This window comes from Streptomyces ochraceiscleroticus, assembly GCF_000720485.1.
GTDB lineage: Bacteria > Actinomycetota > Actinomycetes > Streptomycetales > Streptomycetaceae > Streptomyces > Streptomyces ochraceiscleroticus.
Genome location: NZ_JOAX01000036.1, coordinates 1 through 57,671 on the forward strand (window position 1 = coordinate 1; position 57,671 = coordinate 57,671).

General features: G+C 72.2%; 49 protein-coding genes and 1 pseudogene (1 of these 50 running past the window's edge). 33 read left to right on the forward strand and 17 right to left on the reverse strand.

All coding sequences use genetic code 11. The features are described from left to right. From IG84_RS0132955 to hutI, 4 genes and pseudogenes are all read left to right on the forward strand, one after another. A pseudogene (locus IG84_RS0132955) lies at positions 1-462 on the forward strand (urocanate hydratase); the annotation flags it as partial. A 17-nt stretch (positions 463-479) separates the two neighbouring features. Next, positions 480-1,667 (forward strand): allantoate amidohydrolase, encoded by a 1,188-nt coding sequence (locus IG84_RS0132960; RefSeq protein WP_031065566.1) that lies wholly within the window; start codon positions 480-482, stop codon positions 1,665-1,667. Continuing rightward, positions 1,664-3,004, forward strand: coding sequence for a formimidoylglutamate deiminase (locus IG84_RS0132965; RefSeq protein WP_051862746.1), 1,341 nt, complete (start codon positions 1,664-1,666; stop codon positions 3,002-3,004). The genes IG84_RS0132960 and IG84_RS0132965 overlap by 4 nt, the downstream gene beginning before the upstream one ends. An 83-nt stretch (positions 3,005-3,087) precedes the next feature. Next, positions 3,088-4,254 carry an imidazolonepropionase gene (gene hutI / locus IG84_RS0132970; protein ID WP_031065571.1) on the forward strand — a complete coding sequence of 389 codons (1,167 nt, stop codon included), beginning with the start codon at positions 3,088-3,090 and terminating at the stop codon, positions 4,252-4,254. A 166-nt stretch (positions 4,255-4,420) separates the two neighbouring features. On the opposite strand, the gene IG84_RS0132975 is transcribed toward hutI, so the two are convergent. Beyond that, the gene (locus IG84_RS0132975; RefSeq protein ID WP_037801140.1) at positions 4,421-5,365 is read right to left on the reverse strand and encodes an RNA polymerase sigma factor SigF; all 945 of its coding nucleotides are present in this window, start codon (positions 5,363-5,365) and stop codon (positions 4,421-4,423) included. A gap of 251 nt (positions 5,366-5,616) precedes the next feature. On the opposite strand from IG84_RS0132975, the gene IG84_RS0132980 reads away from it, so the two are divergent. The 6 genes from IG84_RS0132980 to IG84_RS0133005 all read left to right on the forward strand — a co-directional run bounded on the left by IG84_RS0132980 (position 5,617) and on the right by IG84_RS0133005 (position 10,881). Further along, entirely contained in the window at positions 5,617-5,988 is a 372-nt protein-coding gene (locus IG84_RS0132980) for an STAS domain-containing protein (protein ID WP_031065577.1), read from the forward strand. A 196-nt stretch (positions 5,989-6,184) separates the two neighbouring features. Further along, positions 6,185-6,682, forward strand: a complete 498-nt coding sequence (locus IG84_RS0132985; RefSeq protein ID WP_031065581.1) for an ATP-binding protein — start codon at positions 6,185-6,187, stop codon at positions 6,680-6,682. Positions 6,683-6,863: 181 nt separating this feature from the next. Then, positions 6,864-7,547, forward strand: a complete 684-nt coding sequence (locus tag IG84_RS0132990; protein WP_031065584.1) for an LPXTG cell wall anchor domain-containing protein — start codon at positions 6,864-6,866, stop codon at positions 7,545-7,547. A gap of 6 nt (positions 7,548-7,553) precedes the next feature. Continuing rightward, a complete protein-coding gene (locus tag IG84_RS0132995; RefSeq protein ID WP_078649701.1) occupies positions 7,554-8,444 on the forward strand; it encodes a COG1470 family protein in 891 nt (296 codons plus the stop codon). Continuing rightward, positions 8,441-9,451: a hypothetical protein gene (locus IG84_RS0133000; protein WP_031065590.1), complete on the forward strand. Its 1,011-nt coding sequence runs from the start codon at positions 8,441-8,443 to the stop codon at positions 9,449-9,451. Before IG84_RS0132995 ends, IG84_RS0133000 begins: the two co-directional genes overlap by 4 nt. Next, on the forward strand, positions 9,451-10,881 hold the full coding sequence (locus tag IG84_RS0133005; RefSeq protein ID WP_078649704.1) for a hypothetical protein: 1,431 nt from the start codon (positions 9,451-9,453) through the stop codon (positions 10,879-10,881). Before IG84_RS0133000 ends, IG84_RS0133005 begins: the two co-directional genes overlap by 1 nt. Here the strand turns inward: IG84_RS0133005 and IG84_RS0133010 are convergent. Together IG84_RS0133010 and IG84_RS0133015 are read right to left on the reverse strand one after the other, a co-directional pair. Next, on the reverse strand, positions 10,853-11,962 hold the full coding sequence (locus IG84_RS0133010) for an alpha/beta hydrolase (protein ID WP_157848990.1): 1,110 nt from the start codon (positions 11,960-11,962) through the stop codon (positions 10,853-10,855). The genes IG84_RS0133005 and IG84_RS0133010 overlap by 29 nt on opposite strands. A gap of 143 nt (positions 11,963-12,105) precedes the next feature. Continuing rightward, the gene (locus tag IG84_RS0133015; protein WP_031065596.1) at positions 12,106-13,632 is read right to left on the reverse strand and encodes a peptide MFS transporter; all 1,527 of its coding nucleotides are present in this window, start codon (positions 13,630-13,632) and stop codon (positions 12,106-12,108) included. A gap of 441 nt (positions 13,633-14,073) precedes the next feature. On the opposite strand from IG84_RS0133015, the gene IG84_RS0133020 reads away from it, so the two are divergent. After that, positions 14,074-14,754, forward strand: a complete 681-nt coding sequence (locus IG84_RS0133020) for a response regulator transcription factor (RefSeq protein WP_030265943.1) — start codon at positions 14,074-14,076, stop codon at positions 14,752-14,754. A 40-nt stretch (positions 14,755-14,794) separates the two neighbouring features. Then, entirely contained in the window at positions 14,795-16,081 is a 1,287-nt protein-coding gene (locus tag IG84_RS0133025) for an ATP-binding protein (RefSeq protein WP_031065598.1), read from the forward strand. Between the two features lie 11 nt (positions 16,082-16,092). Here IG84_RS0133025 and IG84_RS0133030 read toward each other — a convergent pair whose 3' ends face one another. Then, positions 16,093-16,650, reverse strand: coding sequence for a GtrA family protein (locus tag IG84_RS0133030; protein ID WP_031065600.1), 558 nt, complete (start codon positions 16,648-16,650; stop codon positions 16,093-16,095). Between the two features lie 101 nt (positions 16,651-16,751). After that, the gene (locus IG84_RS0133035; RefSeq protein WP_051862742.1) at positions 16,752-17,189 is read right to left on the reverse strand and encodes a protease inhibitor I42 family protein; all 438 of its coding nucleotides are present in this window, start codon (positions 17,187-17,189) and stop codon (positions 16,752-16,754) included. A gap of 138 nt (positions 17,190-17,327) precedes the next feature. Between IG84_RS0133035 and IG84_RS0133040 the strand changes: the two genes are divergently transcribed. From IG84_RS0133040 to IG84_RS0133055, 4 genes are all read left to right on the forward strand, one after another. Then, complete coding sequence (locus IG84_RS0133040; RefSeq protein WP_107054013.1) at positions 17,328-18,521, forward strand: 5-(carboxyamino)imidazole ribonucleotide synthase; 1,194 nt, start codon at positions 17,328-17,330, stop codon at positions 18,519-18,521. Beyond that, positions 18,518-19,057, forward strand: a complete 540-nt coding sequence (gene purE, locus IG84_RS0133045; protein ID WP_031065609.1) for a 5-(carboxyamino)imidazole ribonucleotide mutase — start codon at positions 18,518-18,520, stop codon at positions 19,055-19,057. The genes IG84_RS0133040 and purE overlap by 4 nt, the downstream gene beginning before the upstream one ends. Then, entirely contained in the window at positions 19,054-20,232 is a 1,179-nt protein-coding gene (locus IG84_RS0133050; RefSeq protein ID WP_031065612.1) for a dipeptidase, read from the forward strand. The genes purE and IG84_RS0133050 overlap by 4 nt, the downstream gene beginning before the upstream one ends. A 124-nt stretch (positions 20,233-20,356) precedes the next feature. Continuing rightward, entirely contained in the window at positions 20,357-21,610 is a 1,254-nt protein-coding gene (locus IG84_RS0133055) for a dipeptidase (RefSeq protein WP_078649710.1), read from the forward strand. A 61-nt stretch (positions 21,611-21,671) separates the two neighbouring features. Here the strand turns inward: IG84_RS0133055 and IG84_RS0133060 are convergent, their stop codons facing one another. After that, positions 21,672-22,040 carry a VOC family protein gene (locus IG84_RS0133060; protein WP_030265967.1) on the reverse strand — a complete coding sequence of 123 codons (369 nt, stop codon included), beginning with the start codon at positions 22,038-22,040 and terminating at the stop codon, positions 21,672-21,674. 74 nt (positions 22,041-22,114) lie between these two features. Here IG84_RS0133060 and IG84_RS0133065 point away from each other — a divergent pair, with 74 nt between their 5' ends. Then, on the forward strand, positions 22,115-22,663 hold the full coding sequence (locus tag IG84_RS0133065; protein ID WP_031065619.1) for a CGNR zinc finger domain-containing protein: 549 nt from the start codon (positions 22,115-22,117) through the stop codon (positions 22,661-22,663). Between the two features lie 147 nt (positions 22,664-22,810). Here the strand turns inward: IG84_RS0133065 and IG84_RS0133070 are convergent, their stop codons facing one another. Then, a complete protein-coding gene (locus IG84_RS0133070) occupies positions 22,811-24,151 on the reverse strand; it encodes a UDP-glucose dehydrogenase family protein (protein WP_031065622.1) in 1,341 nt (446 codons plus the stop codon). A 178-nt stretch (positions 24,152-24,329) separates the two neighbouring features. Between IG84_RS0133070 and IG84_RS0133075 the strand changes: the two genes are divergently transcribed. Next, on the forward strand, positions 24,330-25,502 hold the full coding sequence (locus IG84_RS0133075; protein WP_031065626.1) for an acyl-CoA dehydrogenase family protein: 1,173 nt from the start codon (positions 24,330-24,332) through the stop codon (positions 25,500-25,502). A gap of 75 nt (positions 25,503-25,577) precedes the next feature. Here the strand turns inward: IG84_RS0133075 and IG84_RS0133080 are convergent, their stop codons facing one another. Then, entirely contained in the window at positions 25,578-26,867 is a 1,290-nt protein-coding gene (locus tag IG84_RS0133080) for an LCP family protein (RefSeq protein WP_031065628.1), read from the reverse strand. A gap of 277 nt (positions 26,868-27,144) precedes the next feature. On the opposite strand from IG84_RS0133080, the gene IG84_RS0133085 reads away from it, so the two are divergent. Beyond that, positions 27,145-27,699 (forward strand): acyl-CoA thioesterase, encoded by a 555-nt coding sequence (locus IG84_RS0133085; protein ID WP_031065630.1) that lies wholly within the window; start codon positions 27,145-27,147, stop codon positions 27,697-27,699. A gap of 16 nt (positions 27,700-27,715) precedes the next feature. Here IG84_RS0133085 and IG84_RS0133090 read toward each other — a convergent pair whose 3' ends face one another. After that, on the reverse strand, positions 27,716-29,158 hold the full coding sequence (locus IG84_RS0133090; RefSeq protein ID WP_031065633.1) for an LCP family protein: 1,443 nt from the start codon (positions 29,156-29,158) through the stop codon (positions 27,716-27,718). Between the two features lie 140 nt (positions 29,159-29,298). Between IG84_RS0133090 and IG84_RS0133095 the strand changes: the two genes are divergently transcribed. Then, positions 29,299-30,345 (forward strand): glycosyltransferase family 2 protein, encoded by a 1,047-nt coding sequence (locus IG84_RS0133095; protein ID WP_031065636.1) that lies wholly within the window; start codon positions 29,299-29,301, stop codon positions 30,343-30,345. Between the two features lie 74 nt (positions 30,346-30,419). Here the strand turns inward: IG84_RS0133095 and IG84_RS0133100 are convergent, their stop codons facing one another. The 4 genes from IG84_RS0133100 to IG84_RS0133115 all read right to left on the reverse strand — a co-directional run bounded on the left by IG84_RS0133100 (position 30,420) and on the right by IG84_RS0133115 (position 36,377). Beyond that, positions 30,420-32,066 carry an LCP family protein gene (locus IG84_RS0133100; protein ID WP_031065639.1) on the reverse strand — a complete coding sequence of 549 codons (1,647 nt, stop codon included), beginning with the start codon at positions 32,064-32,066 and terminating at the stop codon, positions 30,420-30,422. Between the two features lie 97 nt (positions 32,067-32,163). Further along, the gene (locus tag IG84_RS0133105; RefSeq protein ID WP_031065641.1) at positions 32,164-33,924 is read right to left on the reverse strand and encodes an LCP family protein; all 1,761 of its coding nucleotides are present in this window, start codon (positions 33,922-33,924) and stop codon (positions 32,164-32,166) included. A gap of 218 nt (positions 33,925-34,142) precedes the next feature. Continuing rightward, positions 34,143-35,402 carry an LCP family protein gene (locus tag IG84_RS0133110; protein WP_245659688.1) on the reverse strand — a complete coding sequence of 420 codons (1,260 nt, stop codon included), beginning with the start codon at positions 35,400-35,402 and terminating at the stop codon, positions 34,143-34,145. 222 nt (positions 35,403-35,624) lie between these two features. Further along, positions 35,625-36,377: a TIGR03089 family protein gene (locus tag IG84_RS0133115; RefSeq protein WP_031065645.1), complete on the reverse strand. Its 753-nt coding sequence runs from the start codon at positions 36,375-36,377 to the stop codon at positions 35,625-35,627. Between the two features lie 118 nt (positions 36,378-36,495). Between IG84_RS0133115 and IG84_RS0133120 the strand changes: the two genes are divergently transcribed. The 3 genes from IG84_RS0133120 (at position 36,496) to IG84_RS0133130 (ending at position 40,110) form a co-directional block, all read left to right on the forward strand. Next, positions 36,496-37,851: an N-acetylmuramoyl-L-alanine amidase gene (locus tag IG84_RS0133120; RefSeq protein ID WP_031065647.1), complete on the forward strand. Its 1,356-nt coding sequence runs from the start codon at positions 36,496-36,498 to the stop codon at positions 37,849-37,851. A 160-nt stretch (positions 37,852-38,011) separates the two neighbouring features. Continuing rightward, positions 38,012-39,094, forward strand: coding sequence for a mannose-1-phosphate guanylyltransferase (manB, locus tag IG84_RS0133125; protein WP_031065650.1), 1,083 nt, complete (start codon positions 38,012-38,014; stop codon positions 39,092-39,094). Positions 39,095-39,201: 107 nt separating this feature from the next. Further along, on the forward strand, positions 39,202-40,110 hold the full coding sequence (locus tag IG84_RS0133130; protein ID WP_031065652.1) for a DNA-3-methyladenine glycosylase family protein: 909 nt from the start codon (positions 39,202-39,204) through the stop codon (positions 40,108-40,110). A gap of 30 nt (positions 40,111-40,140) precedes the next feature. Here the strand turns inward: IG84_RS0133130 and IG84_RS0133135 are convergent, their stop codons facing one another. The 3 genes from IG84_RS0133135 to IG84_RS0133145 are packed head-to-tail and all read right to left on the reverse strand — an operon-like array spanning position 40,141 to position 43,031. Next, the gene (locus tag IG84_RS0133135) at positions 40,141-41,565 is read right to left on the reverse strand and encodes a coenzyme F420-0:L-glutamate ligase (protein ID WP_051862744.1); all 1,425 of its coding nucleotides are present in this window, start codon (positions 41,563-41,565) and stop codon (positions 40,141-40,143) included. Further along, positions 41,562-42,518, reverse strand: a complete 957-nt coding sequence (gene cofD / locus IG84_RS0133140) for a 2-phospho-L-lactate transferase (protein WP_031065659.1) — start codon at positions 42,516-42,518, stop codon at positions 41,562-41,564. Before cofD ends, IG84_RS0133135 begins: the two co-directional genes overlap by 4 nt. 12 nt (positions 42,519-42,530) lie before the next feature. Then, complete coding sequence (locus IG84_RS0133145) at positions 42,531-43,031, reverse strand: cysteine dioxygenase (RefSeq protein ID WP_031065662.1); 501 nt, start codon at positions 43,029-43,031, stop codon at positions 42,531-42,533. A 684-nt stretch (positions 43,032-43,715) separates the two neighbouring features. On the opposite strand from IG84_RS0133145, the gene IG84_RS0133150 reads away from it, so the two are divergent. From IG84_RS0133150 to IG84_RS0133160, 3 genes are all read left to right on the forward strand, one after another. Next, positions 43,716-43,979 (forward strand): WhiB family transcriptional regulator, encoded by a 264-nt coding sequence (locus IG84_RS0133150; RefSeq protein WP_030266018.1) that lies wholly within the window; start codon positions 43,716-43,718, stop codon positions 43,977-43,979. Positions 43,980-44,343: 364 nt separating this feature from the next. Continuing rightward, positions 44,344-48,183, forward strand: a complete 3,840-nt coding sequence (locus tag IG84_RS0133155) for a glycosyltransferase family 2 protein (protein WP_031065664.1) — start codon at positions 44,344-44,346, stop codon at positions 48,181-48,183. Further along, positions 48,180-49,715 (forward strand): DUF5719 family protein, encoded by a 1,536-nt coding sequence (locus tag IG84_RS0133160; protein WP_031065665.1) that lies wholly within the window; start codon positions 48,180-48,182, stop codon positions 49,713-49,715. The genes IG84_RS0133155 and IG84_RS0133160 overlap by 4 nt, the downstream gene beginning before the upstream one ends. Positions 49,716-49,806: 91 nt before the next feature. Here IG84_RS0133160 and IG84_RS0133165 read toward each other — a convergent pair whose 3' ends face one another. After that, positions 49,807-50,289, reverse strand: a complete 483-nt coding sequence (locus tag IG84_RS0133165; protein WP_031065668.1) for a metallopeptidase family protein — start codon at positions 50,287-50,289, stop codon at positions 49,807-49,809. 282 nt (positions 50,290-50,571) lie between these two features. Here IG84_RS0133165 and IG84_RS0133170 point away from each other — a divergent pair, with 282 nt between their 5' ends. The 7 genes from IG84_RS0133170 to IG84_RS0133200 form a co-directional block, all read left to right on the forward strand. Beyond that, positions 50,572-51,000, forward strand: coding sequence for a DUF3499 domain-containing protein (locus IG84_RS0133170; RefSeq protein WP_078649718.1), 429 nt, complete (start codon positions 50,572-50,574; stop codon positions 50,998-51,000). A gap of 294 nt (positions 51,001-51,294) precedes the next feature. Further along, positions 51,295-52,911: an L-lactate permease gene (locus IG84_RS0133175; RefSeq protein WP_031065672.1), complete on the forward strand. Its 1,617-nt coding sequence runs from the start codon at positions 51,295-51,297 to the stop codon at positions 52,909-52,911. Between the two features lie 167 nt (positions 52,912-53,078). Further along, positions 53,079-54,437: a phosphomannomutase/phosphoglucomutase gene (locus IG84_RS0133180; protein WP_031065674.1), complete on the forward strand. Its 1,359-nt coding sequence runs from the start codon at positions 53,079-53,081 to the stop codon at positions 54,435-54,437. A 138-nt stretch (positions 54,438-54,575) separates the two neighbouring features. After that, positions 54,576-54,758 (forward strand): Trm112 family protein, encoded by a 183-nt coding sequence (locus IG84_RS0133185; protein WP_030266038.1) that lies wholly within the window; start codon positions 54,576-54,578, stop codon positions 54,756-54,758. Between the two features lie 67 nt (positions 54,759-54,825). Continuing rightward, positions 54,826-55,971: an SIS domain-containing protein gene (locus tag IG84_RS0133190; RefSeq protein ID WP_031065676.1), complete on the forward strand. Its 1,146-nt coding sequence runs from the start codon at positions 54,826-54,828 to the stop codon at positions 55,969-55,971. A 96-nt stretch (positions 55,972-56,067) separates the two neighbouring features. Next, positions 56,068-57,282 carry a mannose-6-phosphate isomerase, class I gene (gene manA, locus IG84_RS0133195; RefSeq protein WP_031065678.1) on the forward strand — a complete coding sequence of 405 codons (1,215 nt, stop codon included), beginning with the start codon at positions 56,068-56,070 and terminating at the stop codon, positions 57,280-57,282. 91 nt (positions 57,283-57,373) lie between these two features. After that, positions 57,374-57,671, forward strand: partial view of a cation diffusion facilitator family transporter gene (locus IG84_RS0133200; protein ID WP_031065680.1) — the 5' portion only. 650 nt of this gene lie beyond the right edge of the window; the window shows 298 of its 948 coding nt (coding positions 1-298); it begins with the start codon at positions 57,374-57,376; its stop codon lies beyond the right edge, outside the window.

A 57,671-nucleotide genomic window follows, 5' to 3' on the forward strand; every position in this document is an offset into this window, starting at 1 on the left:
GCGCGGATCTGCTGGCTGGGTTACGGCGAGCGGGACAAGGCCGGTGAGCGTTTCAACGACATGGTGGCGTCCGGCGAGCTGCAGGCGCCCCTCGCGATCGGCCGGGACCACCTGGACTGCGGCTCGGTGGCCTCCCCGTACCGGGAGACCGAGGCCATGCTCGACGGCTCGGACGCGATCGCCGACTGGCCGCTGCTGAACGCCATGGTCAATGTCGCCTCCGGCGCGTCCTGGGTCTCCCTGCACCACGGCGGCGGCGTGGGCATGGGCCGCTCCATCCACGCCGGGCAGGTCTCCGTCGCCGACGGCACCAAGCTGGCCGGGGAGAAGATCCGTCGCGTGCTGACGAACGACCCCGGCATGGGCGTCATCCGGCACGTGGATGCCGGATATGACATCGCCGAGTCCGTCGCGGCCGAGCGCGGCGTCCGCGTTCCCATGCGCGAGGGCGGCGACCAGTGAGTACTTCGTTCCACGAGATGTGGCGGGACCTGCTCCCCATCGGCCAGGACGCCGATAGCCGGGGCTACCGCCGCTATGCCTGGACCGGCGCGGACGCCGACTGCCGGGCCTGGTTCCGGGGGCAGGCGGAGGCCCGCGGGCTGACGTACGAGGTCGACCGGAACGGCAACCAGTGGGCCTGGCTCGGCGACCCGGCCGCCGGGGACGCCGTCGTCACCGGGTCGCACCTGGACTCCGTACCGGACGGCGGTGCCTTCGACGGGCCGCTCGGCGTGGTGTCCTCCTTCGCGGCGCTGGACGAACTCCGCGGGAGGGGAGTGGAGTTCACCCGCCCGCTGGCCATCACCAACTTCGGTGACGAGGAGGGCGCCCGCTTCGGGCTGGCCTGCGTCGGGTCGCGGCTCGCGGCCGGGCAGCTCACGGTGGAGAAGGCGCATGAGCTGAAGGACGCCGACGGGATCAGCCTCCCGCAGGCCATGGAGCGGGCCGGGTACGACCCGGAGGCGATCGGCGCCGACGACGAGCGCCTTGCCCGTATCGGCGCGTTCGTCGAGCTGCACGTGGAGCAGGGCCGGGCGCTGGACCTGTCCGGCGATCCGGTGGGCGTCGCGTCCGCGATCTGGCCGCACGGCCGCTGGCGGTTCGACTTCCGGGGCGAGGCCAACCACGCCGGTACGACGCGCCTCGAAGACCGCCGGGACCCGATGCTGACGTACGCGCAGACGGTGCTCGCCGCGCGCGAGTACGCCGCGCGGCACGGCGCGCTGGCCACCTTCGGGAAGGTCGGCGTCGAGCCCAACGGCGTGAACGCCATCCCGTCCCTGGTCCGCGGCTGGCTGGACTCGCGCGCCGCCGACCAGGAGACGCTGGACGCGGTGGTCGGCGGGATCGAGCGGGCCGCGGCCGAGCGGGGCCGGACCGACGGGGTGGACGTCCACGTCACCCGGGAGTCCTTCACGCCGGTCGTGGAGTTCGCGCACGACCTGCGGGACCGGCTCGCGAAGACACTCGGCGGCGTACCCGTGCTGCCGACAGGGGCGGGACACGACGCGGGTATTTTGTCCGCCGCTGTCCCGACCGCCATGCTGTTCGTACGCAACCCCACCGGCGTCTCGCACTCGCCCGCCGAGCACGCGGCGGAGGACGACTGCGTCGCGGGGGTCCGCGCACTCGCCGACGTACTGGAGGGTTTGGCGTGCAACTGACGCCGACGACGTACTGGCTGGAGCACGCCTGGCTCGACACGCATGTCGAGCCGGGGGTGGTCGTGGAGACCGGCGACGGGCGGATCACCGCCGTCCGCACCGGCGTCGAGGCCCCGCCGCCCGGGGCCGAAATACTGCGCGGGCTGACGCTTCCGGGCCTGGCCAACGCGCACTCGCACGCCTTCCACCGTGCGCTCCGCGGCACCGTGCAGGTGGGCTCCGGGACCTTCTGGACCTGGCGCGAGGTCATGTACGCGACCGCCGCGCAGCTCACGCCGGACAGCTATCACGAGCTGGCCCGCGCCGTGTACGCGGAGATGGCGCTGGCCGGGATCACCTGTGTCGGGGAGTTCCACTACCTGCACCACGCGCCCGGCGGCGGCCGCTACGCCGACCCGAACGCGATGGGCGAGGCGCTGATCGCCGCCGCCGGCGAGGCGGGCATCCGCATCACGCTGCTGGACACCGCGTACCTGTCCTCGGGCTTCGGCGAGCCGCCCAACCGGCAGCAACTGCGCTTCAGTGACGGCGACGCGCAGGGCTGGGCCGAGCGCGCCGCGCAGCTCAAGGAGGGCCGCGCGCACGCCCGTATCGGCGCCGCCGTGCACTCCGTACGGGCCGTGCCCGCGGATCAGCTCCGTACGGTCGCGCAGTGGGCACAGGACCGCGAGGCCCCGCTACACGTCCATCTCTCCGAGCAGACCGCCGAGAACGACGCCTGTCTGGCCGCGCACGGCTGCACGCCGACCCGGCTGCTCGCCGACCACGGCGTGCTCGGGCCCCGTACGACGGCCGTGCACGCCACCCACCTCACCGGCGAGGACATCCGCCTGCTCGGCGGCTCGGGCACCGGCGTGTGCATGTGCCCCACCACCGAGCGGGACCTCGCCGACGGCATCGGCCCGGCCACCACCGTCCAGGAGGCGGGCTCCCCGCTCTCGCTGGGCAGCGACAGCCACGCCGTCATCGACCTGTTCGAAGAGGCGCGGGCGATGGAGCTGGACGAGCGGCTGCGCACCCGTACGCGGGGCCACTGGACCGCGGCGGCGCTGCTGCGCGCCGCGTCCGCCGACGGCCACCGGGCGCTCGGCTGGGACGACGCGGGCGCGCTGCGCACCGGCGCGCTCGCCGACTTCACCACGATCGCCCTGGACAGCGTCCGCACGGCGGGGCCGCTGCCCCGGCTGGGCGCCGAGACGGCCGTCTTCGCGGCCACCAACGCCGACGTGCGCCACACCGTCGTCGGCGGCCGCCAGGTCGTCCGGGACGGTGCGCACACCCTCGTCCCCGACGTCCCCGCCGCGCTGGCCGCCGCGATCGACGACCTGCGCGCCTGAACACGCGGGCCCCGTGTCCCCCTGGGGATACGGGGCCCGCGTGCGTACAGGAGACCCACCTCCGAGAGGAACCGGAACCCAGCATGTCCACCGCCATCACGCACATCGGCAGCCTGGTCACCAACGACCCGGCGCTCGGCGCCGGCCCGATCGGCCTGATCGAGGACGCCGCCGTCGTCATCGAGGGCGACCGCGTCGCCTGGGTGGGGCCCAGCGGCCGCGCGCCGGCCGCCGACACCGTCCACGACGCGGGCGGCCGGGCCGCCATCCCCGGCTTCGTCGACTCCCACTCCCACCTGGTCTTCGGCGGCGACCGCACGCAGGAGTTCAACGCCCGGATGTCCGGGCGGGCCTACTCGGCCGGCGGCATCCGTACGACCGTCGCCGCGACCCGGGCCGCCACCGACGAGGAGCTCTCCGCCAACGTCGCGCAGTACATGGCGGAGGCGCTGCGCCAGGGCACCACCACCTTCGAGACCAAGTCTGGCTACGGCCTCACGGTCGAGGACGAGGCCCGCGCGCTGCGCATCGCCGCCTCGCACACCGACGAGGTCACCTACCTCGGCGCGCACATCGTCTCCCCGGACTACGCCGAGGACCCGGCCGGATACGTCGACCTCGTCACCGGCCCGATGCTGGACGCCTGCGCCCCGCACGCCCGCTGGATCGACGTCTTCTGCGAGAAGGGCGCCTTCGACGGCGACCAGGCCCGCGCGATCCTCACCGCCGGCAAGGAGCGCGGCCTGCTGCCCCGCATCCACGCCAACCAGCTCTCCTACGGGCCCGGCGTGCAGCTCGGCGTCGAGCTGGACGCGGCCTCCGCCGACCACTGCACGCACCTCACGGACGCGGACGTGGACGCGCTGGCCCAGGGCAACACGGTGGCGACGCTGCTGCCGGGCGCGGAGTTCTCCACACGGGCGGAGTGGCCCGATGCCCGCCGTCTGCTGGACGCGGGTGCCACGGTCGCCCTCTCCACGGACTGCAACCCCGGCTCGTCCTTCACGTCCTCGATGCCCTTCTGCATCGCGCTCGCCGTCCGTGACATGAAGATGACCCCCGACGAGGCGATCTGGTCCGCGACGGCGGGCGGCGCGCAGGCCCTGCGCCGTACCGACGTGGGCCGCCTCACCCCCGGCTCCCGCGCCGACCTGGCCCTCCTGGACGCCCCCTCCCACGTCCACCTCGCGTACCGCCCGGGCGTGCCCCTCGTCACAGAGGTGTGGCGGGCGGGCGTACGCGCCGTCTGAGCAGCCCAGGAGCGGCGGCAGGCGGAAATCCCCCCACGGGACCGCCGAACGCTCCGTAAAAGCGGGCTGAACGGCTCGGAAAAGCGAAAGGGGGCCCGCCCCGAGGTACTCGGGGCCGGCCCTCCTCCGCGCGGTCAGCCGTGCGGGACGCCGTGACCGCGGCAGCTCACTCCTCGATCATCAGGCCCTTGCGGAGCCGGACCAAGGTGCGGGACAGCAGGCGGGAGACGTGCATCTGGGAGATGCCCAGCTCCTCGCCGATCTCCGACTGCGTCATGTTCGCGACGAAGCGGAGCGAGAGGATCTTGCGGTCGCGCGGCGGGAGCTCTGCGATCAGCGGCTTCAGGGACTCGACGTACTCGATGCCCTCGAGTCCGTGGTCCTCGTAGCCGATGCGGTCCGCCAGCGCACCTTCGGTGTCGTCCTCCTCCGGCTGGGCGTCCAGCGAGCTCGCGGTGTACGCGTTGCTCGCGGCCATCCCCTCGACGACCTCGTCCTTGGTGATGGACAGGCGCGCGGCCAGCTCGCTCACGGTGGGTGCGCGGTCGAGCTTCTGCGCCAGCTCGTCTCCGGCCTTGGCCAGGTCCAGGCGCAGCTCCTGAAGGCGCCGCGGGACCCGTACCGACCAGCTCGTGTCGCGGAAGAAACGCTTGATCTCGCCGACGATGGTCGGCATGGCGAAGGTGGGGAACTCTACGCCGCGGTCGAGTTCGAAGCGGTCGATCGCCTTGATCAGCCCTATGGTGCCGACCTGGACGATGTCCTCCATCGGCTCGCTGCGGGAGCGGAACCGTGAGGCCGCGAACTTCACCAGGGCGAGGTTGAGCTCTACCAGGGTGTTGCGGACGTATGCGTACTCGTGCGTGCCCTCTTCCAGGGTCTCCAGGCGCCCGAAGAGCGTCTTGGAGAGCGCCCGCGCGTCCACCGGGCCGACCTCGTCGTACGGCGGAATCTCGGGCAGTCCGTCGATCTCCGGCATCCCGGGGAATCCGGTTGCATCGATCGGCAGGTGCTGGGCAGGGATGTGTTCGGACAGGGATGTCGACGACGCGTTGTCCGTGATCTCGTCGGTGCGCACTTCGTCGAGCCGGGGTGACATGGTGTCCTCCATGGTTCTCGGCATATGGCTGCCGATGCCTGTACGTGAAGCTGCGGTCTGCGGCGCCTCCCAAGCGCGGCTGTTTCGAATGTGTCCCTACTACGCCTACCCGGGTTCACCTGAAGATGGCAAGTGCGTGTTGTCCGTATTTGTGTTAGTACGCGTACTGTTCGGGTACCAGCCCGCGTATCTAAGGCGTAGGCTTCGACGTGCGCAGTCGTAAGCAAATCCAGACGCCGAGACAGCAAGAGGGGTGCGCGCGCATGGACCGTGGGACGGTCGGCAGTGCAAGCCGGGGACGGCTCCACGTCGGGGTCCGCCATCACGGCGCCAGTGCGGTCGTCACCGCGGCGGGTGAGTTGGATCACCACACCGCGGAATTGTTGCGCGAGTCACTCGACAGTTGTGCGGATGATGGCTATGTGCGACTGATCGTGGACTGTTCGCAACTGGAGTTCATGGATTCCACGGGGCTGAACGTCCTGCTGGGGGCCCGGCTGAAGGTGGAGGCCGAAGGCGGCGGGGTGCACTTGGCGGCGATGCAGCCGATGGTGGCCCGGGTCTTCGAGATCACCGGCGCCGACGCGGTCTTCACCGTGCACGACACGGTCGATGCGGCACTGGCCGCCGGCTGAGTCGGATGCACCGGGGGCGGCCAGTGACGGACGGTCTGCGGAAGGCCCGTTTTCGATCACGTTGGCTCCATCACAACTTCCGTCCCCAAGAAGTGGGTGTTCTCACGGTCCGGCCGGGCAGGAGACATCTGAATCTTCTTGAACCCGTCAGGTATCCGTCATCCGTGAAAAGGCGAATCGGTGAGGTGAAGCGCTGATGAGCACCACCCGGCCGTACCCGCCGGGCGATCTGGGCCCGGACGCGGGGAGTGCCGGCGCCGCTGCCGCCCCGGCCACCGTTCCGGCCGGTCAGGTCCGCAGGCTGCGTCTCGCAGGCGCCCGTGGCGCTGTCGCCCGTGGTCGTGACTTCGCCCGGCAGGCGCTGCACGACTGGGGCTGGCTGCCGGCCGCAGGCGCCGATCAGCGGGCCGCCGCCGAGGACGTCCTGCTCGTCGTCTCCGAGCTGGTCACCAACGCCTGCCTCCATGCCGAGGGCCCGGAGGAGCTGCGGCTGCGCTGCAATGCCAAGGTGCTGCGCCTGGAGGTCACCGACCTGGGCACCGGCTCGCCGGCCCCCCGCACCCCGCACCGTGCCGGCCGCCCCGGCGGCCACGGCATGTTTATCGTGCAGCGACTCTGCCTGGACTGGGGAGTCGTCCGTAACCCCGATGGCACGGGCAAGACCGTGTGGGCGGAGCTGGCAGCTCCGTCGTAGGGAGTGGGCTGCCCCAGAACCCGGCAGCCGCCTCCCCGTATCGCTCGTGCCGCCCCGCGGGGCGGCTTTCCTTGTGCGCTCTCTCTTCCTTCTCCACGGCCCCCGGCGTACCTTGACGCCCGATCTGATGTGCCGTCAGTAACTTCCGGCGGTGCGCTCACCGGGAGAAGGGGAGATCGAGGTGGCCCGCTTCAACGCCCAGCGCAGCCGGTGCCGCACGGGCCCGGCAGGACCGGCGGCCGTGCTGCTCACGGCGGTGGCGTCGGTGCTCTTCGCGGCCCCCGCCGCGCACGCCGAAGTAGTCGACGTCGACTACCGGTGCAAGACGCCGATCGGGAACAAGGGCGCCGTCTCGCCCATCGACATCAAGTCCACCAAGGCAGGCGACGGCTACAAGCTCCTGATGTCCTTCCAGAAGGGCGTCTCCTCCAGCCCCGTCGAGCTGGGCAAGGGCGCGATGAAGCCGAGCGCGCTGATCAAGCTCGGCGGCGCGGAGAGCGGTGACGTACCGGTGAGCGGCCCGCTCAACGACAAGGCGATCCCCGCCAACACCCCGATCAAGATCAGTGATCTGAGCGGGACATACACCCCGAAGAAGAGCGGCAAGGTCACCTTCACCGCCTCCACGCTCACCATCAAGGCGCTGGGCACGACCACGACGTGCACGCCGAGCAACGACCCGAAGCCGTCACTCTCCCTGGACGTGAAGGGCGCCGGTGGCGGGTCGGCCGCACCGGGCGGCGAACTGCCGCAGACCGGGCCGGCCGACGACGCGATCGCGCTGGGCACGCTCGGCGGCACGGTGCTGCTCGCCGGGGCCGCCGGGACGCTCTGGCTGACGCGCCGTCGGCAGCAGCGGACCTGAGCGCCGGTGGCCTGCCGTATCCGCGCCGTGGCCGCGGGCGCTGCCGCACTGACCGCCGCCACGCTGCCGTGCGCTCCGCTGTCCGCCGCGGCGGCGGACGGCTGGCGCGCGGCGCCCGCGGGAGCGCACGCGCGCCCGTACTTCTACCTGGAGGGCGGCCCCGGCAGCGTCCTCGCCGACCGGCTCGCGGTCACCAACCCCGCTGACCGCGCGCGGACGTTCACGGTCTCCGGGAGCCCCGGGTCCGGCGCCGGGGCCTGGATCGCCACGGCGGCCAGGACGGTGAAGGTGCCGGCCCGGACCCGCGCGGAGGTGCCGTTCACCGTCACCGTGCCGGCGAGTACGGCGCCGGGCGAGCACCCGGCCGCGCTCCGGGTGCGCGACCGGCGCGGGGCCGAGCGCGCCGTACGCATCCATCTGCGGGTGAGCGGTCCCGCGCTGTCCGCGCTCACCGTGGAGAACGTGTCGGTGGGGGAGCGCGGCGGCGCGGCGGTCGTCCGGTACGACCTGGTCAACCGCGGCACTACGACGCTGGATCCGCGGGTCGCGGTACGCGCCGATGGCCTGCTGGGGGCCGCCCTGCGCCGTCCGGCGCACCGGCTGCCCGCCGAACTGCCGCCGGGCCGCCGGGCCACCCGTACCGAGGTCTGGCCGGACCCGCCCGCGCTGGACTCCGTGGACGTGACCGTCACGGCCACCGCGGCGGGCGGCGCGCACGGCACGGCCCGCGCCACGTACACGGCGGTGCCGTGGGGCGCGGTAGGGCTGGTGTGCGCCGGGGGCGGCGCGGCGGTGGGCGGATGGTTCCTGCGGCGACGGCGCCGGACGGATGCGGGTGAAACAGCGGATCAAGTAGACGGTCCCGTACGGGAGTTGACGGCGGGGGTGACGGCGTGAGCGGAGTACGTACGGGCCCGGCGGCGGGTGGTCGGAGGCGAAGTGCCCGCCTGGCAGCCGCCGTTGCCGCGTTGCTCCTCGTCCTTCCTCCGGCCGGGACGGCCCGCGCCGCCGATGACGGCCGCCCCGCCGTCGAGCTGTCCCAGCGGCAGGCGGGCAAGGGCGGCTCGATCACCGTGACCGGCACCGGGTGGCGCCCCAAGGCGCTGCTCACCCTGCTGATCTGCGGCCAGAACATGATCGGCGGCACCAATGCCTGCGCCAACGCCGACGGCCGCGCCGTCACCACCGGCAAGGACGGCCGCTTCCGCATCGAACTGCCGGTCGCCGAGCCGCCGAAGCCGTGCCCGTGCGTCGTGCACGTCGCCACCGTGACCGGCCGGGCCGCGGCGGCGGACGCCCCGTTCACCGTCGCCGGGCACCCCGTGGCCCCGCTGCCCGAGCGGACCGGCGGCGGCACGCTGGCCGTACTGGCGCCCGCCCGGCTGCGCGGCAGCTCGTCCCTGCTGACCTGGTTCGGCGCGCCGCCGCAGCGGGAGCTGGTCCTCACGGTTGGCAACCTCGGCGCCGAGCCCGCCAAGAACCCGGTCTTCCAGGTCGGCACCCGGCACGGCGTCCTCGCCCCGCAGTGGGAGGACCAGCAGTGGCGGGGCACGCTTCAGGCCGGTAAGAAAGCGCAGGTCACGCTGCCCGTCGAGCTGGCCGCCGGCGCGCACGGCGACTACACGGTCGCCGTGAAGTACGGCGGCAGGGTACTGGCCGAGCAGCCCTGGCAGGTCGGCCGGCCGTGGGGCGTGACGCTCTTCTGGATCCTGCTCTGCGTCGTGGTGCCGGCCGCGGTCTTCCGCATCGGCATGGCGATCGTCGACAAGGTACGGCCGCGCGACCGCTCCCCCCAGGGCGGGTCGGGGGACGAAGCGCCGGCCGGCCTGCCCTGGTTCACCCCGGACACCGCACCGTCCGTTACCGCACTCACCGAGCGACCGACGTCGAAAGGTTCCCTGTGATGAGGCAACGGAGGAGAGCGGCCGCGGCCGGGAGCGCGCTGATGCTCGCGGGCGCGGGCCTGGTGGCGGTGTCCGGCACCGCCGCGGCGGCCCCGGCCCCCGGCCCGGCGACCACCGTGTCGTACCTGACGGAGTGCATCCCGCCGCCGATCTCCGGCATGGACCCGGTGCAGGGCACCACCAAGGTGGAGATCACCGCGCCCGCCACGGCGAAGGTGGGCGACACCGTCGAGGTGGTGTGGAAGACGGTCGGCGCCGCGTCGAAGAACCCGGACGTACTGGACCTGGGCAAGGACACGGTCAAGCCGACCGGCGTGCTCAAGGCGGGCGGCGCGCAGACCGGCGAGGTCCCGATGGAGGGCCCGCGGCAGAACCCGCCCATCCCGAAGAACAGCCCGATGCGACTGCCCGACATGAAGGGCAAACTCACGCTGGAGAAGCCGGGCGAGGTCACGCTGACGCCGGACGCGTACACGATCAACGTCAACAAGCCCGTCTCGACGGACACCAAGTGCGCGCCCAAGGGCGAGGTGAAGCCCGCGCTCACGATCAAGGTGACGGACGGCAGCGGGTCGGACTCGGGCGGCACGTCCTCGTCGGGCGGATCCTCGGGCGGGCCGTCGTCGGGCGGGTCGTCCTCGTCCGGGGGCGCCTCGGGCGGTGACTCCGGCGGTACGGGCGGGAGTACGGCCGGCAGTACGGCCGGCAGCACGGGCGGTGGCTCCGGCGGGGGCAACGGCGACCCCGACGGCACCGCGTACAAGGGCAAGGAGGTCCAGGTCCCCTACGCCTGCAAGACGCCCATCGGGGACAAGAAGGCCACCTCGCCGGTGCAGATCAACGGCACCAAGAAGGGCGGCGCCTTCGACCTCACCGTCAAGTTCCGCAAGTCCGTGATGGACAGCCCGGCCGACATTCCCAAGGACTCGGTCAAGCCGTCGATGGAGGTGAAGCTGGGCGGCGCGGACAAGGGGACGGTGCACGTCGAGGGCCCGACCAACAAGGAGCCGATCAAGTCCGGCGAACCCATCGAGATCCCCGACCTCAAGGGCACCTACAAGCCCGGCGCGAGCGGTAAGGCGACGCTCACGCCCGGTGTCCTGACGGTCAAGGCGATGGGGACCACCACGACCTGCACGCCCGAGAAGGACCCGGGCGTCTCCCTGGAACTGGACACCAGCGCCCAGCCGGGCGGCGCGAGCGGGGGCACGTCCTCGGGCGGTTCCGCGGGCGGCGCTGCGACCGGCGGTAGTGGTGGTACCGGAGACAGCGGCGGTTCCGCGGGTGCCGCGGGCGGCTCCGGCGGGCTTGCCGACACCGGCGCAGCGGACCACGGCGGTCTGCAGGCGCTCGGTCTGATCGCCGGCACGGTGATCCTGCTCGGCGGTGCCGTCTTCACCTTCATGCCGCGCCGCTACCTGCGGCGCTGACCGGCCGGGGCGTCCGGTGAGCCGCGCCGGACGTACGGATCTCCGTTCCGTACGTCCTACGCGCGGTCGCCGGGCGTCCCACCCGCGCCATGAGCCAGGCCAGCACCCGGCGCTCGACCCCGGGCCGGGTGAGGGCCGTCATGCCGTGCCCCGTACCCGGTACGACCGACACCGTGGCCTGCGGCTCGGCCTTCGCCAGGCCCCGCGAGTGCGCCACCGGGACGAAGTCGTGCGCGAGATGCATCAGCAGCATCGGCATCCCGGGCCCGCCGGGCCGCTCCGGACCACCGGGCGCCCAGGTCCGCGCGGCCATGTCGTCCCAGACGGCGCGGCACTTCGCAGCGGCGACGAAGCCCGCGGAGGCCCCGGAGCCCGCGGAGGCCACGAAGGCCGGCGGAGCCGCGGAGGCCGCAGGAATCGTGGAGGCCAACAGGGCCGCAGGGGCCTCAGGGGCCGATGCCGCCTTCTTCGCCTTCGTCGGATCGCACCCCGCCAGCTTCTGCGCCTCGCGCCGCAGCCGGCGCTGGGCGGCCGAGGCACCGGAGCGCGCGCCCGCCCGCCAGGCCAGATACGGATCGGCCACCGGCGAGAGCGCGACCACCCCGGCCGGCCGCTCGGCCGTACCGGCGGTGTACTCCGCGGTGTTCGCCGCGATCTGCCCGCCCGCCGACGAGCCGAGCAGCACGACCCGCCGGGGATCGGCCCGGAAGCGGCCGGCCTGCGCGCGGATCCAGCGCAGCGCGGTGAGCGCGTCGGCGCGCTGCGCCTGCCAGTGCGCGTCGGTGTTGAGCCGGTAGTCCACGTCGAAGACGACGAACCCGCGGGCCGCCAGCTTCCGGGCCCAGCCGCTCCAGTCGGAGTCCTGCGCCCAGTACCCGCCGTGCAGGATCATCACCACCGGCCGGACGCCCGTACCGGCGCCCCGGTAGGCCCCGATGGTCTGCCGCTTCTGGGGACCGTAGGAGTACGTCCCCTTGAACGCGGCGTCCGGCACCGCGGCCGCCCGGCCCCCCTGCGGGACCATCAGACACGCGGCAGCCAGCACCCCGCACAGCCCCGTCCACACCATTCCTCGCCGCACACCCGGATCGTTACCGCGGCCCGCTCGAGCTCTCCCGGACGGGGCGGCGCGCCACTCGAACGGCCGCGCACGCGAAGGGCCCCGGCGCCGTAGCGCCGGGGCCCTTCGTCCGCTCGTAGCAGCGGGTCAGTGCAGCGGGTCCGTCAGTGGATCTCGCCCATGAGGCCGCGGACCTTCTTGCGGTACATGTAGATCGCGAAGCCCGCGAGGACCGCGAGGACGGCCTCGACCAGGACCGCGCGCGAGCCGCTCATGTCGACACCGCCGATGGACAGCAGGCTGGTGACCGAGTCGCCCGCGGTGTTCGCGAGGAACCAGATGCCCATCATCTGGCTGGCGTACTTCAGCGGCGCCATCTTCGTGGTCAGCGACAGGCCGACGGGGGAGAGGCACAGCTCACCGATGGTCTGGATCAGGTAGATGCCCAGCACCCACATCGGGCTGACCTTCGCGCCGCCGGCCGCCATGGCCAGCGGCATCAGGAAGAAGAAGAACGAGACACCGATGAGGAACAGACCGGCGCAGAACTTCAGGATCGTGCTGGGCTCCTTGCCCTTCCGGTTCAGCCACAGCCAGAGCCAGGCGAAGACCGGGGCCAGCGCCATGACGAAGACCGGGTTCAGCGACTGGAACCAGGTGGACGGGAAGGAGATCCCCAGCAGCTGGCTGGAGGTCTTGGTGGTGCCGAACGCCTGGACCGTGGAACCGCCCTGGTCGTAGATCATCCAGAAGGCCGCGGCGGCGACGAAGAACCAGATGTACGCGGACACCTTGCTCTGGTCGTCGTTCGAGAGGTCCTTGTCCCGCTTGATGCGGAAGAGCACGGCGGCCGGGATGATGATGCCCAGCACGGTCAGCGGGATCATCGCCCAGTTCAGGGTGAAGTGGCCGGTGAAGGTGACCACGCCGTAGAAGACCACGGCGATGATGAGCCAGGTGAGGCCCTTGCGCAGCCAGGAGTTGCGCTCCTCGACGGAGAGCGGGGTCGGGACCTTGTTGCTCTCCGGGCTCAGGTGCTTGGTGCCCCAGAGGAACTGGATCAGACCGATGCCCATGCCGACGGCGGCGAGGGCGAAGCCCAGGTGCCAGCTGTGCTTCTCACCGACGGTGCCGATGATGAGCGGCGCGAGGAAGGCACCGAGGTTGATGCCCATGTAGAAGATCGTGAAGCCGCCGTCACGCCGCGGGTCGTTCGGCCCGTCGTAGAGGTGGCCGACCATCGTGGAGATGTTGGCCTTCAGCAGACCGGAGCCGATCGCCACCAGAGCCAGACCGGCGAAGAAGAAGCCCTGGCCCGGGCCGGCCAGCGAGAGGTGGCCGAGCATGATGACCGCGGCCGCGATGGCCACCGTCTTGCGCGGGCCCCAGAGCCGGTCGGCGAGCCAGCCGCCGGGCATGGCCAGGAGGTAGACCATCGCCATGTAGATGGAGTAGATGGCCGTGGTGGTCGCGGCATTGAACCCGAGACCGCCCTCCGCGATGCCCTTGCCGTCCGGGCCGCCGGACAGCAAGTAGATCGTCAACAGGGCCCGCATGCCGTAGAAGCTGAAGCGCTCCCACATCTCGGTCATGAAGAGGGTGGCCAGTCCGCGGGGGTGGCCGAAGAAGGTCTTGCCGCTGCCGGCAGGGGTTCCCTGCCCAGCGGTGCCCTTCGTCAGGCTGGACGCCATGGTCGATCCTTGAGTGATCGGGACGCGCAGGTGGGGCCGCGCGCCCGGGTCGGCTGACCGGCACCGGCGCAGTGCCGTCCGCCCGCCCACGCCCGGTAGGAGGGTGCGACACCACTGTGGAGAGAGGAATCGACAGGACGGCCGTACACCGGAATCCACGCCCCCGTTCATGCGCGATGGACCCGGTCTAGGAGGTCATTTGCCCGCGGGTCCGGTCGTGCCGGCCCCGCACACAACAGGGACCGTGACGCCATATGAGCGCCAAGGTCCCGGGTTGTACGACGGACGTTCCTGCCACTGTACGACGCGCGTAGCTAAGGTTGGACTCAGTGAGACAACGGTCACACCCGGCGCGGGGAACCGGGCGGGCGCTCCCACCGCCGCCGCCCGGGACCCCCGGAGGGGCATCGTGGCCGTGACCTGTCGGACTACCATCGGGCCATGACCCGTGTACTGCTCGCCGAGGACGACGCGTCCATCTCGGAGCCGCTGGCTCGCGCACTCCGCCGTGAGGGTTACGAAGTCGAGGTGCGTGAGGACGGCCCCACGGCGCTCGACGCCGGTCTGCAGGGCAACATCGACCTGCTCGTGCTCGACCTGGGCCTGCCCGGCATGGACGGCCTGGAGGTCGCCCGCCGGCTGCGCAACGAAGGCCATTCCTTCCCGATCCTGGTCCTCACGGCCCGCGCCGACGAAGTGGACACCGTGGTCGGCCTGGACGCCGGCGCCGACGACTACGTCACCAAGCCCTTCCGGCTGGCGGAGCTGCTCGCGCGGGTCCGGGCCCTGCTCCGCCGCGGTACCACCGCCGAGCCCCAGCAGCCGCCGGCCACCCACGGCGTCCGGATCGACGTGGAGTCGCACCGCGCCTGGATGGGTGAGGAGGAACTCCAGCTCACGGCAAAGGAGTTCGACCTGCTGCGGGTGCTGGTGCGGGACGCCGGCCGGGTGGTGACCCGCGATCAGCTCATGCGCGAGGTCTGGGACACCACCTGGTGGTCCTCGACGAAGACGCTCGACATGCACATCTCCTGGCTGCGGAAGAAGCTGGGCGACGACGCGGCCAATCCGCGGTACATCGCCACCGTGCGCGGGGTGGGCTTCCGCTTCGAGAAGAGCTGAAGCCTCCCCAGGAACCACCACCCCCGCCCGGGAGGGCACCGTGCGCCGCCGACTGATCAACTCCACCCTCGCCGTGGTGCTCGTCGTGATCGCCGTCTTCGGCGTCTCGCTCGTCATCGTGGAGACCCGCACCATCCAGGCGGGGGCCCAGGAGAGCGTGGGGGCGGAGGCCGTGCGCCTGGTGGGCATGGTCGAGAGCCGGCTGAGCGGCGGCGAGAAGATCACCGCCGAGGTGCTCGCCGAGCAGATCACCACCGACCGGTACGCGCTGATCGAGGTCCCGGGCCACGCCCCCGTACAGATCGGCAGCCGGCCCTCCGGCGACGTCATCGCCTCCACCGTCCACGGCGAGCAGGGCGAGACCGTCACCGTGCAGGAGCCGCGCTCCGCCGTCAGTGCCGAGATCGGTCGTACGCTGCTGATCATCCTGGCGGTCGCGGCGCTGGCCATCCTCGCCGCCGTGATCCTCGCGGTGCGGCAGGCCCGCCGGCTGACCGCCCCGCTCACCGACCTCGCCGAGACCGCCGAACGCCTCGGCTCCGGCGACCCGCGGCCCCGGCACCGCCGGTACGGCGTGCACGAGCTGGACCGGGTCGCCGACGTGCTGGACGCCTCCGCCGAGCGGATCGCGCGGATGCTGACCGCCGAGCGCCGGCTGGCCGCCGACGCCTCCCACCAGCTCCGTACGCCGCTGACCGCGCTCTCCATGCGGCTGGAGGAGATCACGCTCACCGACGACCCGGAGACGGTGAAGGAGGAGGCGACGATCGCGCTGGGGCAGGTGGACCGGCTCAGCGACGTCGTCCAGCGGCTGCTGACGAACTCCCGCGACCCGCGCTCCGGCTCCGCCGTCGCCTTCGACCTGGACGAGGTCGTCAAGCAGCAGATCGAGGAGTGGCGCCCGGCGTACCGCAGCGCGGGCCGGGCCATCGTCCGCTCGGGCAAGAAGAACCTGCGGGCGGTCGGGACGCCGGGCGCGGTCGCCCAGGTCCTCGCGACCCTGATCGAGAACTCACTGATGCACGGTGACGGCACGGTGGCGCTGCGTACGCGGGTCACCGGCAACCAGGCCGTCGTCGAGGTCACCGACGCGGGCCCCGGCGTACCGCCCGACCTGGGCTCCCGGGTCTTCGAGCGTACGGTGAGCGGCCGGAACTCCACGGGCCTGGGCCTCGCGGTCGCCAGGGACCTCGCCGAGGCGGACGGCGGCCGCCTGGAGCTGCTCCAGCAGGAGCCGCCGGTCTTCGCGCTCTTCCTCAGCCGGGAGTCCGAGCAGTACCGGCCGGACGGCGGGGACGAGCCGGAGAGTGCCACTGCCCCGCGCTGAGCCGCCCGTCCCTACGCGCGGGGGCCGCGCCGGGAGGCGCCGGCCCGCGGCTCGGCGGACGCTCCGGAGCCGCTCAGGAAGCCCTCCGCGGCCTCCACTGCCTCCGCGGCCTCCTTCGCGTCCGTGCGCTCCTTGGCCGGCAGCGCCCGGAAGACCCAGGAGCGGTAGGACCAGAAGCGGAAGAGCGTGGCGATGCCGATGCCGAGGAACTTGAAGACGTTGTTCTGCAGCGGGGTGTTCCAGCCGCACCAGTACGTCGCGGCGTAGAGGATGCCGTTCTCGATCACCAGGCCGACCGCGCTGAAGAAGACGAAGAGCGCCAGTTCCTTGGTGCGGCCGCTCTTGTCGCGGTCCCGGTACGTGAAGTAGCGGAAGCCGACGTAGTTGAAGAGGATCGCGACGACCGTCGCGACGATCCCGGCCCGCACCACGGGCAGCTCCGTGGTGTGCCGCACGAGGTTGAAGACCACGAGGTTGACCAGCACACCGGCTCCGCCCACCGCGCCGAACTTCACGATCTCGCGGCCCAGCAGCTCCAGCCGCGAACGCAGCGGGCTCGGTCCAGACATATTGGCGGTTCAGCTCCCCGTGAGGCGTCGTATCGGGCGGGCCGTGGTCGGCGGCCGGCCGCTCACTCATGCTAACCAGCGTGCTTGCGGGCCGCCGCGCGTCAGTCGGTCACGGTGATGCGGAAGGCGAGCCGCTCGCCGCCGCTGTCGGCGCGCTCGGTGCCGCACTGGAAGCAGCGGCGCAGCGCCAGCTCGGTCCGGCCGGCGCGGACGGCCTGGAACTCCAGGTAGCGGGTGCCGCCGGAGCCCGCGACCACCGGCTCGTCGGCCTCGTAGTGGCTGCCGGCCGGCTTGAGCACGTGCGGGTCGGGCGACGGGGGCGAAACGGTCCAGCGGTAGCCGGTGCTCGGGTTGTCGTCCAGCTCTATCGAGAAGCGCTCGCCGGGAGCGACGGATATGACGGTGTCCTGCGGGCCGTACACCTGCGGACCGGCGGTCAGCAGGGAGATCAGGGAGTACACCGTCACCAGTAGGGCCGCCACCGCGACCGCTATGCCGATCTTGCGGGACGGCGTCGATATGCCGTCGGTGGCGTCCATGCGTCCTCCCCCGGGTCCGCGCGTCCGGACGAGCCTATCGCCCGATGGCAGCTCGCACAGAGGTACGGAACGCCCGGTTTCAGAGGATCGTCCAAGGGGTGGCCGGGACCGGTCGGTCGGAGCGGATACCCTGAAGGCGTGACGTTTCCGGTAGTCGGCATGGTCGGTGGCGGACAGCTCGCCCGTATGACACACGAGGCAGGCATCCCCCTCGGCATCAGGTTCAAGCTCCTCAGTGACACCCCGCAGGACTCCGCGGCGCAGGTCGTCGGTGATGTCGTCATCGGCGACTACCGCGATCTGGCCACCCTGCGGGAGTTCGCGCGCGGCTGTGACGTGATCACTTTTGATCACGAGCACGTCCCCACCGAGCATCTCCGGGCCCTGGAGGCGGACGGCATCCCCGTACGCCCCGGTCCGGACGCGCTGGTGCACGCCCAGGACAAGGGTGTGATGCGCGCGAAACTGACCGAGATCGGCGCCCCGTGCCCGCGCCACCGCATCGTTTCGGACCCGGCCGATGTGGAGGCTTTCGCCGCTGAAATCAGCGGGGGCGGCGCGGAGCGCCTCGATGAGGGGCGGTGGTCGGGCGACGGGTCGGGCGGGTTTCCGGTCATCCTGAAGACCGTCCGCGGCGGCTATGACGGCAAGGGCGTCTGGTTCGTACGATCCGCCAAGGACGCCGAGGAGCCGTTCCGCGCCGGCGTGCCGGTCCTCGCCGAGGAGAAGGTCGACTTCACCCGCGAGCTGGCCGCCAACATCGTCCGCTCCCCGCACGGCCAGGCCGTCGCGTACCCGGTCGTGGAGTCCATCCAGGTCGACGGCGTCTGCGACACGGTCATCGCGCCCGCCCCCGGCCTCTCCGAGGAGCTCTCCGCGCAGGCCCAGGACCTGGCCCTGCGCATCGCCAAGGAGCTGGGCGTCGTCGGCCACCTCGCGGTCGAGCTCTTCGAGACCGCCGACGGCCGCATCCTCGTCAACGAACTGGCGATGCGCCCGCACAACTCCGGCCACTGGACCCAGGACGGCGCGATCACCTCGCAGTTCGCCAACCACGTCCGCGCGGTACTGGACCTCCCGCTGGGCGACCCGCGCCCGCGCGCCGAGTGGACCGTGATGGCCAATGTGCTCGGCGGCGACTACCCGGACATGTACAGCGCGTACCTGCACTGCATGGCCCGGGACCCGCAGCTCAAGATCCACATGTACGGCAAGGACGTGAAGCCCGGCCGTAAGGTCGGGCACGTCAACACCTACGGCGACGACCTGGCCGACGTGCGCGAGCGCGCCGCGCACGCCGCCGGCTACCTGCGAGGAACGATCACCGAATGAGCCAAAGCAGCGCTCCCGTCATCGGCATCGTCATGGGCTCCGACTCCGACTGGCCCGTCATGGAGGCCGCGGCGCAGGCCCTCGACGAGTTCGAGATCCCCTACGAGGTCGACGTCGTCTCCGCGCACCGCATGCCGCGCGAGATGGTCGCGTACGGCGAGGAGGCCGCAGGCCGCGGCCTGAAGGCGATCATCGCGGGTGCCGGGGGAGCGGCCCACCTGCCGGGCATGCTGGCCTCGGTCACCCCGCTGCCGGTCATCGGCGTGCCGGTCCCGCTGAAGTACCTCGACGGCATGGACTCGCTGCTGTCCATCGTGCAGATGCCGGCCGGCGTGCCGGTCGCCACGGTCTCGGTCGGCGGCGCCCGCAACGCCGGTCTGCTCGCCGCCCGGATGCTCGCGGCGCACGACGGCGAGCTGCAGGAGCGGATGCGCGAGTTCCAGCAGGAGCTGAACGAGCAGGCCACCGAGAAGGGCAAGCGGCTGCGGAACAAGGTCGGAGGGAACGAGGGCTTCGGCTTCGGGAGCGGCAAGTGAGCGAGGCGGCCCGCGACCTGCTCGCCCGCTGGCCCGTCGTCGACGGCCACAACGACCTGCCCTGGGCGCTGCGCGAGCAGGTCCGCTACGACCTCGGCCGGCGCGACATCGCCACCGACCAGTCCGCGCATCTGCACACCGACATCCCCCGGCTGCGCGCGGGCGGCGTCGGCGCGCAGTTCTGGTCGGTGTACGTACGCTCCGACTACGACGGCGACCGGGCGGTCAGCGCCACCCTGGAGCAGGTCGACTGCGTGGCGCAGCTCATCGACCGGTACCCGGGTGACCTGCGGCGCGCGCTCACCGCCGACGACATGGAGGCGGCCCGCGCCGAGGGGAGGATCGCGTCCCTGATGGGTGCCGAGGGCGGGCATTCGATCCACTGCTCGCTGGCCACCCTGCGCGCCCTGTACGCGCTCGGCGTCCGGTACATGACGCTGACGCACAACGACACCATCGCGTGGGCGGACTCGGCGACCGACGAGCCGCGCCACCACGGCCTCACCGCCTTCGGCGAGGAGGTCGTGCGGGAGATGAACCGGCTCGGCATGCTCGTCGACCTCAGCCATGTCTCCGCCGACACGATGCGGGACGCGCTGCGGGTCACCGAGGCGCCGGTGGTCTTCTCGCACTCCTCGGCGCGCGCCGTCTGCGACCACCCGCGCAACATCCCCGACGACGTACTGGAGCGGCTGCCCGCCAACGGCGGCGTCGCCATGGCCACGTTCGTACCGAAGTTCGTGCTGCCCGAGGCCGGGGAGTGGACCAGGCGCGCCGACGAGAACATGCGCGCGCACGGCCTGCACCACCTCGACACCACCGAGGCCGGCATGAAGGTGCAGCGCGCCTTCGAAGCCGCGCATCCGCGCCCGGTGGCCACCGCCGCCACCGTCGCCGACCACCTCGACCACATGCGTGAGGTCGCCGGCGTCGACCACATCGGCATCGGCGGCGACTACGACGGCACGGCCTTCACCCCGGACGGCCTCCGCGACGTCGCGGGCTACCCGAACCTGGTCGCGGAGCTGCTGGACCGCAAGTGGTCCGAGGCCGACCTGGCCAAGCTCACCTGGCAGAACGCGGTGCGTGTGCTGCGCGACGCGGAGGACGCGGCGCGCGGTATCCAGGAGCGCCGCGGCCCGTCGAACGCGACGATCGGTCAGCTCGACGGCTGAGAGCGGCAGTAGGGTCATCCACCGCGTGACGCGCGGGGGATGACCCGTACGCATCACCCACCGCGAAGAAGTGGATCTCCCGTGTCACCGTGGCCCTACTGCCACCGATCCAGGAGTTCCGACCATGGCCGACCTCGCCCCCGATCTGGAAGCCGCAGACCTCACCGGTGCCGCCGGGGATCTCGGCACCGCCGAGGACGCCCACTCCCCCTACGGATCAATCGGGCGCCCCGCCGAACCCCCGCTGCGCCGCGACCCGCTCTCGCGCGCGCAGGCGCTGCTCGCGGCGCACCCCGTCTTCGACGGCCACAACGCCCTGCCCTGGGCGCTGCGGCTGCACCACGGCGACGACCTGACGCCGGGTCACTACTACGACCTCGAATACGGCGAGCCCGCCGTCAGCACCGACATCCCGCGGCTCCAGCAGGGCCGCGTCGGCGCGCAGTTCTGGTCCGTGCAGGTGCCCACCGCGCTCAGCGGTGACCACGCCATCAGCGCCACGCTCGAACAGATCGACTTCGTGTACCAGCTCGTGCGCGCCTACCCCGAAGCGCTGCGTCTGGCGATGTCCGCCGACGACGTCACCGAGTGCCGCAACCGCGGCCGCATCGCCTGCCTGCTCGGCTCGGCCGGCGGCCAGATCATCGACAGCTCGCTCGGCGCGCTGCGTGCACTGCACACCCTGGGCGTGCGCTCGATGCTGCTCACGCCGGACCGCAACACCCCGTGGGCGGACGCGGCGGCCGACACCCCGTGCGCGGGCGGCCTCACCGCCTTCGGCGAGGAGGTGGTCCGGGAGATGAACCGCCTCGGGATGCTCATCGACCTCTCGTACGCCTCGACCGACACGATGCGCCACACGCTGGCCATCACCAAAGCGCCGGTCTTCCTGAACCGCTCCGCGGCCCGGAACCTGACGAACCACCGGCACAACGTGCCCGACGACGTGCTCGCGCAGCTTCCCCGCAACGGCGGGATCTGCATGGTCACCTTCGCCCCGCAGCGGGTCACCGGGCCGGTGGGCGCGGCGACCGTGGAGGACGTCGCCGACCACCTCGACCACGTACGGAACGTGGCGGGCGCGGCGCACGTCGGCCTCGGCGCCGGCTTCGACACCGATCCGGCCGAGGGGCGGCCGCAGGGGCTGGAGGACGTCTCCGGCTATCCGCGGCTGCTCGCCGAACTGATCACCCGCGGCTGGTCCTTCTCCGACCTGGCCGGGCTGACCTGGGGCAACGCCCTGCGTGCGATGCGCGGCGCCGAGTTCGCCGCGCGCGAGGCCCGGCACCGCCGCGGGCCGTCGACGGCGACCATCGACCGGCTGGACCGGGCCGACCGGCGGGACCGGATGACCCGGCTGCATTGGGCCTGGACCTGAGAGCGCTGCACGGACGAGGGGCGGGCGGGATGTTCCCGCCCGCCCCTCACCGGAGCCGTCCTCAGTGCAGGCACAGACAGAACGGGTGCCCCTCCGGGTCGAGGTAGACCCGGAAGTCGCGCTTGCCCTCGTCGTGCTGGACCAGCTTCGCGCCGAGCTCCAGCGCCTCGCGCTCGGCCTCCTCGATCCGGTCCCGCGGCACCCGGAAGTCCAGGTGGAGCTGCTGGGACCGCTCACCGCTGGGCCAGTCCGGCGGCACCAGGTCAGGCGCCGTCTGGAACGCGAGCATCCGCCCCTGGGGCCCTGCCACCTCGATCCAGTCGCCCTCCAGCTCGCCCACCTGCCAGCCGAGCAGACCGGCGTAGAACTCGGCGAGGGCCTGCGGGTCGCGGGCGTCGAGCACGACGACGCCGTACTGAGCGATGGCCATGGTGTTACCTCCTGCGACGGTGTAGCGGTAACTGCGTTACTGCATGATGGCCCTCAGCCGGTAACGTGGCAAGGGTGGCCGACCGTAGCGCGCCGCCTTCCCTGGCTCTGGTCCAGGATCTGGCGAACACCCTGGACATCGAGAGCGGGCAGGACGCGCTGGCCGCGCCCGGCGGCCTCGCCGCCTTCCTGCGCGACCACGGGTTGCCGCCGGCTCCCGCCGGGAAACGCGCACTGTCCGCCGTTCAGCGGCTGCGCGAAGCACTGCGCGCGGCCTGTCTCGCGCACACGGGGACCGACCTGGCCGAGGAGACCGAGCGCGAACTTGAGGCGCTGCTCACCGCCGCGCCGCTGACGCTCACCGTGGACGCGCGGGGCGAGGCGGCACTGTGTCCGGCGCCCGGACTCACCGGGGTCGCCGCGCTGACCGCCCGGATCGCCGCGGGCATCGCGACCGCGGCCGCGGACGGCACCTGGCCCCGCCTGAAGGCATGCGAGGCCCACGACTGCCAGTGGGTCTTCTACGACCGCAGCCCGGCGGGCCGCAGCCGCTGGTGCACGATGGCGGTCTGCGGCAGCCGCGCGAAGATGCGTACGTACCGGGCCCGGAAGGCCGAGGGCTGAGCAGGCCGGGTGAAGTCCGCTGCGGTGCGGGAGCGCCCTGAAGGGGCGCGGGGCTGTGACACCGTGCGGCTTCGCCGCGTGGGCGCGACCAGCCACGATGAGGCCGCAGACGACCGACGGCAGCTCGCGGCACTTCCGGCGGAGCGCTCAGGCGCGCGGCCGTCCCAGCGCGCGGTACGTCCAGCCGGCCTTGCGCCACAGCTCCGGGTCCAGCGCGTTGCGGCCGTCCAGGATGCGGCGGTGTGTCGAGACCTCGCCCAGCGTCGCCGGGTCCAGCTCGCGGAACTCCCGCCACTCGGTCAGGTGCAGCACGACGTCGGCGCCGCGCGCGGCGTCCAGCGCGGTCGGCGCGTACCCCAGCGTCGGGAAGACCCGGCGGGCGTTCTCCATGCCCTTGGGGTCGTACACGGTGACCTGGCCGCCCTGCAGGTGGATCTGGCCCGCGACGTTCAGCGCGGGGGAGTCCCGCACGTCGTCGGAGTCCGGCTTGAAGGTCGCGCCGAGGACGGCGACCCGCTTCCCGAGGAAGCCGCCGCCGACCGCCTCGCGCGCCAGCTCCACCATGTGGCCGCGGCGGCGCATGTTGATCGAGTCGATCTCGCGGAGGAAGGTCAGTGCCTGGTCGGCGCCCAGCTCACCGGCGCGGGCCATGAAGGCACGCAGGTCCTTGGGCAGGCAGCCGCCGCCGAAGCCGACCCCGGCACGCAGGAACTTCTTGCCGATCCGCTCGTCGTGGCCGATCGCCTCGGCCAGCTTCACCACGTCGCCGTCGGCGGCCTCGCAGATCTCGGCCATCGCGTTGATGAAGGAGATCTTGGTCGCCAGGAAGGAGTTGGCGGCCGTCTTGACCAGCTCGGCGGTCGGGTAGTCCATCACGACCCACGGCGAGCCCTCGGCCAGCGGCGTGGCGTACACCTCGCGCAGCAGCGACTCGGCGCGCTCGCTGGCCACGCCCACCACGAGCCGGTCGGGGTGCAGGGTGTCCTGTACGGCGAAGCCCTCGCGCAGGAACTCGGGGTTCCAGGCCAGCTCCGCCTCCTCGCCGGCCGGCGCCAGCTCGGCCAGCCGCTTGGCGAGCCGCGCCGCGCTGCCCACCGGCACGGTGGACTTGCCGACGACCAGCGTGGGCCGCGTGAGGTGCGGCGCGAGCGACTCGAAGGCGCTGTCGACGTAGGACATGTCACAGGCGTACTCGCCGTGCTTCTGCGGGGTGTTCACGCACACGAAGTGCACGTCGCCGAAGGCGCCGGCCTCTTCCCAGGACGTGGTGAACCGCAGCCGCCCGCTGGAGCCCGGAAGCCCGGCGACGTGCTTGCGCAGCAGCTCCTCCAGGCCCGGCTCGTAGAGCGGGACCTCGCCGCGGCCGAGCATCTCGATCTTCTCGGGCACGATGTCGAGCCCCAGCACCTCGAAGCCGAGCTCGGCCATGGCGGCGGCGTGCGTGGCGCCGAGGTAGCCGGTGCCGATCACGGTGATCTTGAGGGGCATGGACGCTCCAGGTGCGAACGAAGTCTGTTGCGGGGCCGAGCATAGCCGGGACAAGGGGTGTGGCGATCCGGTCGTTGTCGGCAACCTCACGTACCCCACAAGGTGCTCCGGCTCTAGAATTCGGGGAAACGCGACTGGTTACTTAACGGTAGTTAGCACTCAGGGGAGATGAGAGACCTTGGCGGGAAACGCCGATTTCGATCTGTACCGGCCGGCTGAGGAGCACGACATGCTCCGTGAGTCGGTGCGTGCGCTCGCCGAGGCGAAGATCGCACCGTTCGCCACGCAGGTGGACGAGGAGGCCCGCTTCCCGCAGGAGGCGCTGGACGCCCTGGTCAGCAACGACCTGCACGCCGTGCACGTACCGGAGTCCTACGGCGGTGCCGGTGCCGACGCGCTCGCCACCGTCATCGTCATCGAGGAGGTGGCCCGCGCCTGCGCGTCCTCCTCCCTGATTCCCGCCGTGAACAAGCTGGGCTCGCTGCCGGTGATCCTCTCCGGCTCCGAGGAGCTGAAGAAGAAGTACCTGGGCCCGCTGGCCACGGGCGACGCGATGTTCTCCTACTGCCTCTCCGAGCCGGACGCCGGTTCGGACGCGGCCGGCATGAAGACCAAGGCCGTCCGCGACGGTGACCACTACATCCTCAACGGCGTGAAGCGCTGGATCACCAACGCGGGCGTCTCCGAGTACTACACGGTGATGGCGGTCACCGACCCGGAGAAGCGCTCCAAGGGCATCTCCGCCTTCGTGGTGGAGAAGGGCGACGAGGGCGTTTCCTTCGGCGCCCCGGAGAAGAAGCTCGGCATCAAGGGCTCGCCGACCCGCGAGGTCTACCTCGACAACGTGCGCATCCCCGCCGACCGCATGATCGGCGCCGAGGGCACCGGCTTCGCCACCGCGATGAAGACCCTGGACCACACCCGCATCACCATCGCGGCCCAGGCGCTCGGCATCGCGCAGGGCGCGCTGGACTACGCCAAGGGCTATGTCCAGGAGCGGAAGCAGTTCGGCAAGCCGATCGGCGACTTCCAGGGCGTGCAGTTCATGCTCGCCGACATGGCCATGAAGCTGGAGGCGGCCCGCCAGCTCACCTACGCGGCCGCCGCCAAGTCCGAGCGGATCTCCGCCGGCGGCAAGGCCGAGGACCTCACCTTCTTCGGCGCCGCCGCCAAGTGCTACGCCTCCGACGCGGCCATGGAGATCACCACCGACGCCGTCCAGCTCCTCGGCGGCTACGGCTACACCCGTGACTACCCGCTGGAGCGCATGATGCGCGACGCGAAGATCACCCAGATCTACGAGGGCACCAACCAGGTCCAGCGCATCGTCATGGCCCGCAACCTGCCGTAACGGCGCGGCACAGGGCAGACGAGAAGGCCCCGGCTCCTGGGAGGGAGCCGGGGCCTTCTCGCGATCAGGAGCGGGTCACTGGTCCGCGGTGACCGTGACCGGGTCGTCGTTCTTCAGCTCGCCGACGAGCTGCTTGACCTTCGGCATGTCCCACTGGAGGTTGCCGCCGACGCTGCCGGAGACCGGCATGTTCATGGACTTGCCCTCGCCGCCCTTGCCGGTGACGTCCTTCAGTGCGAAGAACATCTTGCCGAGCGAGTAGGGGCCCATGTCCTTGTCGACGATCAGGGTGTCCAGGCCCGCGCCCATGGCCGGGTAGAGCGCGAAGGGGTTCAGGATCGTGCTCGGCGAGGCCACCTGGTGGGCCAGCGTCGAGAGGAACTTCTGCTGGTTCTTCGTGCGGTCCAGGTCGCTGCCGGCGAAGGCGTGCCGGGTACGGACGTACGCCAGGGCCTGCTGGCCGTTCAGGGTCTGCTCGCCGGCCTCGAAGTTGGCGCCCGACCACTTGTCCTTGAAGCCCTTGTCGAGCTTCATGTCGACGCCGCCGATGGCGTCCACGATGTTCGCGAAGCCGGCGAAGCCGATCTCGGCGTAGTGGTCGATGTGCAGCCCGGTGTTGTACTCCACGGTGCGCACCAGGAGCTGGGGGCCGTCGATGGAGTACGCGGCGTTGAGCTTGTTGGCGCCCATCGCGGGCTGCATCTTGCCGGACTCGGAGCCGCGGAACTGCGGGATCGTGATGTTGGAGTCGCGCGGCAGGGAGATCAGCGTCGGGCCGTTGGACCCGGTGTGCAGGATCATCATCGAGTCGGTGCGCTTGCCGTCGGCGGAGCCCGTGTGCAGGTCCTTCTTCTGCTGGTCGGACATCCCCTCGCGGCTGTCGGAGCCGACGATCAGGTAGTTGGTGCCGTCGCCCTCCTCGGGGCGGTCGATCACCTTGCTGAGGTCGACCTCCTTGCGCATCTTGGAGTCGGCCCAGAAGTACGTGCCGACCGACACGACGAGCAGCACCACGACGAGCGTGAGCACGATCCGCTTGATGCGGCGGCCCCAGTGGGGGCGCGGGCGGTAGCCGTCGTCGCCGTAACCGCCGCCGCCACCGTGGCCGCCGCCGTAGACCTGGCCGGTGTTGTACCCGTCGTCGTAGCGGCCGCCGCCGTGACCGCCGTCGTGGCCCGGCTGCGGCGGGACGCCCTGGCGGCGCGGCGACATGCCGGGCGGCAGCGGCGGCTCGTTGTAGCCGGCGGTGGGCTCCCGGCGCACCTGTCGCATGGCGCGCGCGCCCTCCGGCTGGGCGCTGCTGCTGCCGCGTCCGTACCGGTTCCTGTCGTCGTCACGGGGGAGCCCGTCGCGCCACTCGTTCATGGAGCAAAGTGTGCCTGCCGGTACACCCCGCCATACAGGGCGGGGACGGGATCGGACCGTGGCTGTTGCAGAGCTGATGCAAAACGACGCGGCATAAAGGGGAGGGTGCGACGTTTGGGCCGCGTGGGGCAGGAAGCGAAAATTCGGGACGCGTGGGGCGTATGTTTGCCCGCGATTGCACTTGTAATGGGGCGAAAGGGGAGTAAAGCGGACCGGCTGGTGGGCTCCGTGACCGTCTCGGGCAGAAGGCGTCCGGCGGGGTGCATAGGGTGGACGTATGACCGACCTCGTCACCGACGGACCGGAGGGCAGCCTTCCGGGCAAGCCCACCTCCGTCTCGCGTACGACGCTCAGCCACATCATGGACGCGAGCCACACCAATCTGCTCGGCACCGTCCACGGCGGCGTGATCATGAAGCTGGTGGACGACGCGGCGGGCGCGGTGGCCGGCCGGCACTCCGGCGGCCCCGCCGTCACCGCTTCCATGGACGAGATGGCGTTCCTGGAGCCGGTCAGGGTCGGCGACCTCGTCCATGTGAAGGCGCAGGTCAACTGGACCGGCCGGTCCTCCATGGAGGTCGGCGTACGCGTACTGGCCGAGCGCTGGAACGAGTCCACCCCCGCCCAGCAGGTCGGCTCCGCCTATCTGGTCTTCGCCGCCGTCGACGAGAACGGCAAGCCGCGCCGGGTCCCACCGGTGATCCCCGAGACCGAGCGCGACAAGCGGCGGTACCAGGAGGCGCAGATCCGCCGCACGCACCGGCTGGCCCGGCGCCGCGCCATCATGGAACTGCGCGAGCGCCGCGTCGCCGAAGGCGTCGACGAGGGCTGAGCCGCAGCCCCGGGGGCTACCGGCACTCCTCCTCGTCCCCCGTGACCGCCGGCACGTCGCCGGAGTCGGGCGCGGGGACCTCGGCGCGCACCTTGTGGACGCCCTTGTGGTCGGGACCGAGGGTGACCCGGAGCACGGGGCCCTGGCCCTGTACCGGGCGCAGCTCCGCCCCGGGCAGCGCGGCGGCCAGCGTCCGTACCGAGCGGTTCCAGCGCGGGTCGTAGCTGATCACGGTGCGGTCGGCGGGGGCCGGGGCGTTGCGGGGCGTGCCGGTGGTCGCGAAGCCGGTCGCGCGCAGCGCCTTGTCGGCCCGCGCCGCGTGGCCGCGGGTACGGGTGCCGTTGTCGACCTGCACCCGGATCTCGTCCGGCGGCACGTCCACCACGGTCGCGCGCTCCTTGCGCTTCTTGTGCACGGCCAGCGGGCGGTCGGCGCGGACGGCCGCGAAGAGCTTCTCCGCGCGCTCCTCGTCCCACTTCACCGTCGACCCGATGTTCGGCACCGAGTAGCTGATGTCGCTGACGGGGACGGAGGCGAACTCCGAGGAGGAGGGCTTGAAGCCGCGCAGCGCCTGCCCGAGTGCGACCATCTCGCGCGTCCCGAAGCCCGCGTCGGCACGCAGCGAGTCCAGCAGGGTCGAGGTGATCCGCTTGAAGGTGACGGGGTTCACCAGCGCGTCCGAGTCGGTGATCTTGTGCAGGAGGGCGACCAGGAAGCGCTGCTGGCGCTGCATGCGGCCCAGGTCGGAGCCGCCGTCGAGGTGCCGGGCGCGGACGTACTGGAGCGCCTGTCCGCCGTTCAGCTCGCTGGCCCCCTTGGGCAGGTCCAGCCCGGAGTAGCGGTCCCGCAGCGGCCGGGTGGTGCACACCCGTACGCCGCCGACCGCGTCCACGGTCTTCATGAAGCTGGTGAAGTCGACCTCCAGGTAGTGGTCGATGTGCACGCCCGTCATGTGCTCGACCGTGCGGACGGTGAGATTGGGGCCGCCCTCCGCGTACGCCGCGTTCAGCTTGATCGGGTGCGCCGGTGTGGTCCGCCCGGTCTTCTCGTCCTTGCGCGCGGGCGCCTCGACGAAGGAGTCGCGGGGGAGGCTGATCACGCTCGCCCGGTCCCGGGCCGCCGAGAGGTGGACGAGCATGACCGTGTCGGTGCAGTGACAGGGCGCGCCGCCGAGGTGGTACCGCTTCTTCTCCGCCGCCGACAGCCGGTCCCGGCCGTCGGTGCCCGCGACCAGGAAGTTCATCCCGTCCCCGGAGCCGGCCCTGGGCCGCTTGCCCATGTCCTTGAAGGCGTCCACCCGGGAGATGCCCTCGTTGACCCCGGTCACCATCGCGTGGCCGACGCCGCTCGCGGCCAGCAGGACGACGGAGACCCCGGCGGTCGCCCGCACGATCCACCGCGCCCGCCGGCGCCGCCTGCCGGGTGCGGGGAGGGGGAGGGTGCGGGGCGGCTCGGGCATGGAGGGCACCTCCTCAAAAACGGGGAAAGATGACAGTACGTCCGTATGATCGGCTGACTGTCATCACACGCCGCACCGGTCCACCGCGCCACTCGGCTGCCGTCGGCCCCGTACGCCCGTTCGCGGTAACGTGAACTCTGATGAACGCGACCCACGCCACGCCGAGCCGGCACCCCGCAGTCTCCGTGATCATGCCGGTGCTCAATGAGGAACGTCATCTGCGCGACTCCGTGCGCCACATCCTGGAGCAGGAGTACGACGGCGAGATGGAGGTGGTGATCGCGCTCGGGCCGTCCACGGACCGCACCGACGAGATCGCCGCCGAGCTGGTACGGGAGGACCCCCGGGTCCACACCGTGCCCAACCCGACCGGGCGTACGCCCGCTGCGCTGAATGCCGCGATCGAGGCGTCCCGGCACCCCATCGTGGTGCGGGTGGACGGCCACGGCATGCTGTCGCGCAACTACATCGCGACGGCCGTGCGCCTCCTGGAGGAGACCGGCGCGCAGAACGTCGGCGGCATCATGAACGCCGAGGGCGAGACTCCCTGGGAGGAGGCCGTCGCGGCCGCCATGACCTCGAAGATCGGGGTGGGCAACGCGGCCTTCCACACCGGCGGCCAAGCGGGCCCGGCCGAGACCGTCTTCCTGGGTGTCTTCCGGCGCGAGGCGCTGGAGCAGCAGGGCGGGTACAACATCGAGTTCATCCGAGCGCAGGACTGGGAGCTGAACTTCCGCATCCGCGAGGCGGGCGGGCTGATCTGGTTCTCGCCCGAGCTGAAGGTGCAGTACCGGCCGCGGCCGAGCGTGAAGGCGCTGGCCAAGCAGTACAAGGACTACGGCAAGTGGCGGCACGTCGTCGCGCGCTACCACTCCGGCTCGATCAACGCCCGTTACCTGGCCCCGCCGACCGCGCTGTGCCTGTTCGCCGCCGGCGCCGTCGTCGGCGCGGCCGTGACGCCCTGGGGCTTCGTCGTCCCCGGCGCCTACCTCGCGGCCATCCTGGCGGGCTCCGTCCCGGCCGGGAAGGGCCTCTCCCTCAAGGCTCGCGCGCAGATCCCCGTCGCGCTGGCGACCATGCACTTCTCGTGGGGCTGGGGCTTCCTGACCAGCCCGCGCTCGCTGGCCAGGAAGGTCATCGCCAGCCGCCGCCCGGCGGTGATGAAGGCCCCGGCGGAGACCGCCTAGCGGCCCCTGTGCAGTACAGCGCGGCGCCCGTGTCCCTGAGGGACACGGGCGCCGCGCCGTTTACCGGCCCGTGCTCACCAGGTGTAGTCCGGATTCACCTTCATGCACGCCTTCTTGTCCTCGCCGTTGAGGGTGTCCGCGCTCTGCGGGGCCTTGTCCGCCTGCTGCTTCCCGCCGGCCGTCTCCGGATACGCGGTACCGGTGCGCCAGTCGTTGCCGACGACCAGCCGGATGCCCTGCGCCGAACTGGACTCCTTCACCGCGCTCTTGGGCAGCCCGAGCGCCTTGGCGACGGCCAGCGCGTCACCCTCGGCGTCCTTGCCCCCGTACGTGATCGTGGTATCGGCCTGGGCGATGAGCGTGGCGTCGGTGCCCGCCGCCGCGTAGCCGAGCGTGGCGAGCCGCGCCTGGATGGCGCTCGCGCGGCCGACCACCGGACCCTGGATCGCGCCGTTGGTGCCGTTCTGCACGGTGACCTGGAGCTGTTCCTTGGGCGTGGTGGGCTTCGGGTCGGCCGAGGGCTTCTTCTTTTTGGCGTCCTTGCCGTCCAGCGCGGTGTCGTTGCGCAGCATCGCGAAGACCTGCTCGGCATCGCCCGGCTTCGGCATCACATAGGACTCGCCGGGGCCGTAGGACCACGGCATGGTCGCCATGGTGACGCGCTTGACCGGTACCCGGTTGAGGTCGCCGCCGAGGTCGTACAGCTTCTTCACGCTGCCGAGGCCCTCGTCCACGGTCAGCGCCTTGGTGGCGGCCTCCGCGAGCGCCTGGAGCTTGCCCGGGTCGGTGAGCTTGGTGCCCGCCTTGAGCTGACGGATCATCGAGTTCATGTACATGTGCTGGGCCTTGGCCCGGCCGATGTCGGTGTTGTCCTCGAAGCCGTAGCGGGTGCGCAGCCACTGGAGCGCCTGGACGCCCTTGATGTTGTGCTCGCCCTCGGTCAGCTTCAGCCCGCTGCCGTGGCCCTTGCTGTCGTGCGAGTAGATGTTGCTGTCCACGCAGACCGGGACGCCGCCCACGGCGTCGGCCATCTGCACCACGCCCGCGAAGTCGATCATCATGAAGTGATCGATGTAGATGCCGGTGAGCTCTTTCCAGGTGGCGACCGTGCAGCCCGGGCCGCCGTGCTGCAGCGACTGGTTGATGGGCGCGGTGGTCTGCGCGTACTTCTCGCCGGTCTTGGCATCGGTGCACTCGGGGATGGTCACGCGGGTGTCGCGCGGTATCGAGAGCACCGACATGCTGGAGCGGTCGGCGGAGACGTGCAGCAGCATCTGCACGTCCGCCAGCGGCTTGCGGCCCACGTCCGCCTTGGCGCCGCCGAGCTCGACGTTCGCCTTGCTGTTCCGGCTGTCCGAGCCGAGCAGCAGGATGTTCATCGGGGTCTGGCCGAAGGCGTTGGGCTCGGGCTTCTTCAGCCCGCCGTCGCCGAGGTCCAGGATGCCCTTGCGGAGATTGCCGTTGAGGTGCTCGTAGTAGAGGTATCCGGCGCCCGCCGTGCCGAGGACGAGGAGCGCGGCGATGCCGGCGGTCCAGCGCAGGACCCGGCGGCCTCTTCGGCGCCTCCGCCGGCCGTGCCCGCCGGAATCCGCGGGGACGGCCGCGCCGCCGTCCCCGCCCCCGTCGCTGCGGCCTTCGTACAGGCTGTCGTCCCAGCCCAACTCCTGGGCGTCGGGCTGGTGTCGACGTGATCGGTCGCCACGCACACTGCTCTGCCGCATCGGCTGCCCCTCCCCGTTTCCTTCATCCGGTGGTGCGCTCGGCGGCCTGGCAGGGCGGCCGGTCGTTCTTCACTTGGTGTGCTGGTCCCGCGCGGTCCTACTTGGCGCAGACGTTCTTGTCGTCGGCGTTGACGTTCTGGACCCCGTCGGGCGCCTTGTCGGGCGCCGCTATCGGCTCCCCGGCGCCGGTGAAGTCCTTGCCGAGGATGAGCTTCATCGGCACCTTGGGCCCGGCGTCGCCGCTCGTCTGCTTCATCGCGGACTTGGGCAGGCCCATCCATTCGGCCAGGGTGGCGGCCTGGCCCGCCTGGTTGGGTGCGTACTCCAGGCGCGTCGTGTCCAGCGTCGTCGCGGCGTTGCCGGCATTCGTGGTCAGCGGCGCACCCTTGTCGTTCTGCAGCCAGTCGACGGTCTCCTGGGCGGCGCCCAGCGGGCCGCCACCGTTGGAGATGTCGACCCGGACCTCGGCGGCGGGCGCCTTGGTGACCGGCTTGGCCTTCTTCTTGCTCTTTTCCTTCTTTGTCTTGGTTAGCGAATGATCGGCCTGGACCATCTTGAAGAGCGGCTCGGCCTTGGCCTTGTCCAATATGACTGTCGCGGGGTCGTCAGGGTTGTCCAGAACCGGCACGGTCGCGAAGGTGACGTTCTTGACGTCCACCCGGCTGAGGTCCTTGGCCAGGTCCATCAGCTTGCTCGCGCTGCCGATGCCGGTGTCGACGGTGAGCGCCTTGGTCGCCGCGTTGCTCAGGCTCCACAGCTTGCTGGGGTTGCTGAGCGTGCCGCCGGACTTCATCTTGCGGATCATCGAGCTGAGGAACTGCTGCTGCAGCTCGATCCGGCTCAGGTCACTGCCGAAGCCGACGGTGTGCCGGGTCCGTACGAACGCCAGCGCCTGCTCGCCCTTGACGATGTGCCGGCCGGCCTTGAGGCGCAGATGCGACTTGGGGTCGTCGATGTCCTTGCCGGCGCACACCTCGACGCCGCCCACCGCGGTGGACAGCTCCTTGACGGCGTTGAAGTCCGCCATCATGAAGTGATTGATCTTCAGCCCGGTCAGCTTCTCGACGGTCCGCCAGGTGCAGCCCGGGTCCCGGTCCTCCTGGCCGAGGCTGGTGTTGAAGCGCACCCCGGTCTCGCCCGGGATGGTCTTCTTGGTCCCGTCCTTCATCGTGGTCGGGCAGTCCGGGATGTCGGTGACCATGTCGCGCGGGATGCTGAGCGCGGTGGCGTTGGTGCGGTCCGCGGAGACGTGCATGAGGATCGTGGTGTCGGCGTGGCCGACGCTGCCCATGTCGCCGTAGCCCTCGTTGCCCTTCCCCTCGCGGGCGTCCGTCCCGATGATCAGGATGTTGACCGGGCCCTCGGTGACCGCGTCGTTGTTGATGCCGACGTCGACCTTGGAGATGTTGCCGTCCAGGTGCTGGTACATGAAGTACGCGCCGGTGCAGCCGGCGACCAGCACGAAGCCCATCACGCCCGCGCCCCAGTACAGCGCCTTCTTCTTTTTCGACGCCTTCGGCTTGGGCTTGCGCCGGCCGGTGCTCGCGGCGGGCGCCGCCGCCGCTGCCGAGCGGTGTCCCGCGCGGCCGCCGGCCCGGCGGTTGCGCTGGGCGGGCAGCTCGCGGGTCGGTGTGTCACGGTCGGAGTCCACCGACCGGCCGCGCTCCTGGAGCCGCCGGTCTCGCCGGCTGCTCCCCGGGGCGGTCGCGGAGGGGGCGGCGGCTCTCCGTCCTGCCTGCCTGGGGGCTGACTTTGAGCCAGCATCCAGTCGCAGTTCGTAGTTGCCGGTGTTCGGGTCGAACACCCACTGATCGGCGGGATCCATGTCCCCCGCCTGCCCACGGCCTTGCGCGTCCACGGTGCTGTGAGTCCTCCGTCGGTGCCACGCGGCGCCTGCCCCCTCTAGGCGCTCGGTCGGTCGGATTGCAGTGCGCGGTCAGCCAGTCGTGCGGACCGGATCGCTCACACTATCCGCCCAGTTCAGCGTCAAGCGACGCCCGTGACAAATTCCACGTCCCTACAACTGGGCAATCCACCCGATACTTTCGTGCCCTTGATGCACCCTTTGCGTAGCCTTTATTGGCAGATGCCCCGATCTGCTGTGGTTCCCCGGAAGGTGGTCGAGGGCCCCGGCGTGGCCGATTCATGATGGCCGGGCTTGTCAGCTTCGTCCCGGCTGTTCGAATGGCTCTCTCCGCGGGCATCTGTCTGCCCGGTATGCGGGTCCTTGGCCGGGTCGTCGTATTCGGTGGTGTCCGTCCGTTCCACCGGTGCCGGGCGGACCGGGACCGGGCGGTCGGCACGCAGCCGGGCGAAGAGCCGGCCGGCGTCCGGCTGCACCAGTTCGTCGCGGTTCGCGTTGTACGCGTACGCCTGCCGCGGAACGGTCAGGAAGCGGATCTTGTCGGTGGGGATGCCGCGGACGCTGCGCACCAGATTGAACAGGCCCTTCAGGGACGCAAGCCCCTCGTCTGTGGTGAGGGAGCTCGTCGCGGCGTCCAGGAGCGGGTACAGGCGCGTGGGATTGAGCAGTACGCCGTTGCCCTGCACCTTCTTCACCAGCGCCGCCAGGAACTGCTGCTGGCGCTCCATCCGCTGGGTGTCGCTGCCGTTGCCCAGCGACTTGCGGGTCCGTACGTAGCCCAGCGCCTGCTCGCCCCGGAGCAGATGGCGCCCGGCCGCCAGATTCAGGTGCGCGTCCTGGTCGGCGACGGCCTGCGGCAGGCAGACCTCCACGCCGTCCACCGCGTCCACCATCTTCTTGAAGCCGGTGAAGTCCAGGATCATGTGGTGATCGATGCGGATGCCGGTCATCCGCTCGACGGTGCGGATCGTGCAGGCCGGCCCCGCCGCCTCGAAGGCGTAGTTGAACTGGGTGAACAGGGGCGTGGTGCGGCTGCCGTCCTGCTTGGTGCAGCGCGGCACCCGCGCCATCAGGTCACGCGGGATGCTGACCGCCGTCGCGCTCTTCCGGTCCGCCGCCAGGTGCAGCAGGATCGTGGTGTCCGAACGCTGGGTGCCGTCGTCGGCGCCGTACTGCCGATTGCCGCCGCCGCGGTTGTCCGAGCCGATCAGCAGGATGTTCTGCACGTTCGTCGCCGAGGCGGGCGGCCGCTCCGCTTCGTACTCGCGAAGCTGGGCCGCGGTGCCGGAGTCGGCCGTGATGTTCCCGTTGAGCCTGTCGTACGCCAGCCAGCCGACGGCCGCTGTGCCCAGCACGGCGGCGCCGCCGCCCAGCGCGGTCCAGCGCAGCCACCGCCGCCGTGGCCGGCCGTGGCCGTCCGCCGGCTCGTTGCAGCGCTGCAGTTCCTCGGGGATCTCCGGCCTGTCGTCCACGGCTGCGTCCACCCCTCGTGCGTCGGCCGCACGGGATGCGGCCGTCTCACTCGGTGCCGCGGTCCGGGCGGCGTGCCCGGGCCCCGGTACTCAGGCAGACGGCCGAGTCCCGCGCAGGGTTGTACCTCCCCACGATCATTGACCGCGCCGAACGGATCGGCTCCTGCAGAGGGCGGCGACTGGGCCGGTCGGGCGACGGACGCGAACTGCCTGGCAGCGGGCTCAGGGCGCGGCGGGCGCCGTGACCGTGATCTGCTCGGCCTCCTTGCGCCTGGCCAGTCCGTCCTCGTCGAGCCGGTCGGAGTTGCGGCACAGGACGACCGAGCCGCCGGTCGCCAGCGGTGCGTACAGCCCGTACGCCAGCCCGTCCCACGTGCCGTACGGCAGGGTGGAGAGCACCCGCTGCCGCTCGGGCAGCTTCGCCAGCTCCACGGCCGCCGCGCCGATCTCCGCGCCGGTGAACTCGCGGCCGTCCACGGCGAGCGCGGGCGCGTGCGGATCGACCGGCACGTACGGCGCGAAGCGGTCGCCCTGGCCGGGCACCTCGGCGGCGTAGTCGGCGAAGCCGGCCGGGGGCTCGGGGAAGCGGCCGCCCAGCGGGCGCAGCGCGAGCGCCACCCGCTCCCCGGAACAGGCGCGCGCCGCCTCCAGGGTGTCCGGGCCGCTGACGACGAGGTCCGCGGCCGCGGGGTCGCCGCCCACGTCCGCGACCACTCCGACGGACGAGCAGGCCACCAGCCAGACGGCGGTCTGCCAGTGCGCCGGCAGCAGCAGCGCGAGCCGGTCGCCCGGCTCGGCGGACAGCTCGTCCTGGAGGTAGTTGGCGGTCTTTGCCACCCAATTGGCGAAGGTGGCGACGGACAGTTCGACGCGCTCGCCGGTGGCGTCGTCGTAGAAGGTCACGAGCGGCCGCGCAGGGTCCGAGGACAGCGCGGATCCCAGCAGGTCGGCGGGGGTTCGGTCGGTGGCGTTCATCGCCGTCAGCCTACGCGGGCCGCCCGCCGCCGTACGGCGTACCCAAAGCTCCCGCCGCGCCGATGAGGCGTCAGATGCCAAATGGCGGATTTGCCCTACTAAGTACATGATCGCTGCCATGCGTGCCTTCGTTGCCACTTCGCTCGGCGCCGCGACCTTCGCGGCCCTCGTCGTACCGCTTGCGCTGCCGGCCGGAGCGAACCCCGCCCCGGCCCGGACAGCCACCGCTCCCGGGCCCGCCTCGGCGGACGTTCCCGGCAGCACCCAGTCCCTGCCGCTCGTCCGGCTCGGCGACCGCGACCGCGCCCTGCCCGGCGGTCACTCGGGCCGGGCCGCCAAGGCCGCGCCCCTGGGGATGCCCGTCAAGGACGTACGGCCCTTCTCGCTCGTCGGCGTCGTGTGGAACGACGCCAAGGCCGAACTGCACGGCCAGCCGCAGGTCCGCACCCGCGCCACCGGCAGCCACAAGTGGGGTGCCTGGCAGGACGTGCAGACGCACTACGACGACGCACCCGACCTGGACGCGGCCGAGCGCCGCGGCGACAAGCCGCGCGGCGGCACGGCCCCGCTGTGGGTGGGCGACTCCGACGCCGTGCAGATGCGGATCGCTCCGGAGCAGGGCCGGCAGGCCGTGACCGAACTACCCGACGGGATGCGCCTGGAGCTGGTCGACCCCGGCCGCCCCGCCAAGCCGCGCGATCCCGCGCCACAGGCCGCCGGTCAGGAGGCGGCGGACAGCGCGGACGTCAATGCCGGGCTCGCGCCCCCCGGAGCCACCACCATCCCGGCGGCGCCCGCGAACGCGCTGCAGGCCGACCTGGCGGCGGCCGGCGAGGAGGAGCGCGGCCAGGCGCCCGCGGCGCAGCCGCGGATCGGGCCGCGGCCGCAGATCATCACCCGGATCGGCTGGGGCGCCGACGAGCAGCTCCGGGAGCCGAAGCTCGGGTACACCAAGACCGTCAAGGCGGCCTTCGTGCACCACAGCGCCACCGGCAACGGCTACAGCTGCAACCAGTCCGGGGCGATCGTCCGCGGGATCTACCGGTACCACGTCAAGAGCAACCACTGGCGGGACCTCGGGTACAACTTCCTGATCGACAAGTGCGGCGCGGTCTTCGAGGGCCGGGCCGGCGGCGTCGCCCGACCCGTCATGGGCGCCCACACCCTCGGCTTCAACAACGACACCACCGGCATCGCCGTCATCGGCACCTTCGACAAGGCCAAGCCGCCGGCCCCCGCGCTCGCCGCGCTCGGCAAGCTCACGGCCTGGAAGCTGGGGCTGCACGGCCGCGATCCGAACGGCAAAGCCACTCTGACCTCGGCGGGCAACAACCGTTACAAGAAGGGAACCAAAGTCCGGCTGAATGTCATCTCCGGACACAGGGACGGATATGTGACGAGCTGCCCCGGGGCCGCGCTGTACGGCACACTCGGCTCGGCGCGCACCGCCTCCGCCCGCTTCCAGGGACGCTGAGGGTCCGGGGTCGGCGCCCGTGACCTGCACGGGCGCCCAGGCCGGGCGGCGCCGGAAAACCCCGTCTACTGGCGGGTAAGCCCGCTGGCAAAGCGGGCAAACCGTCTGCCTACACTGGTCCGCCGTCCGGCCGACCCCAGCAGGAAGCAGAGAACAAAAGGTGACTGAAGCGATCCTTCTGGTCGGCGGCAAGGGCACCCGGCTGCGTCCGCTGACGGTGCACACGCCCAAGCCCATGGTCCCGGCCGCGGGCGTGCCGTTCCTCACCCATCAGCTGGCCAGGGCGCGAGCCGCGGGCGTGGAGCACATCGTGCTCGCCACTTCCTACCTCGCCGAGGTTTTCGAGCCGTATTTCGGTGATGGGGCGGAATGGGGCCTTCATCTCGAATACGTCACCGAGGAGGAGCCGCTCGGCACCGGCGGCGCCATCCGCAACGTCGCCCACCGGCTGCACTCGGGCCCCGACGACCCGGTACTGATCTTCAACGGCGACATCCTCACCGGGCTGGACATCGCGGCCCTGGTACGCACCCACCGCGAGACCTCCGCGGACGTCTCGCTGCACCTCACCCGAGTCGAGGACCCGCGCGCGTACGGCCTCGTCCCCACCGACGGCACCGGCCGGGTCACCGCCTTCCTGGAGAAGCCGCAGACCCCCGAGGAGATCGTCACCGACCAGATCAACGCGGGCGCCTACGTCTTCAACCGCTCCGTGATCGACGCCATCCCGCAGGGCCGCCCGGTCTCCGTCGAGCGCGAGACCTTCCCCGGCCTGCTGGAGTCCGGCGCTCACCTCCAGGGCATGGTCGACTCCACCTACTGGCTCGACCTGGGCACCCCGCAGGCGTTCGTCCGCGGCTCCGCCGACCTGGTCCTCGGCCACGCGCCCTCCCCGGCCGTCCCCGGCCGGCGCGGCGAACACCTCGTACTGGACGGCGCCGACGTCGCCGCGGACGCCAAGCTCAGCGGGGGCACGGTCGTCGGCGCCGGCGCCCGGGTCGGCGCGGGCGCGCGCATCGTGGGCAGCACCGTGCTGGCGGACGCGGTCGTCGAGCCCGGCGCCCAGATCCACGACTCGCTCATCGGGGCCGGGGCCCGCGTCGGCGCCCGTACGGTCCTGCACGGCGCGGTCATCGGCGACGGGGCCACCGTCGGCGCGGACAACGAGCTGCGCGACGGCATCCGCGTGTGGTGCGGCGCGGACCTGCCGGCCGCGGCGGTCCGGTTCTCTTCCGACCAGTGACGGCCGGTGGGGCGCGTGCCGCACACGGGCGGGCCGTGACGACCGCCACCCCGTGACGGCCGCGGCCGGGCGGCCGGCGTGCCGCCCGGCTCCCGTACGCTGAACGGATGCCCCGCATCCGCACCTGGGCCCCGCCCGGCCCGTACGACCTCCTGCGCACCCTGGGTGTGCTGGGCCGCGGACCGGGCGACCCCGCGTACCGGGTGGAGGGCGGCGCCGTCTGGCGGGCCACCCGCACGCCCGACGGGCCGGTGACGCTCAAGGTCGCGGCGCGTCCTGCGGAGGCGTGCGTCGCGGCCGAGGCATGGGGCCCGGGCGCGGACTGGATGCTGGACCAACTCCCTTCCCTTCTGGGGGAGTTGGATGACCCGTCGGCCTTCGCGGCCCGGCACCGCATCGTCCACGAAGCACACCGCCGCAACCCCGGCCTGCGGCTCGCCCGCACCGGCCTCGTCCTCGAATCGCTGATCCCCTCGATCCTGGAGCAGAAGGTCACCAGCGACGAGGCGTACCGGGCCTGGCGGCTGCTCCTGCAGCGGTTCGGCGAGCCCGCGCCCGGCCCGCACGAGCGGCTGCGCGTGCTGCCGGACGCGCGCGGCTGGGCCATGATCCCGTCCTGGGAGTGGCACCGCGCGGGCGTCGACGCCAAGCGCTCCGACACGATCGTGCGGGCCGCCCGGGTCGCCCGCCGCCTGGAGGAGGCGGCGGCCATGGACCTCCCGGCCGCACTGCACCGCCTCCAACTGGTCCCGGGCATCGGCCCCTGGACCGCCGCGGAGGTCCTCCAGCGGTCCAATGGCGCCCCCGACGCCCTCACCCTCGGCGACCTGCACCTGCCACGCATCGCCGTCTACGCACTCACCGGGCGGATGGGCGGCACCGACGAGGAAATGCTGGAGCTGCTCGCCCCGTACGAGGGCCAGCGCCACCGAGCAGCCCGCTACCTCCTCCTGTCAGGCCGAGTCCCACCCCGCCGAGCCCCCCGCTACTCACCGAGGGACATCGCCCGCCTGTAAGGACTGCCGCCGCAGCCCCGCCGAAGGCGCCTACCGCACCACCAAGAAGTCCGCAGCCTCCCGAGCCGGCCGAGGCTTCGGCACACCCGCCGGGCGACCGATGGCCACGGCCCCCATCGGATCCCACCCGTCCGGCAGCCCCAGCGCCTCCCGCACCACGTCCCGGCAGAACATCGTCGAGGACACCCACGCCGACCCCAGCCGCTCCCCGGCCAGCGCCACGAGAAAGTTCTGCACCCCGGCTCCCGCCGCGACCACGAACATCTCCCGCTCGGCGGCGTTCCGCCGGGCGTCGGCCGCCGCGTCCGGCCCCGCGTACGTGTGCGCCCCGTCCATGACGAGACACGGCACCGCCAGGTACGGCGCGTTCCGCAGCACATCCCCGCGCCGCACCCGCTTCGCGACCGACTCCTCGGACTTCCCGTCGCCGCGCAGATCCGCGAGCCACGCGTCCCGCATCGCGTCCAGCAGCCGGGTCCTGGACTCCTCGGACTCCAGCAGGACGAAGCGCCACGGAGTGGTGTGGTGCGGCGCGGGCGCGGTCACGGCCGCCGCGACCGCGCGCCGTACGGCGCCGCCGTCCACCGGGTCGTCCGTGAACTCCCGCACCGTTCGCCGCAGCGTCACCGCTTCCCGTACGGCCTCGGAGGTGCCGAGCCGGAACATGTCATCGGCGGCCGAGCGCACCAGCGCCCGCGCGCCGACATCGTCCGTACCCTCCGAGCCCTCCGAGCCCACCTGAGAGGACGTCAGCGCGTGCGGCAGCCCGCGGACCACCGCGACCGGCAGCCCGCCCGCCTTGCCCTTGACCAGGTCGCCCGCGCTCGCCAGCTCGTCGGCCGTGGCGACGACCGTGACGCCGAGCGGATTGCCGTGGCTGTCGGTGCTGCCGCGCAGGTCCTCCAGGACCCGCACGCCGGCCGCGCCGATGGCGACGTCGGTCAGGCCGCTGCGCCAGGGCCGCCCGAAGGTGTCGGTGACGATCACGCCGACGTCCACGCCGAGCGTCTCGCGCAGCCCGGCCCGGATCGCCCGGGCCGAGGCGTCGGGGTCCTCGGGCAGCAGCAGGACCGTGCCCTGCGCGGTGTTCGAGGCGTCTACCCCGGCGGCGGCCATGACCAGGCCGTTGCGGTTCTCGACGATGCGCAGCGTGCCGCGCCGCGCCACGACCCGTACGGTCTCCCGGTCTATGGCGGCCTCGCGGTCCGCCGCTTCCATGATCCGGTCCTCGGCCTTGCTGACGATCTTCGAGGTGACCAGCAGCACGTCGCCGTCGGCCAGCCCCGGCATCCCGGCCCCGGTGGCCGCGGCGGCGATCAGCTTGGCGAGGTCGTCGCCGGGACGCACCTCGGGCATGCCGGGCAGCGCCCAGACGCGGTACGAGGGTGCCTCCTCGGCGGGCGCGTCGTACGGGGCGCGCGGGGCCGCGGTCGCGTCCTGCGGTCCGGCGGTCACGCCCGTACCTCTTCGGCGAGCGTCAGCGCCTCGCGGGCCATCGCGGCGGTCGCCTCGATATCGGTCATCATCAGCGGCACCGCGCGGCAGCGGATGCCGGCGGCCTCCACCTCGGCGGTCTTGTCCGCGTCGACCGTGTCCACCAGCCAGCCGTCCAGCAGCCCCGCTCCGTAGTGCGCGGCCACGGCCGCGGCCGTCGACTCCACGCCGACCGCGGCCAGCACCTTGTCGGCCATGCCGCGCACGGGCGCGTCGCCGACGATGGGGGAGAGGCCGACGACCGGCGCGCCGGCCTCCGCGATCGCCTCACGGATGCCGGGGATCGCCAGGATCGTGCCGACGCTGACGACCGGGTTGGACGGCGGGAAGAGGATCACGTCGGCGGCGCCGATGGCCTCCAGCACGCCGGGCGCGGGCTTGGCCTGCTCGGCGCCGACCGGGACGACGGCCTGCGCCGGTACGGAGGCGCGCAGCCGGACCCAGTACTCCTGGAAGTGCACGGCTTTCTTCTCGCCGTCCTCCTCGATGGCGACGTGGGTCTCGACCCGGTCGTCGGTCATCGGGAGCAGCCGGACGCCGGGCTGCCAGCGATCGCAGAGCGCCTCGGTCACCGCGCTGAGCGGGTAACCGGCGCCCATCATCTGCGTCCGGACGATGTGTGTCGCGAAGTCCCGGTCGCCGAGCCCGAACCACTCCGGCCCCACGCCGTACGCCGCGAGCTCCTCCTTCACGCGGAAGGTCTCGTCCGTACGCCCCCAGCCCTGTTCCTCGTTGATGCCGCCGCCGAGCGTGTACATCACGGTGTCCAGGTCGGGGCAGACCTTCAGCCCGAACAGATGGATGTCGTCACCGGTGTTGCCGATGACCGTGATGTCCGCGTCCGGAGCCGCTGCTTTCAGTCCCCGCAGAAAGCGGGCGCCGCCGATGCCGCCGGCGAGAACCACAATGCGCATGGCCTCAGCATCTCAGGAGGCGGCTGCCTTGTGGGTAGCGGGCGAGCACTGCGAGCTGTGCATCGGCATGTCCGTCAGCCCCGGGAAGTAGATGTGCAGGCTGACGGCGGGCGTGAGCGCGTCGTTGGTGACCTCGTGGACGTAGCCGGGCGCGAAGACTCGCTGTGCGCCGGGCGTCAGCCCGCGGCTGCCGCTCGGGCTGTGTTCGGTCAACTCGCCGTCCAGGACGGTCAGTACACCGGAGGACGGGCCGTGGTCGTGACGGCCGCTGCCCTGGCCGGGCAGCCAGCTCAGCAGCCAGACCTCATAGCCGGGCCCCGTACGCAGGCGGTGGTACCAGCGGGTGGTGGCGTCGTACTCGATCAGGTGGGACCACTGGGCGCGGTCGGCGGCGATCGAACGGGCGAGCCCGGCGAATTCGGCCACGGTCGCGGGGTGCTCGCGTGCGGGCTGGAGGAGATGGCTGACCTCGAAGATGTCGCCGGCGATCTGGAGGTCACTGTCGCTGTTCATGGACTTCTGGTTCCTCGGAAGAAGAAGAGCTCGGAAGAGAGCGGGCTGCGCAGAGAACGGGGTGCGGCGCGGCGCGCCGTACGGCGCCCGGCGGCACTCAGCAGTGGTGCGGAAGGAGAAAGCTGGAGCTCGGAAGCGTCAACAGCTGCAACAGCGACAGCGAGCCTGGGCAGCGCAGCGGGACCCGTAGGAACGGGTCAGGCGGGGCGCGGGCGTCACTGGCATGGAAACAAGGAGAGCGGGTACTTGGCGGCCGTGTCAACCGGATGTCGTGTTTGTGGCAAATGTTTCACCTCATCCGGTTAACTGCGGTCGACGAAAGGTTTGTGCACCCGATGGGTGGGAGAGGTGGCCCATCAGTTGCGTCGCCAAACGCCGTTGCGGTTCCGTGATCTGAATGTGATCAAGCCCGCTTCTGGTGCTGGAGTGCAACGTGATCGCTGTCCGTTGAGTCCTTCAGGGGAAGAAGGGGGGTGCGGGGCGAGTGAGGCGAATGTTTGTCCTGGTTTTTGCCGATTTGAACACTTACCGCATACCCTTGGTTCCGCAGAGTGAATAAGGGGCCCAATAGCAGATCTCGGCTTGACTGGCCCGGATCGGCACACTTGTAATTTCACTCGTGTCGTTCAGCCGTCATCGGTAACGGCAACATCACGGGGACGCAATGACAGACGAGGGGCGCACATGACCGAGCTGTTCGAAGAATTGCTGGTCGAGGAGGCGGACGAGGAGCTCGGCTGGCAGGAGCGCGCGTTGTGCGCACAGACCGATCCCGAGTCCTTCTTCCCGGAAAAGGGCGGCTCCACCCGCGAGGCGAAGAAGGTCTGCCTCGCCTGTGAGGTCCGCTCCGAATGTCTTGAATACGCTCTTGCCAATGACGAACGCTTCGGTATCTGGGGCGGTCTGTCCGAGCGCGAGCGGCGCCGGCTGAAGAAGGCCGCGGTCTGAAGCCCGACGACGGCGGTCCCGGCGGCAGACGCCCGGTACCGCTTCGCACAGCGCACGCACGCCGGTCGAGCGACCGGCACCGCCACCGCGGAAAACGGCGAGCACCCACTCCGCCCCCGGCATCACAGCCGGGGGCGGAGTGCTGTTTCCGCAGCCAGGAGGGCACCCCGTACGGACCCGGCAGACGCGCCCGCGTGAACCATTAGTGTGGGGCTCCGTCCGAGACGCACCAACACCCGCATGGTGAGCGCGCGTCCAGCGCAGTCCATCGCAGTCCATCGCAGTGTCTTCCGGGGGCCACACCCCGCAGCGGCCCGTCCGCCGCGGGAGACGGCAGCCCCGGGTCCGGAGGGCCCGTACCTCGATGTCCGTGCACAGCCAGTCGGCGGCCCAGGCCGCCTCATACGAAGCCGCCGCGCCCCAGTTCCCGCGGCATGTCGTCACCGCCGTGATCGTCTCGCACGACGGCGCGCGCTGGCTGCCCGACGCGCTCGACGGCCTGCTCGGCCAGGAGCGCCCGGTGCAGAACGTCATCGGCGCCGACACCGGCAGCGCGGACGACTCCGCCCGGCTGCTGACCGAAGCCCTCGGCGACGAGCGGGTGCTGCACCTCGCCCGCCGCTCCGGCTTCGGCACCGCCGTCGACGAGGCGGTCCGCGCCGCGCCGGTGCTCACCCCCGACGACCTGCCGTACCTCAAGCGCCCCAGCGGCTGGGACCCGGTCACCAGGACCTGGCGCGACGAGGCGTACGACATGCCGGACCTGCCGCACGGCGAGCCCGTGCAGTGGCTCTGGCTGCTGCACGACGACTGCGCGCCGGCCCCCGACGCGCTCGCCGAACTGCTGCGCGTCGCCGACGCCAGCCCCTCCACCGTGATCGTCGGCCCCAAGCTGCGCAGTTGGTACGACCGCAGGCAGCTCCTCGAAGCCGGCGTCAGCATCGCCCGCTCCGGCCGCCGTTGGACCGGCCTGGACCGCCGCGAACAGGACCAGGGCCAGCACGACCAGGTGCGCTCGGTGCTCTCCGTCTCCACCGCCGGCATGCTCATCCGCCGCGACGTCTACGAACAGCTCGGCGGATTCGACCGCCGGCTGCCGCTGATGCGCGACGACGTGGACCTGTGCTGGCGCGCCCAGGCCGCCGGGCACCAGGTGCTCATCGCCCCGGACGCGGTACTGCGGCACGCCGAGGCGGCGTCCCGTGAGCGGCGGCCGATCGACTGCGTCGGCCGCAGCGTCGCGGGCCCGCACCGCGTCGACAAGGCCGGTGCCGTCTACACCCTGCTGGCCAACACCCGCGGCGCGATACTGCCGTACGTCCTGCTCCGCCTCGTCCTCGGCACCTTCCTGCGCGTCCTCGCCTACCTTGTCGGCAAGGTCCCGGGCCAGGCGCTGGACGAACTCGCCGGACTCTTCGGCACCCTGCTGCGGCCCGGCAAGATCATGGCCGCGCGGCGCAGCCGCGGGAAGCCGGCGGTCGAGGCGAGCGAGCTGCGCCCGCTCTTCCCGCCGCCCGGCGCGACCGTGCGGGCCACCGCCGAACAGGTCGCCAGCAACTTCGCCGGGCGTGCCGCGCCCGACGCCTCCGCCGGCGGCCGGCACGGCGCCGTGGAGTCCGGTCCCGGCGGCGACGACGCGGACTTCCTGGAGGTCGAGCAGTTCGCGCGCCTGAAGCGGATCGCCCGCCGGCCCGCACCCGTCCTCTTCGTCGTCCTGCTCCTCGTCTCCCTGGTCGCCTGCCGCGGCCTGCTCGGCGGCGGCGCGCTGACCGGCGGCGCCCTGCTGCCCGCGCCCGGCGAGGTCTCCGACCTGTGGGCGCGCTACTTCCACAGCTGGCACGACGTCGGCATCGGCTCCACCGCCTCGGCGCCGCCCTACCTCGCGGTCCTCGCCCTCGTGGCGAGCGTCTTCTTCGGCAGCACCGGCTTCGCCGTCACCCTGCTGCTGGTCTGCTCCGTGCCGCTGGCCGGCCTGACCGCGTACTTCGCCTCCCGGCCGCTGGTCACCTCGCGCCTGCTGCGGGCCTGGGCCGCCGTGGCGTACGCCTTCCTGCCCGCCGCCACCGGCGCGCTGGCCGGCGGCCGCATCGGCACCGCCGTCCTCGCCATCCTGCTGCCGCTGATGGCCCGCGCCGCGATCGCCGCGAGCGGGCTGCGGCTCGCGCCGGGCGTGCGGCCCAGCTTCCGCGCCGCCTGGGCGTACGCGCTGCTGCTGACCTTCACCACGGCCTTCACCCCGATCGTCTGGCCGATCGCGGTACTCCTCGGCATCGGCCTGCTGGTGCTGCGCTTCCTCGACGGCAACCGCGACAGGATCGTGGCGTACGCGCTGCGCTTCCTCGCCGTCGTCGTCTCCCCGATGGTCGTGCTCGCGCCCTGGTCGCTGTCGCTGCTGACCGAGCCGTCCCGCTTCTTCCTGGAGGCCGGGCTCGCCAACAAGCCGGGTGCCGCGTCCTGGCTGGACCTGCTCGGGTTCAGCCCCGGCGGCCCCAAGGCGTACGGCAGCGTCCTGCTGCTCGGCGTCGTGCTCGCCGCCCTGGGCGCGCTGCTGCGCGGCGAGCGGCAGCGCACCATCCGTACCGCCTGGGTCGCCGGCCTGGTCGCGCTGCTCTTCGCGGGCCTGGCCAACGGTTCCGGCTGGGCCGGGCCGCCCGCACTGGTCTACGGCCTGGCGCTGCTGTGCGCCGCCGCGGTCGGTGCCGAGGGCATCCGGACGCGCATGGCGGCCCTCGGCTTCGGCTGGAAGCAGCCGGTGGCCGTACTGATCGCGCTGGCCGCCGCGCTGGCTCCCGTGTGGGCGGCGGTGAGCTGGATGCTCGGCGGCGCCGCCGGCCCCGTGGAGCGCCGCAACCCCGAGCAGGTCCCGGCGTTCGTCGCCGAGGAGTCCGGCACCGCCGACCGCGCCCGCACCCTCGTGCTGGACGGGGACGCGGGGCACGTCGCGTACTCCCTGGTGCGCGGCTCCGGCGCGCGCCTCGGTGACGCCGACATCGCCGCCGAGGCCGGCGAGGACAGCCGTCTGAACGACATCGTCGCCCACCTCGTCGCGGGCTCCGGCGCCGACCAGACCGATCAGCTCGGCGGCTACGCCGTCCGCTACGTCCTGGTCAAGGACGGCGCCCCGCGCGAGATGGGCCGCACCCTGGACGCGACGCCCGGCCTGACCCGGCTCAGCCAGGAGGACGGCAGCGCCCTGTGGAGGGTGGACCGCCGGGTCTCCCGCGTCTCCCTCGTCAGCGGTACGAAGAGCGGCGCCCCGCAGGCCGGTACGGCCGCCGCGCCGGTCCCGGTCGCCGCCGACCCGGTCGACGCGCACACGAAGCTGCCCGCCGGGCCCGAGGGGCGGGTGCTGCGCATCGCGGACGCCGCCGACGAGGGCTGGCAGGCCACGCTGGACGGCAAGCCGCTGAAGCCGGTCACGGTGGACGGCTGGGCGCAGGGCTTCGAGCTGCCCGCCACGGGCGGCCGGCTGGACCTCACCCACGAGAGCCCGCTCACCCACACCCTCTGGATGACGGCGCAGGGCCTGCTCGCCGTCGTGCTGGTGGTCATGGCCCTGCCGGGCCGCCGCCGGGACGTCGACGACGACCTGCCCGAGGAGGGCCTCGCTGCGGTGCCCGCGCAGCCCGTGGAGGGCGAGGGCCGCCGCGCCCGTAGGCTGCGCGCCGCGCAGGGGGCGGCGGCAGCGCAGAAGCCCGTCCCGGAGGCGGCGGTGCCCGGCGCCCGGGACGGCGCTGACCCCGCGGCCTACGGGGCGGCCGCTCAGCAGGCCGACCCGTACGCCGCCGCCCAGGCCGACCCGTATGCCGCGCACGGCGCCCCGTACGCAGCCGATCCGTACGCGGCCGACCGGGGCATCCCGCAGCAGGCGGTGCCCGAGATGCCGCAGCAGCCGCCGTACCAGGACTGGCAGGGCGGCCAGAGCGGCCAGGTCGGCCAGGGGGGACAGCCGGCCGATCCGTACCAGGCCGCGCAGTACGGACAGCAGTACCAGCCTGCCGACCCGTACCAGCCCGACCCGTACGCCCAGCAGGCATACGGAGCCGGCGGGTACGACCCGTACGGCTACGGGCAGCAGCAGCCCTACGGGGACGGCACGGGGTACGAGGGCATGCACCACGACGGGATGCCCCAGGACGGGGCCGGCACCACGCACGACGGCTCGTACCGCGAGCCCCGCCGCGACGGGAGCGACCAGCAGTGAACCGCACCACGATGTCCCTGATCGGCGTGGTCGCCGCGCTCGCCGCCGTCACCGGTGTCGCCGCCGTCGCGGCGCCCGGAGACGACGCGGACCCCGCGGCCTCGAAGGCCGCCAGGCTGCCCGTACAGCGCTCCGCGCTGATGTGCCCGGCCCCGACCTCCTCGGAGGTCGGCGAGACGACGTACACCGCCTTCACGCCCAAGGGCGCCGGGGCCGGCAAGGGCAGTGCGAGCCTTGTGCCCGCGGCGGACGGCCGGGCGGACGACGTCGGCAAGAAGGACGCGCCCGGCAAGGACGACAAGAAGAAGGCGGCGGACACGAAGCCCGTCGCGCCCCTGAAGGCCCCCGGCACGCCGGTCACCGCGACCACCGACCGCTCCGACGCGCCCGCCCTCGTCGGCGCCGCCGACGGCGGCCTCGCGCCCGGCTGGAGCGTCCAGCAGACCACCGAGGTCGGCGCGGGCATCGGCCGCGGCCTGCTCGGCACGTCCTGCACCGCGCCGGACACCGACTTCTGGTTCCCCGGTGCCAGCACCTCGCCGGACCGCCAGGACTACGTCCACCTCACCAACCCCGACGCCACCGCCGCCGTCGTCGACCTGAAGCTGTACGGCAAGGACGGCCCCCTGAAGGCGGCGTCCGGCGAGGACATCCAGGTACCGCCGCACTCCAGCGTCCCGGTACTGCTCTCCACGCTCTCCGACACCCGCTCCACCAATGTGGCGCTGCACGTCACCGCCCGTGAGGGCCGGGTCGGCGCCGCCGTGCAGGCCGGCGACGAGAAGACCGGCGGCGACTGGCTGCCGGCCGCCGCCGACCCGGCCACCGGCGCCTCCGGGCTGGTGCTGCCGGGCATCCCGGCCGACGCCACCTCCGTACGGCTGGTCGCCCTCGCACCCGGCTCCGCCGACGCCGACCTGAAGGTGCAGCTCGCCACGCCCACCGGCTCGATCGTGCCGGCCGGACTGGAGACGCTGCACCTGAAGAGCGGCATGACCACCGCGGTCGACCTGAAGGACCTCACCAAGGGGGAGGCGGGCTCGCTGCTCCTCACGCCGGCCGAGGGCTCCAAGGCGCCGGTCGCCGCCGCGCTGCGGGTCACCCGCGGCAAGGGCGCGGACCAGGAGATGGCGTTCATCCCCGCGACGAAGCCGGTCGGCGACCGCGCCACCGCGGCCGACAACCGCGCCAAGGGCAGCACGCTCTCCCTCGTCGCCCCGGAGAAGGGCAAGGACGCGCGGGTGAAGGTCACCGCGTCGGCGGGCAGCGAGGGCGGCAGCCCGGTCTCCAAGACCTACACGGTCAAGGGCGGCAGCACGCTCGCCGTCGAGCCGCCCCGCCCGAACGGTCTCAAGGGCTCGTACGCGCTCACTGTGGAACCGGAGAAGGGCGGCGCGCCGGTCTACGCGGCACGCACGCTCGCGCTGCCGCACGGCGGCGTCCAGAGCTTCACCGTCCAGACCCTGCCGGACGACCGCGGCACGGTCGAGGTGCCGACGGCGGGCTGGAACATGTCGGTGCTGAACGACTGACGGTACGGAAGTACGTACTACGGGGGCCGGCGATCAACCGCCGGCCCCCGTACGCGTATCCCCCTGCTGCGCGCGCCTCTCCTACGGGCCGTCAGTCCTGCCCGTACCGGGGATCGACCGACTCCGGGGCCAGCCCCAGCAGCTCCGCGACCTGTTCGACGACGACCTCGTGTACGAGGAGCGCCCGCTCCTCGCGGTTCTTCGTACGGATCTCCACCGGGCGCCGGTAGACCACGATCCGGTCCCGGCGGCCGGCCTCCGAGGGCAGCACCCTGCCCAGCGGCACCGTGTCCTCGTCCGCCGCGAGCCCCTCGTCCCCGCCGGGCCCCAGCCGGGGCACCTCGCGCACCGAGAACTCCACCTCCGAGAGCTGCGGCCAGCGCCGCTCCAGGCGCTCCACGGAGTCGTGCACGAGGTCCACGAAGGCGTCGGCACGGCTCACCGAGAGCGGCACCTGGGGCGGCGCGATCGGGCCGCGCATCCCGCGGCCGTGGCGGTCGCGGCGGCGCGGACGCGGCTCCGTCGGGCTGGGGTTGCCCCCGGCGCCGGCCGGGGGAGGTACGGGGCTGTCCATCAATCACGAGCGTAGCCGCCGCGGGCCGGGGACGGCCGAACTCTTGCCCCGTCCGCCTCATGTCGCTCACTGATCGGTTCAAGTTCTGTTCCGTTCGTTCATCCGAGGCCAAGTGACCACCGAACGCTCGCGTAACGCACGCGAAATGACACGAATTGACTGGAGTGCGGAGGGGAATCATCGCCCCCACTCGGGCGGCAACGGGTTCTCGACGCAGGTCAGGCCGAGCGTGCGCAGGTCAGACAGGTCGGGCGAACCGGGACGACACGGCCGGGTGAGGTCGTGGAGAGTCGTCGCGGCCCGCTCAAGAGTGCGGTACCGTCCAACGTCGTGAGCCCTGTACGTCGCTGTTCGCGCACTGCGTGCGGCCGTCCCGCCGTCGCAACGCTGACGTACGTCTATGCGGATTCGACCGCTGTGCTCGGCCCGCTCGCCACCTACGCGGAACCCCACTGTTACGACCTGTGTGCCGAGCATTCCGAGCGCCTGACCGCGCCGCGCGGCTGGGAGGTCGTCCGGCTGGCCGCCGATCCCGGCGCGGTCCAGCCGAGCGGTGACGACCTCGAAGCACTCGCCAACGCGGTGCGGGAAGCGGCGCGTCCGCAGGAACGTACGGTCGGCGGTCCCGAGGCGGCAGGCCCCCGTGAGGTCGACCCCATGGAGGTCGCCCGTCGCGGTCATCTCCGTGTGCTCCGCTCCCCGGACTCCTGAGAGCACCTGTGGCCTCCTGAGCGCCTGTGTTGGGGCCGCCACAGCCCAACGGGCGCCGGTTTCCAGCCATTTCCGGGGCGCATTTCGTTCCTGTTCCTGGATGCCTTCCTTCCTGACGCGTGATCGCCTCTGATCGGCAGTCAGTTGATGACGCACTGTTCGGACAGTTCCTGACGGCCCATTGACTCCGGCTTGGCGCGGACACGACCATTCGTCCACTCCTGCGAGATCGCCTTCCGCATGCCGGAAGGAGCGGGGGAGCCGCCACGCCGCCGGGGAGGCCGCATGTCCGGAGTGTTCGTCCAGCAGCTTCAGCCGATCGCCGATTCGCTCGCCCTGTCCGCGCTCGTCGCGGCGCTGCCCCTGATCACCGTCCTGGTCCTGCTCGGCGCCGTACGGATGCGCGCCCACCACGCGGGCCTCATCGGTCTCGCCGTCGCCCTGCTCACCGCCTGCATCGGCTCCGGGATGCCCGTGACGCAGGCGCTGTCCAGCGCGGTGCAGGGCGCCGTCTTCGGGCTCTTTCCCATCATGTGGATCGTCGTCAACGCCCTTTGGGTGTACCGGATGACGGTCCGCACCCAGCACTTCGACGTCCTCCGCCGCTCCTTCTCCCGGCTCTCCGACGACCCCCGCATCCAGGCCCTGGTCATCGCCTTCTGCTTCGGCGCCCTCCTGGAGGCGCTCGCGGGCTTCGGCGCCCCGGTCGCCATCAGCGCCGTCATGCTCGTCGCCCTCGGCTTCGACCCCGTCAAGGCGGCGGTCGTCGCGCTCGTCGCCAACACCGCCCCCGTCGCGTTCGGCGCCATGGGCACCCCCGTCGTCACCCTCGCCCAGGTCACCGGCCTCCCGCTGGACTCCGTCGCCTCCGTCGTCGGCCGCCAGACCCCGCTGCTCGCCCTGATCGTCCCCCTGCTGCTCGTCGCCCTCGTGGACGGCCGCCGCGGCCTGCGTGAGACCTGGCTGCCCGCGCTCGCCTGCGGCATCGCCTTCGCCGCCACCCAGTTCGCCGCCGCCAACTACGTCTCGGCGCAGCTCGCCGACATCGGCGCGGCGCTGATCGGCGCCGCCGCGCTGGTCGCGGTGCCCGCCGCCCGGCGCCCCGCCACCACCTCCGTACGCGCCGCCGTCCTGACCGGCGCCCGCAGCGAGGACCTCGACGTGCGCGACAGCCGCCGCGAGACGGTCCGCGCGTACGCCCCGTACGGCCTGATCATCGTGATCTTCTCGCTCGCCCAGATACCGCCGTTCAAGGACTGGGCGGCGGCCGCCACCCGGTCCTTCGACTGGCCGCTGCTGGACGTCGCGGGGCCCGACGGCAAACCGGTCGGCGGCAACGTCCTGACGCTCCCGCTGGTCGCCACCGGCGGCACGCTCGTCCTCCTCGCGGGTCTGATCACCGCGGCCGTCCTGGGCGTACGGGCGCGCGACGCCGCGAAGGAGTGGCTGGCCACGGTCCACGAACTGCGCTTCGCCATCCTGACCGTGACGTCCGTCCTCGCCCTGGCCTACGTCATGAACCTCTCGGGCCAGGCCGCCACCATCGGCCACTTCGTCGCCGCGGCCGGCGCGGGGCTGGCCTTCCTCTCGCCCGTACTGGGCTGGTTCGGCGTCGCCGTCTCCGGCTCCGACACCTCGGCGAACGCCCTGTTCGGCGCCCTCCAGGTCACCGCGGCCCAGCAGTCCGGCCTGTCGCCCGAACTCCTCGCCGCGGCCAACAGCTCCGGCGGAGTCCTCGGCAAGATGATCTCCCCGCAGAACCTCACCATCGCCTGCGCCGCCGTCGGCCTCGCGGGCCGCGAGGGCGACCTGCTCCGCAAGGTGCTCCCCTGGAGCCTGCTGCTCCTCCTCGTGATGTGCCTGATCGTGCTGGCGCAGAGCACGGCGGTACTGGGCTGGATGCTGCCCTGAGAGCCCGCGTCCGGCGCCCGCGTCCCCGGCCCCGCCGATCAGCCTCCGACCGTCGGTTTCGGGCCGGAAGCCGCCGTACGGGCCGCTGTTCACCGATGGTTCACGGCGGGTCCACAGATCTTCCCGGTAGCTTGGGGTTTCCCGAAGAGAACCTCAGGAGGGTGGCTGTGGCTGATCTGTCGCAGATCGTGAAGGCGTACGACGTGCGCGGCGTGGTTCCCGACCAGTGGGACGAGACCTTGGCCGAGCTGTTCGGTGCGGCGTTCGCCCAGGTCACCGAGGCGGAAGCGATCGTCATCGGGCACGACATGCGGCCCTCCTCGCCGGGCCTGGTCCGCGCGTTCGCCCGCGGCGCCGCCGCGCGCGGGGCCGACGTCACCGAGATCGGGCTGTGCTCCACCGACGAGCTGTACTACGCGAGCGGTGCGCTGGACCTGCCGGGCGCGATGTTCACCGCCTCGCACAATCCGGCCCAGTACAACGGCATCAAGATGTGCCGGGCCGGCGCGGCGCCGGTCGGCCAGGACACCGGCCTCGCCGAGATCCGGGCGCTGGCCGAGGAGTGGCGGGAGAAGGGTGCGCCCGAGCCCGTCGCCGAGACCGGCTCCGTCACCCAGCGCGACGTGCTGGGCGACTACGCGGCACACCTGCGCTCCCTGGTCGACCTCTCCGGCATCCGCCCCCTGAAAGTCGTGGTGGACGCGGGCAACGGCATGGGCGGCCACACCGTCCCCACCGTCTTCGAGGGCCTGCCGATCGAGCTGGACCCGATGTACTTCGAGCTGGACGGCACGTTCCCGCATCACGAGGCCAACCCGCTGGACCCGAAGAACATCGTCGACCTCCAGGCCCGCGTCCGGGAGACCGGCGCCGATATCGGCCTGGCCTTCGACGGCGACGCGGACCGCTGCTTCGTCGTCGACGAGAACGGCGACCCGGTCTCCCCGTCCGCGATCACCGCGCTGGTCGCCTCCCGTGAGCTGGCCAAGGACCCCGGCTCCACGGTGATCCACAACTGCATCACCTCCTGGTCCGTCCCCGAGGTGGTCAAGGAGAGCGGCGGCAAGCCCGTCCGGACCCGCGTGGGGCACTCCTTCATCAAGGCCGAGATGGCCAGGACCGGCGCGATCTTCGGCGGCGAGCACTCCGCGCACTACTACTTCCGCGACTTCTGGAACGCCGACACCGGCATGCTCGCGGCCATGCACGTCCTGGCCGCGCTCGGCGGCCAGCAGGGCCCGCTGTCGGGCCTGGTCGCCCAGTACGACCGGTACGCGGCCTCCGGCGAGATCAACAGCACCGTCGACGACCAGGCCGGCCGGCTCGCCGCCATCAGGACGGCCTACCAGGGCCGCGCGGGCGTGGAGCTGGACGAGCTGGACGGCCTCACCGTCACCGCCGCCGACTGGTGGTTCAACGTCCGCCCCTCCAACACCGAGCCGCTGTTGCGCCTGAATGTCGAGGCGCGGGACGCGACCACGCTCGAGCGGGTACGGGACGAGGTTCTGGCCATCGTGCGCGGATAGCCGCGCACGAGCCTCCCCCGAAGGGCGGCCGGCGGCGGCTCGCAGACCGCCGCCCGGCCGCCCAAAAGCATCCCTCACCGCCACCCGGCGGTACGCTGACGAGGGGAAACACAACATCACCCTGAAGGGGTCGCCTCCATGCCGGTCGAAGCCAGCCTCCTTGAGATCCTCGCCTGCCCGGCGTGCCACGCCCCCCTGGCGGACAAGTCCTCGGACGACCCCGCCGAGCTGGTGTGCACCGGCAGCGACTGCGGTCTCGCCTACCCCGTACGCGACGGCATCCCCGTCCTCCTCGTGGACGAGGCCCGCCGACCGGCCTGAGCGCCCCGCACCAGGCCGGCCCCGCCGCTCCGCCCAGCCAAGCCCGGCGACCGGAAGGCAGCACACCATGCTCGACGAGTCACTCCTCGACGCCCCCGAGGCCCTGGCCGAGGCGGACCGGCACGGCCTGCTGCGTGCCGTGGCCGAGTCCGGTGCCCGCGTGCGCACCGCGGCCCGTAACGCCGCCGAGGCGGGCATACCGGACCTCACGCCCGACGGCCGCCCCCGCACGGTCCTCGTCGCGGGCCCCGGCCCCGCCGCTCCGTGCGTCGCCGACCTCTTCGGCGCCCTCGGCGGCGGAAGCTGCCCGGTGACGCTGCTCCGGCCCACCGGCGTGGCCCCCGTCCCGGGCGCGCTGCGCTGGGCCCTGCCGGGCTGGACGGGCTCGCTGGACCTGCTGCTCATCGCGGGCCCCGACGGCGGCGACGCGGGCCTGGCGGAGCTGGTCGAGAACGCCTACCGCCGGGGCTGCTCCATCGTGGGCGTCACCCCGGCCGGCAGCCCGCTCGCCGACGCCATCGAGCAGGCCCACGGCCTGGCCGTACCGCTCGCCACCACCTCGTACGACGGCGAGTTCGACGTCGAGGGAGCGCCGCCCGCCGCGCCCGGCACCCTCTGGTCGCTGCTCACCCCGCTGCTCGCGCTCGCCGACCGGATCGGCCTGCTCGACGCCCCGGCCGACGCGCTGGCCCGGCTCGCCGACCGGCTCGACCAGGTCGCCGAGCACTGCGGCCCGGCCATCGCCACGTACAGCAACCCGGCCAAGACCCTCGCCGCCGAGCTCGCCGACAGCCTCCCGCTGGTCTGGACCGAGGGCCTGGTCGCCGGGGCCGTCGGCCGGCACTTCGCCGCCGTACTGACCGGCCTCGCCGGCCGCCCCGCGCTCGCCGCCGAGCTCCCCGAAGCGCTCACCGCGCACGGCATGCTGCTCGCCGGTGCCCTCGCGGCCGGTGCGGATCCGGACGATTTCTTCCGCGACCGGGTCGAGCAGCCCGGGGCGCTGCACGCCCGTGCGCTGCTGCTCCGGGAGGGCTCGCCGGGGCCGCTGTCCGCCGCGCCCGCCGCCCGTGACCTGGCCCTGGAGCGGGAGACACCGGTCAGCGAGCTGGAAGCGGAGACCGACGGCAGCCCCCTGGAGAACGCCGCACAGCTCCTGGCCACCACGGATTTCGCCGCGGTTTACCTGGCGCTCGCCGGAGCCGAGGGATCATGAGGCGGGTCGGTGCGCGGCGCCCCTGCGGACCGCCGCGGCGCCGCTCCGCCGTCGCCACCCACAACCCCTACTGATCACCACAGGAGCCCGCCCGCCATGGACCGCCTCACCAACACCGTGCGCCCCTACGCCTGGGGTTCCACGACCGCGATCCCTTACCTCCTCGGCGTCGAGCCGACCGGTGAGCCGCAGGCGGAGATGTGGATGGGCGCCCACCCCGGCGCGCCGTCCCGCGTCGACCGGGGCCTCGGCCCCCAGTCCCTGGCCGAGATCATCGACGAGGACCCCGACCACGAGCTCGGCGCCGACTCGGTACGCGCCTTCGGTCCCCGGCTGCCCTTCCTGCTGAAGCTGCTCGCGGCCGGCTCCCCGCTCTCCCTCCAGGTCCACCCCGACCTCGCGCAGGCCAAGGAGGGCTTCGCCGACGAGGAGCGGCGCGGCGTGCCGCTGAGCGCCGGTCACCGCAACTACAAGGACGCCAACCACAAGCCCGAGCTGATCTGCGCGCTCACGCCGTTCGACGGCCTGTGCGGCTTCCGGCACCCCGAGGAGGCCGCCGAACTGCTCGCCGGACTCGGCGTCGACAGCCTCAAGCCGTACGTCGACATCCTGCGCGCCGGGCCCGAGGAGGACGCGCTCCGCGAGGTCCTCACCGCCGTTCTCACCGCCGACAAGCACGCCATGGCCGAGACCGTCGGCGAGGCGGCGGCGCACGCCGAACGCCTGGGCAAGGCCGGCGGCCCGCACGCCGAGTCCTACGCCGCGTACGCCTCGATCGCCCACCACTACCCGGGCGACCCCGGCGTGATCGCCGCCATGCTGCTCAACTACGTGACGCTGCAGCCCGGCGAGGCCCTCTTCCTGGGCGCCGGCATCCCGCACGCCTACCTCAACGGCCTCGGCGTCGAGCTGATGGCCAACTCCGACAACGTGCTGCGCTGCGGCCTCACTCCGAAGCACGTGGACGTCCCCGAACTGCTGCGCGTCGTCCGCTTCGAGGCGGGCGACGCGGGAGTGCTGCGCCCGGAGGCCGGCCCCTCGGGCGAGGAGGTCTACGAGACGCCCATCGATGAGTTCCGGCTCTCGCGCTACGTCCTGGCTCCCGGCTCGGCGGCGGTGCCCCTGGACGCCCGTACGCCGCAGGTCCTGCTGTGCACGGCGGGCTCGGTCGTCCTGCGGGACGCGCCCGGCGCGGCGTCCGCGGGGCGGGAACTGGCGCTCGCGCCCGGTGAGTCCGCGTTCGTCCCGGCCGGGGAGGAAATCACCGTCGACGGTGAGGGCACGCTCTTCCGTGCCACAGTGGTGGCCTGATGCAGGCGCCCGGGGCGGGCTGCAAGAATGACCTTTCCAATTGCTTAAAGGGGCGGTAAAGCCCGGTCGACGGAAGGGACATGCGGCACTCATGAGTGCATCAGGTGGCACCAAGGCCATCGTCGCGGCGCTGGGCGCCAATCTGGCCATCGCCGCAGCGAAGTTCGTGGCGTTCGCCTTCAGCGGTTCGTCCTCCATGCTGGCCGAGGGCGTGCACTCGATCGCCGACTCGGGCAATCAGGGACTGCTGCTCCTGGGCGGCAAGAAGGCCAAGCGCGAGGCGACGGCCGAACACCCCTTCGGCTACGGCCGCGAGCGGTACATCTACGGCTTCCTCGTCTCCATCGTGCTCTTCACCATCGGCGGCGTCTTCGCGCTGTACGAGGGCT

Coding starts and splice junctions, on each gene's coding strand:
- IG84_RS0132960 (WP_031065566.1), top strand. CDS start 480: ATGTGGCGGGACCTGCTCCCCATCGGCCAGGACGCCGATAGCCGGGGC.
- hutI (WP_031065571.1), top strand. CDS start 3,088: ATGTCCACCGCCATCACGCACATCGGCAGCCTGGTCACCAACGACCCG.
- IG84_RS0132975 (WP_037801140.1), bottom strand. CDS start 5,365: ATGGAGGACACCATGTCACCCCGGCTCGACGAAGTGCGCACCGACGAG.
- IG84_RS0132980 (WP_031065577.1), top strand. CDS start 5,617: ATGGACCGTGGGACGGTCGGCAGTGCAAGCCGGGGACGGCTCCACGTC.
- IG84_RS0132985 (WP_031065581.1), top strand. CDS start 6,185: ATGAGCACCACCCGGCCGTACCCGCCGGGCGATCTGGGCCCGGACGCG.
- IG84_RS0133005 (WP_078649704.1), top strand. CDS start 9,451: ATGAGGCAACGGAGGAGAGCGGCCGCGGCCGGGAGCGCGCTGATGCTC.
- IG84_RS0133015 (WP_031065596.1), bottom strand. CDS start 13,632: ATGGCGTCCAGCCTGACGAAGGGCACCGCTGGGCAGGGAACCCCTGCC.
- IG84_RS0133020 (WP_030265943.1), top strand. CDS start 14,074: ATGACCCGTGTACTGCTCGCCGAGGACGACGCGTCCATCTCGGAGCCG.
- IG84_RS0133030 (WP_031065600.1), bottom strand. CDS start 16,650: ATGTCTGGACCGAGCCCGCTGCGTTCGCGGCTGGAGCTGCTGGGCCGC.
- IG84_RS0133035 (WP_051862742.1), bottom strand. CDS start 17,189: ATGGACGCCACCGACGGCATATCGACGCCGTCCCGCAAGATCGGCATA.
- purE (WP_031065609.1), top strand. CDS start 18,518: ATGAGCCAAAGCAGCGCTCCCGTCATCGGCATCGTCATGGGCTCCGAC.
- IG84_RS0133055 (WP_078649710.1), top strand. CDS start 20,357: ATGGCCGACCTCGCCCCCGATCTGGAAGCCGCAGACCTCACCGGTGCC.
- IG84_RS0133060 (WP_030265967.1), bottom strand. CDS start 22,040: ATGGCCATCGCTCAGTACGGCGTCGTCGTGCTCGACGCCCGCGACCCG.
- IG84_RS0133070 (WP_031065622.1), bottom strand. CDS start 24,151: ATGCCCCTCAAGATCACCGTGATCGGCACCGGCTACCTCGGCGCCACG.
- IG84_RS0133080 (WP_031065628.1), bottom strand. CDS start 26,867: ATGAACGAGTGGCGCGACGGGCTCCCCCGTGACGACGACAGGAACCGG.
- IG84_RS0133085 (WP_031065630.1), top strand. CDS start 27,145: ATGACCGACCTCGTCACCGACGGACCGGAGGGCAGCCTTCCGGGCAAG.
- IG84_RS0133090 (WP_031065633.1), bottom strand. CDS start 29,158: ATGCCCGAGCCGCCCCGCACCCTCCCCCTCCCCGCACCCGGCAGGCGG.
- IG84_RS0133095 (WP_031065636.1), top strand. CDS start 29,299: ATGAACGCGACCCACGCCACGCCGAGCCGGCACCCCGCAGTCTCCGTG.
- IG84_RS0133100 (WP_031065639.1), bottom strand. CDS start 32,066: ATGCGGCAGAGCAGTGTGCGTGGCGACCGATCACGTCGACACCAGCCC.
- IG84_RS0133115 (WP_031065645.1), bottom strand. CDS start 36,377: ATGAACGCCACCGACCGAACCCCCGCCGACCTGCTGGGATCCGCGCTG.
- IG84_RS0133120 (WP_031065647.1), top strand. CDS start 36,496: ATGCGTGCCTTCGTTGCCACTTCGCTCGGCGCCGCGACCTTCGCGGCC.
- IG84_RS0133130 (WP_031065652.1), top strand. CDS start 39,202: ATGCCCCGCATCCGCACCTGGGCCCCGCCCGGCCCGTACGACCTCCTG.
- cofD (WP_031065659.1), bottom strand. CDS start 42,518: ATGCGCATTGTGGTTCTCGCCGGCGGCATCGGCGGCGCCCGCTTTCTG.
- IG84_RS0133145 (WP_031065662.1), bottom strand. CDS start 43,031: ATGAACAGCGACAGTGACCTCCAGATCGCCGGCGACATCTTCGAGGTC.
- IG84_RS0133150 (WP_030266018.1), top strand. CDS start 43,716: ATGACCGAGCTGTTCGAAGAATTGCTGGTCGAGGAGGCGGACGAGGAG.
- IG84_RS0133155 (WP_031065664.1), top strand. CDS start 44,344: ATGTCCGTGCACAGCCAGTCGGCGGCCCAGGCCGCCTCATACGAAGCC.
- IG84_RS0133165 (WP_031065668.1), bottom strand. CDS start 50,289: ATGGACAGCCCCGTACCTCCCCCGGCCGGCGCCGGGGGCAACCCCAGC.
- IG84_RS0133185 (WP_030266038.1), top strand. CDS start 54,576: ATGCCGGTCGAAGCCAGCCTCCTTGAGATCCTCGCCTGCCCGGCGTGC.
- IG84_RS0133190 (WP_031065676.1), top strand. CDS start 54,826: ATGCTCGACGAGTCACTCCTCGACGCCCCCGAGGCCCTGGCCGAGGCG.
- manA (WP_031065678.1), top strand. CDS start 56,068: ATGGACCGCCTCACCAACACCGTGCGCCCCTACGCCTGGGGTTCCACG.